The following is a 57,671-nucleotide window of genomic DNA, read 5'->3' on the forward strand; positions in this document are numbered from 1 at the left end:
CTAAGCGACTACCTTATCTCACAGGGGGCAACCCCCAACTACTTCCGGCGTTCTAGGGCTTAACTGCTGTGTTCGGCATGGGTACAGGTGTATCTCCTAGGCTATCGTCACTTAACTCTGAATGATTAAACATTCAAAATTGAACATCTATATTCTAACAAGTTAACCTTACGTTGTCAATATCTTTTGACTCTTTGGATAAGTCCTCGAGCTATTAGTATTAGTCCGCTCCATTGCTCACACAACTTCCACTCCTAACCTATCTACCTGATCTTCTCTCAGGGCTCTTACTGATATAAAATCATGGGAAATCTCATCTTGAGGTGGGTTTCACACTTAGATGCTTTCAGCGTTTATCCCTTCCCTACATAGCTACCCAGCGATGCCTCTGGCGAGACAACTGGTACACCAGCGGTAAGTCCACTCTGGTCCTCTCGTACTAGGAGCAGATCCTCTCAAATTTCCTACGCCCGCGACGGATAGGGACCGAACTGTCTCACGACGTTCTGAACCCAGCTCGCGTGCCGCTTTAATGGGCGAACAGCCCAACCCTTGGGACCGACTACAGCCCCAGGATGCGACGAGCCGACATCGAGGTGCCAAACCTCCCCGTCGATGTGAACTCTTGGGGGAGATAAGCCTGTTATCCCCAGGGTAGCTTTTATCCGTTGAGCGATGGCCCTTCCATACGGAACCACCGGATCACTAAGCCCGACTTTCGTCCCTGCTCGAGTTGTAGCTCTCGCAGTCAAGCTCCCTTATACCTTTACACTCTGCGAATGATTTCCAACCATTCTGAGGGAACCTTTGGGCGCCTCCGTTACCTTTTAGGAGGCGACCGCCCCAGTCAAACTGCCCGTCAGACACTGTCTCCGTAGATGATGAACCTACCGGGTTAGAGTGGCCATAACACAAGGGTAGTATCCCAACAACGCCTCCATCGAAACTGGCGTCCCGATCTCTATGGCTCCTACCTATCCTGTACATGTGGCACAGACACTCAATATCAAACTGCAGTAAAGCTCCATGGGGTCTTTCCGTCCTGTCGCGGGTAACCTGCATCTTCACAGGTACTAAAATTTCACCGAGTCTCTCGTTGAGACAGTGCCCAAATCATTACGCCTTTCGTGCGGGTCGGAACTTACCCGACAAGGAATTTCGCTACCTTAGGACCGTTATAGTTACGGCCGCCGTTTACTGGGGCTTCAATTCATACCTTCGCGTTACCGCTAAGCACTCCTCTTAACCTTCCAGCACCGGGCAGGCGTCACCCCCTATACATCATCTTACGATTTAGCAGAGAGCTGTGTTTTTGATAAACAGTTGCTTGGGCCTATTCACTGCGGCTGACTGAAAGCCAGCACCCCTTCTCCCGAAGTTACGGGGTCATTTTGCCGAGTTCCTTAACGAGAGTTCTCTCGCTCACCTGAGGCTACTCGCCTCGACTACCTGTGTCGGTTTGCGGTACGGGTAGAGTATGATTAACGCTAGAAGCTTTTCTTGGCAGTGTGACGTCACTAACTTCGCTACTAAACTTCGCTCCCCATCACAGCTCAATGTTATAGAATTAAGCATTTAACTCAATTCACACCTCACTGCTTAGACGTGCACTTCCAGTCGCACGCTTTAGTTAGCCTACTGCGTCCCTCCTTCACTACATACTCTAGTACAGGAATATCAACCTGTTGTCCATCGGATACACCTTTCGGTCTCTCCTTAGGTCCCGACTAACCCAGGGCGGACGAGCCTTCCCCTGGAAACCTTAGTCTTACGGTGGACAGGATTCTCACCTGTCTTTCGCTACTCATACCGGCATTCTCACTTCTATGCGTTCCAGCACTCCTCACGGTACACCTTCTCCACACATAGAACGCTCTCCTACCATACCTATAAAGGTATCCACAGCTTCGGTAAATTGTTTTAGCCCCGGTACATTTTCGGCGCAGGGTCACTCGACTAGTGAGCTATTACGCACTCTTTGAATGAATAGCTGCTTCTAAGCTAACATCCTAGTTGTCTGTGCAACCCCACATCCTTTTCCACTTAACAATTATTTTGGGACCTTAGCTGGTGGTCTGGGCTGTTTCCCTTTCGACTACGGATCTTAGCACTCGCAGTCTGACTGCCGACCATAATTCATTGGCATTCGGAGTTTATCTGAGATTGGTAATCCGGGATGGACCCCTCACCCAAACAGTGCTCTACCTCCAAGAATCTTAATGTCGACGCTAGCCCTAAAGCTATTTCGGAGAGAACCAGCTATCTCCAAGTTCGTTTAGAATTTCTCCGCTACCCACAAGTCATCCAAGCACTTTTCAACGTGCCCTGGTTCGGTCCTCCAGTGAGTTTTACCTCACCTTCAACCTGCTCATGGGTAGGTCACATGGTTTCGGGTCTACGACATAATACTAATGCGCCCTATTCAGACTCGGTTTCCCTACGGCTCCGTCTCTTCAACTTAACCTCGCATCATATCGTAACTCGCCGGTTCATTCTACAAAAGGCACGCTCTCACCCATTAACGGGCTCGAACTTGTTGTAGGCACACGGTTTCAGGTTCTATTTCACTCCCCTCCCGGGGTGCTTTTCACCTTTCCCTCACGGTACTGGTTCACTATCGGTCACTAGAGAGTATTTAGGGTTGGGAGATGGTCCTCCCAGATTCCGACGGGATTTCTCGTGTCCCGCCGTACTCAGGATACTGCTAGGTATAAAGACTATTTCGAATACGAGGCTCTTACTCTCTTTGGCTGACCTTCCCATGTCATTCTTCTATAATCTTTAAGTCCATATTGCAGTCCTACAACCCCGAAGAGTAAACTCTTCGGTTTGCCCTCCTGCCGTTTCGCTCGCCGCTACTCAGGCAATCGCTTTTGCTTTCTCTTCCTGCAGCTACTTAGATGTTTCAGTTCACTGCGTCTTCCTCTACCTATCCTTAACAGATAGGAGTACTAGCCATTAGCTAGTGGGTTCCCCCATTCGGACATCTCTGGATCGTCGCTTACTTACAGCTCCCCAAAGCATTTCGTCGTTTGTCACGTCCTTCTTCGGCTTCTAGTGCCAAGGCATCCACCGTGCGCCCTTATTAACTTAACCTTATTTTTGGTCTTGCGACCTAAACTCTTTAAATATTTACAGCGTTTCGGTTTATTTTCTTGTTACTATTTGATATAGATATTCAATTTTCAATGTTCAATCTTAACACCCTTACAGTGTTAATGGAGCCTAGCGGGATCGAACCGCTGACCTCCTGCGTGCAAAGCAGGCGCTCTCCCAGCTGAGCTAAGGCCCCACAAGACCTCTCAAAACTAAACAAGACCAACGTACAGGTTTCCATTTCCTTAGAAAGGAGGTGATCCAGCCGCACCTTCCGATACGGCTACCTTGTTACGACTTCACCCCAATCATCTATCCCACCTTAGGCGGCTGGCTCCTTACGGTTACCTCACCGACTTCGGGTGTTACAAACTCTCGTGGTGTGACGGGCGGTGTGTACAAGGCCCGGGAACGTATTCACCGCGACGTGCTGATCCGCGATTACTAGCGATTCCGACTTCATGTAGGCGAGTTGCAGCCTACAATCCGAACTGAGACTGGCTTTAAGAGATTAGCTTGCCGTCACCGACTCGCGACTCGTTGTACCAGCCATTGTAGCACGTGTGTAGCCCAGGTCATAAGGGGCATGATGATTTGACGTCATCCCCACCTTCCTCCGGTTTATTACCGGCAGTCTCGCTAGAGTGCCCAACTCAATGATGGCAACTAACAATAGGGGTTGCGCTCGTTGCGGGACTTAACCCAACATCTCACGACACGAGCTGACGACAACCATGCACCACCTGTCACCTCTGTCCCGAAGGAAAACTCTATCTCTAGAGCGGTCAGAGGGATGTCAAGACCTGGTAAGGTTCTTCGCGTTGCTTCGAATTAAACCACATGCTCCACCGCTTGTGCGGGCCCCCGTCAATTCCTTTGAGTTTCAACCTTGCGGTCGTACTCCCCAGGCGGAGTGCTTAATGCGTTAGCTGCGGCACTGAGTCCCGGAAAGGACCCAACACCTAGCACTCATCGTTTACGGCGTGGACTACCAGGGTATCTAATCCTGTTTGCTCCCCACGCTTTCGAGCCTCAGCGTCAGTTACAGACCAGAGAGCCGCTTTCGCCACCGGTGTTCCTCCATATATCTACGCATTTCACCGCTACACATGGAATTCCACTCTCCCCTTCTGCACTCAAGTTAAACAGTTTCCAAAGCGTACTATGGTTAAGCCACAGCCTTTAACTTCAGACTTATCTAACCGCCTGCGCTCGCTTTACGCCCAATAAATCCGGATAACGCTCGGGACCTACGTATTACCGCGGCTGCTGGCACGTAGTTAGCCGTCCCTTTCTGGTAAGTTACCGTCACAGTGTGAACTTTCCACTCTCACACTCGTTCTTCTCTTACAACAGAGCTTTACGATCCGAAAACCTTCTTCACTCACGCGGCGTTGCTCGGTCAGGGTTGCCCCCATTGCCGAAGATTCCCTACTGCTGCCTCCCGTAGGAGTCTGGGCCGTGTCTCAGTCCCAGTGTGGCCGATCACCCTCTCAGGTCGGCTATGTATCGTCGCCTTGGTGAGCCGTTACCTCACCAACTAGCTAATACAACGCAGGTCCATCTCTTAGTGATGCATTTGCACCTTTCAAATCAATATCATGCGATATCGACTTTTATGCGGTATTAGCTATCGTTTCCAATAGTTATCCCCCGCTAAGAGGCAGGTTACCTACGCGTTACTCACCCGTTCGCAACTCATCCGCTCGGTGCAAGCACCAAGCTTCAGCGTTCTACTTGCATGTATTAGGCACGCCGCCAGCGTTCATCCTGAGCCAGGATCAAACTCTCATTAAAATAATTGTTTGTCTTAAACTCATTCTGTCACTGACAGATTTATTGTTTTTTTATTGTTCAGTTACTATAACTTTCGTTATAGCGCCCTGCACATTGGTTCGTCTTGTTCAGTTTTCAAAGGTCTTTGTCGCTCTCGCGCGACAACTATATTAGTATATCATGACCTCTCCTTACTGTCAACACTTTTTTCCAAAAAATTTTATTTTTTTGAAAGTTTTTTTGAAATAAAAAAATAGAGAGGGAATCCTCTCTATTTATATTCTTGTCTGTATTTGTTTTCTTCAGCTTTATTAGCCCATACATAATGACCTGGTTTAATTTCAACCATTTGTGGTTTATCTTCAGAGTAATCATGTTGTTCTGGATCGTAGATTTTTAGAACTTTTTTACGTTCTAGAATTGGATCTGGAATTGGGACTGCTGAAAGTAGAGATTGTGTGTATGGATGGATTGGGTGGTTAAATAGCTCTTCAGTTTCTGCCACTTCTACAATAACCCCTTTATAGATAACTGCAATACGATCAGAAATGAAGCGTACAACTGACAAGTCATGGGCGATAAAGAGGTAGGTCAAGCCTAATTCTCTTTGGAATTTTTTCAAAAGGTTCAAGACCTGCGCACGTACTGAAACGTCAAGGGCTGAGATTGGTTCATCCGCAATGACAAATTCTGGTTCCATGACAAGTGCACGGGCAATACCGATCCGTTGACGTTGACCACCTGAGAATTCGTGAGGATAACGTGTCAAATGTTCTGCTAGAAGCCCAACTTCATGCATAATATTTTTTACTTTTTCCTGACGTTCTTCTTCACTGTTAAACAAATGGTGGTTGATCAAACCTTCAGAGATAATATAATCAACTGTTGCACGTTCATTCAAACTTGCTGCTGGGTCTTGGAAGATCATTTGAATTTTACGGATCAACTCTGATTTTTCACTATGAGAGTTTTTTCCGTTGATCTTGCGACCATCATAAATAATTTCTCCAGCACTTGTATCATTCAAACCGATGATCGCACGTCCAATTGTTGTCTTCCCACTTCCTGATTCACCAACAAGAGAGAAAGTTTCTCCCTTATTAATGAAAAAGTTGGCGTTCTTTACAGCAACGAATTTTTTACTTCCTTCACCGAAGGAAATTTCTAAATCTTTAATTTCAACTAATTTTTCAGTCATTTCCTTCCTCCTATTCTGTAATGTGAGTGAAGCCCATTTTTGAGCCAATCTTTTCGTGAAGGTTTTCGATTACTTCTGGTTTATGAACTGTTGGTGCATCTGGATGGAGCAACCATGTCTTAGCCCAGTGAGTATCGGTCACTTTGAAAGCGGGTGCCTCTTCTTCAAAATCAATCTGCATCGCATAATCTGAACGAAGTGCGAAGGCATCTCCTTTGATTGGAGCATACAATGATGGCGGAGTCCCTGGAATAGAGTAAAGATCACCATCTGAGGTTGACAATTGAGGCAAGCTTGAAAGCAAGCTCCATGTGTATGGATGTTTTGGATCGTAGAAAATTTCTTCTACTTTACCAAACTCAACAATTTCTCCAGCATACATAACGGCTACTTTATCTGCAATACTTGCAACCACACCTAAATCGTGGGTGATAAAGATAACTGTAAATTGGTATTCTTTTTGAAGGGATTTCAACAAATCAATGATTTGCGCTTGAATGGTTACGTCAAGGGCTGTTGTTGGTTCGTCACAGATTAAGATATCTGGACGGCAGGCCAGAGCGATGGCAATAACGATCCGTTGACGCATCCCACCTGAATATTGGAATGGATACTCATCAAAACGACGTTCAGCATCTGGAATTCCAACTTTCTCCATATAATCCAAAGCCATTTCTTTGGCTTCTTTAGCTGTTTTCCCTTGGTGTTTGATAATGACTTCTGTAATTTGTGATCCAATTGTGTTGATTGGGTCCAAACTTGTCATTGGGTCTTGGAAAATTGTAGCGATCTTAGATCCACGAATATTTTCCCAATCTTTATTCGATTTCAAATCTGTCAATTCTTGACCACGGTATTTAATCGAACCTTGGGCAATACGGCCGTTATCTTCTAACATTCCGGTGAACGTTTTTGTCAAAACTGATTTCCCTGAACCTGACTCACCAACTAAGGCAAGAACTTCACCTTCTTCTAGCTCAAGCGATACGCCACGAATAGCTGTCAATACGCGATCGCGCACGTCAAATTCCACTACGATATCTTGAGCAGATAAAATAATATTGTTATTTGATGTCATATCTACTCCTCCTATCTATGTGTACGTGGGTCGCTGGCATCGGCCAAGTTTTGTCCGACGATAAAGAATGACAAGGATACTAAAATCAAAACAGTAAGCGGAATCCAGAATAGGTAGGCATTTGTAGTTACGTTTTGAGAATAGTCAGAAATCAAGCGTCCCAAACTTGGAACTGTGATTGGAAGACCAAGTCCGAAGAAGGAAAGGAAAGCTTCATAAGAAATAAAGCTTGGAAGTAACTGTGATGTTTGTGTCACGATAACAGATACCAATTGAGGCAAAATATTTTTCGTAACAATTTTCAAAGTTGGTGTTCCTAATGTTCGGCTGGCAAGGTTGTACTCCAAATCACGGTAACGCATGATTTGGACACGAATGGTATAGGCAATTCCGATCCATCCAGTTAAGGACATGGCAAGAATCAAGTTCCAGAAACCAGATCCCATTGAGTAAGTCAAGACGATAACGATCAACATAAACGGAATGTTTGAAATAACGTTATAAACTTCCATCATGATACGGTCGATGGATTTTGAGATCCCCCAAATTCCACCAACGATAACTCCGACAACCACGTTAATAACAGTGGCGATGAAGGAAATGATAATTGAATTCCGAGCACCAAACCAAACTCCATCAAAGAGGGATTTACCGTTATTATCTGTACCAAAGAAAGCTTTGGCACTTGGTGGATTCAAACGTGCTGAAAAGTCATTTACCTTACTTACGTCGTTGTAATCAAAATTTGAAAACATCGGGTAGACAAAACTCATCAAGAGAATCCCAATCAAAATAGCAAGCATAATGATAGTGGTTCTTTTTTTCAAGAATTGTCTGAATACAGATTTCCAGTATGAATACGCTGGAGCATCGATTACTTCAGAGGCAAAGTCATCGCGTTTTACAAACTGAAATTTATTTTTATCGATTGTAGCCATTATTTGCCTCCTTTCGTATTCGTTAATTTAATCCGTGGATCAAGCACTGTCATCAAGATATCACCTAACATGGCAGCAAAGATACCAAGTGATGTGAAGATGAAGACAAGTCCGATGACCATGGTGTTGTTTGATGCTTTAATAGAGTCAATCAACATTTTACCCATACCTGGGAAAGCGAAGACTGTTTCAGTCAACGTCGCACCTGAGATAACTCCAATGATAGCCCCTGGAATTCCAGAAACTAGTGGAACCATCGCATTTTTGAAGATGTGTTTTCTTGAGATCTCACGTTCTGACAATCCTTTTGAACGAGCAAAACGGACGAAATCCTGAGAGTGAATATCGATCATGTAACGACGAATCCAAACGGCGATAAATGGCGCACTCAATAAACCAAGAATCAGAGACGGCAATACATATGAACGCCAGTCCTGTGCTCCAAGTACTGGGAATGAGTCTGGAAGTCCAAAGAATGAACCTGCTAGACGCACGATATAGACAAGGGCAATGGTTGGGAGAGACATCATAAATGTCAAAGCCGCAGTAGAGATGCTATCAAACCATGAGTCCTTGAACAGAGCCATGTAAGATCCTAATGGGATCGCAATCAAGTAAGCAATCGCAATACCAATCAAACCAATGATTGAAGAAGATGCAATCATGGATGGATTCTCATAGTTGCTCAACGTTGCTGTATAGGCATCCCCTTTACCAAATCGACTGATATCTTGTGAGTCTGCCTTACTTGGTGATTTGTAGGTACGTGAGTAGATATCGATGGAAGATGTCTTTTTACCTGTTGGGAAGTTCACTTCACTCTTCTTAGTCGTTCCTTGTCCTTGGGTAATAACTTGAAGAACAGGGGTATTTGAATAAGTTGGATATGAATTTCCAAGGTTTAAGGTTACAAAGTTTTGGTGCACATATGGGAATTGACCATTAAAGTACAAGAGGTATTTGTGTTTCGTACCAGAACCTACAACTGACCAACCAATAGATGGATCATTTTCAATACGGATATAGCGTTTGAGATTTGGATTTGAGGCATCTTTCACCCAACCTGGATGATCAAACTGAATCAAATTCGCATAGAAGCTGATGACACGTTCAAAAACCGGAATTTCACGCACCGCATAGAAAGACTTACTTTCCGGGAAACGTTTCAACTGCCAACCATGACCTAATTTTTCAATATATTTTTTGTAGATCTTTTCATTAGCAGTTGTCGCATCAACCGTTACGGAAGAATCTTCTTTACTTGCTTTTTGTTGCAAGCTCTTTGAATCCATGTATTCCAAATAACCCATGCGATCGTAGACAGTATTTTCGTAGTTGATCTTCGAATCTTTTGTCTTCGCTACTTTATTGTAGTTGGGGTCATTTTTAAAGATGAGATTTCTCGGTGTTAGCGTATAGATAATCATGTAGGTTAATGTCGTGACGAGAAAGATCGACACTAACGAACGCAAAATACGCATAAAAACATATTTTTTCATATTTCATTCCTTTAATGTCCAAAAGAACTTTCTCCCCTAGAAGAGAAAGTTCTAATGAAAAGCAATAATTTAATTATTTAACGTGTTTTTCAAGATCTTGTTGAGCTTTTTTGTTTGACTCAGCTTTTTCTTTTTGCCATTTCTTAAGAGCTTCATCGTATTGTTTCTTAGTAACAGGTTCATCTTGAACTTCTACATATTTGAAGTATGCTGAACCTTTGTTACCAGCTTGAGCTGAAGCACCAGAGAATGGTACCACTTTAGAGATAACAGTTGCTGCGCCTGATGATGACATTGTAGGTACTACAATCGCGCTATCTGTCAACCAAGCTTGAGCTGCTGCATATTTTTCATAACGTTTCACAACATCTTGTGTTTCGTTGTTTGCATCGTCAAGAAGTTTTGCAAACTCATCCAAACCGACAGCTTTAGCTGATGGGTTATCTACACCACCTGCAAAACCAAGGTAAACTTTTGTTTGATCTTCTGAAGATGGTTGAAGCGTATCAAGGTAAGTTGATGGATCTTGATAGTCTGGGTTCCAACCGACCATACCTTGAAGATCCCAATCTGCATCTGCAGCTGATGGAACATTCAATGTGATGTTCAACACTTCGTCTTGGTCCATCATTTGAAGGTCAACAACTACGTTGTCTTTACCAAGAGTTTCTTCTACCGTTTGTTTCAATGATTGCATACGTGTAACTATACTTGTTGCATTTTGAATAACAGGAACGTCAATATGAATTGGGAATTGAACGCCGTCTTTTTGAAGTTCAGCTTTGGCTTTTTCAAGTTGTGCTTTCGCTTTATCTTTGTTGTAAAGACCATCTTGACCATCTGCAAGGTTGATACCCTTCCATTGGTCTCCATAAGTAGTCAACTTATCTGCAACTACATTTCCGAAGTCTTTTCCATCTACTTGTACGAATGCAGGTGCAACATATGTATTACGGATAGCTGGTTTAGCAAATTCTTTACCATTGACTTGTGCTGAGTAGTTTTCACGGTTCAAGGCAAAAGTGATGGCTTGACGGAAATCTTTGTTCAAGATTGCTTTCTTAGTAGAAGATTTTTCAGCATCTGATTTCTTTGCAGTGTGTTTGTAAGATTGACGATCGATGTTGAAACCAAGGATTGCTACACCTGAACCAGCTGGTGTGTTATAGATATTGTCCTTGTATTTTTTCTCTACTGTTGCAAAGTTTGAGCTTGATGGGAAAAGACGAGCAGCTGTATAAGCTCCATCAGAGAAACCACGTGCCAATGAATCTTGGTCTGATCCATCGTAATAAGTAAGTTTTACTTCCTTGACGTGAACGTTTTTCTTATCCCAGTAGTTGTCATTCTTTTCAAATACAACAGATGATTTTGATGTAATAGATTTAAGAAGGAAAGGTCCGTTTGCAAGTACTGATTTCACATCGTTTGGTTGACCAAAATCATCTCCCTTACTCTTCAAGAAATCTGTGCTAATTGGGAACAAGATTCCGTTTGTTGTTTTAGAGTTCCAGAAGGTTTCAGGTTTGTTCAATGTATATTGAAGTGTGTAATCATCAACCGCTTTGACACCAACTTGGCTGAAGTCTGTAGTTTTTCCTTGCACATAATCATCCAAGCCTTTGATTGAGCCTTGAACTAGTGGAAGTTCTTCTGATTTTTTATCAGCAGCGTGTTTCAAACCAATCACGAAGTCTTTGGCAGTCACTTCACCGCGTTCTTCACCATCTGCATCGTACCATTTAACACCCTTACGAATCTTGTAGGTATAAGTCAAACCGTCTTTTGAAACAGACCAATCTTCCGCAAGTGATGGCACAAGATTTCCATACTTGTCATTTTCCATCAAACCGTCTACGATGTTTGTAGTGAGATCTTGAGTGGCAGATTTAGAAGACACAGTATAGTCCAAAGTTGTTGGGTCAGTAGTGTAGACATAACCATAGTTTTTGTCTTCGCCTGAGCTTGCTTTGCTAGTATTTGAACTAGAACATGCAGCTAACAATCCAGCTGCAAGGAGTGTTACTCCGGCAACTGCGAATACTTTACCTTTTTTCATAGGAATTCTCCAATAGTTTTTTTAGATTTGTTTAAGATTATATCACAAGTAGAAAAAAAAGTAAACTAAATTTTCTGAATATTTGCTTCAACCCCATCCAAAAACCTTGCTATGATTGACTTTCTAGCCTAATTGATGATTTTACGATTTTCCATTAATCATTTGTATGATACAATAGAGAGGACTAAGCAACGAGGAAACAACTGTGAAAAAATTCTTTCTTTCTTTTTTAACCTTCATCCTGCTGTTATGCAGTTTACCTTATCAAGTCGTTCTAGCAGATGAGCTAGATCTTCCTGCTCAAAGTGCTATTGCTGTTGAAGCTGATACAGGTAAAATCTTATATGAAAAGGATTCAGAGAAAAAGCGAGATGTGGGGGGACTATCTACACTCTTGACCACTTATCTGATTTTCGAAGCCATTCATGAAAAAAAACTTTCTCTGAAAGATCCTATTAAATTGTCTGAGAAAGCTCTGGCCTTAAATGATATCGAAGGTGCTGGTACTCTTCCTATGGAGGCGAACCAATATACGGTTGATCAGCTATTGACTGCTCTTTTAGTTGGAAATTCTAGCACCGCTGCCTTGGCCTTAGCTGAGAAAGTGGGTGGCTCTGAGAAAAGCTTCGTTGAAAAAATGAAGCAAAAACTTTCTGAATGGGGCATTCAATCTCCTCATTTAATCAATGCTACCGGATTAAATACTCAAACCATCAATGGAGATCCTGACGGGAAAGAAGACGAAAATCAATTGAGTGCTTATGATATTGCTGTTATTGCCAAGCACTTACTCCAGGATTTTCCTGAAGTGACCAAATATACTTCAAAACCCACTGCTCTTTTTTCAAACACGCAGATTGAAAACCCCAATCTGATGCTAGAAGGCATGCCGAATTACCGTTCAGGCGTTGACGGCCTTCGGGTCAGCAACTCTACCAAAGGAGGCATCACCTTTGCTGCATCAACGACGCAAAATGGCATCCACATGATCACGGTTGTCCTAGGAGTGGAGGCAGTTGACGGTGATCCATATGCACGCTTTGTGGCTACTTCTTCTCTGATGAACTACGTGGTACGGACCTTTGTTTCTTCCATTGTCGTCAAAGAAGGAGATCCCTACGGAAAAAGTAAGGCAACTATCATGGATGGGAAGTCAGAGACTGTTTTAGCTGTTGCAAAAAAAGACTTCTATATCGTCGAAAAGCAAGGTAGTCAAGCAGAACCAAAAATTCAATTCAAGAGTAACCAAGAATCATTCCGAGCACCTGTCAAATCAGGCACAAGTCTTGGAAAATTACACTACACTGATCCAGATAAAATCGGACGTGGCTACTTAGAAGATCAAGAGCCAACGGTCGATATGGTATCGGGAAGAACCATTGAGAAAAGCTTTTTCTTAAAGGTTTGGTGGAATGAATTTGTTCGTTATGTCAACGAAAAGCTATAAGCAAAAAAATCACAATGGAGTCAAATCCATTGTGATTTTATTTTGCTATTAAAACGAATTATCCTACAGATCCTTCCATTTCGTAGCTAATGAGTCGGTTTAACTCAACGGCGTATTCCATTGGAAGTTCTTTTGTAAAGGGTTCTACAAATCCCATGACAATCATTTCTGTCGCTTCTGATTCAGACAAACCACGACTCATCAAATAATACAGTTGTTCTTCTGAGATTTTTGAAACCTTGGCTTCGTGCTCCAAAGCAACTTGTGAGTTGTGGATTTCATTAAATGGAATCGTATCTGATGCAGATAAATCATCCATGATAATGGTGTCACACTCGATGTGAGAAACTGATTTCTTGGAATTTTTGTTAAAGGTAACTTGTCCACGGTAGTCTACCTTTCCGCCACCTTTCGCGATGGATTTAGACACGATAGACGAGCTAGTGTGAGGGGCATTGTGGATCATCTTGGCACCTGTATCTTGGTGTTGACCTGCATTCGCAAAGGCAATGGACAACATGGTCCCACGCGCTCCTTCTCCATCCAGATAAACAGATGGGTACTTCATGGTTGTCTTCGCTCCTAAGTTCCCGTCGATCCACTCAACTGTGGCATCTTTTTGAGCTTTGGCCCGCTTGGTGACCAAGTTGTAGACATTGTCCGACCAGTTTTGGATGGTCGTGTAACGCATATAAGCACCATCTAAGGCAAAGATCTCAACAATCGCTGCATGGAGGCTATTGCTTGAGTAGGTCGGCGCTGTACAGCCTTCCACATAGTGAACACTTGCTCCCTCATCCACGATAATCAACGTGCGCTCAAACTGACCTGTATTTTCATTGTTGATACGGAAGTAAGTTTGAAGGGGGACATCTACTTTTACGCCTTTTGGTACATAAATGAAGGTTCCACCAGACCAGACTGCTGAGTTGAGGGCAGCCAATTTGTTATCCGTTGGTGGCACTAACTTCGCAAAATACTGTTTGAACAGGTCTGGATATTCTTTTAGGGCAGAATCCGTATCGGTAAAGATAATCCCCAACTTTTCAAACTCTTCTTTCATATTGTGGTAAACCACTTCTGATTCATACTGAGCAGAAGCCCCCGCTAAGTAAGCACGTTCTGCTTCAGGAATCCCGATACGCTCAAAGGTTTCCTTGATTTTCTCTGGAACTTCGTCCCATGAACGGGCAGGTTTATCCGAAGGTTTTTGATAATAGATCAAATCATCAAAGTCAATCTCTGATAGATCGGCTCCCCAGGTTTGCATGGGCATCTTTTTGAAGGTTTCAAAAGATTTCAAACGGAATTCGAGCATCCATTCGGGTTCATTTTTTGCTGCAGACAATTCACGAATAACCGCTTCATTCAATCCCTTCCCGGTAGAGAGAATGGGTTGAACGTCATCGTGAAATCCAAATTTATATTCACCGAGATCAATTGGTTTCGGTTCGACTCTTTCTTCAGCCATAATTTCCTTTCTTTCTCTGTTTCTTCTTTTAATTATTTGCTACGTTCGATCGCTTTTTTGAGAGCATTCCAGGAGAGGGTCGCACATTTAATCCGTTGTGGGAATTTTGAGACTCCAGATAAGAAGGCTGCGTCTCCTAATTCCTCTTGGCGAGGATCTGACTGGCCTTGGACCATTTCTGAAAAGACCTGTGCCAATTCTTCGACTTCCTCTTTTGTTTTTCCCATTACAGCATCTGTCATCATACTAGCTGAAGCCGTTGAGATCGTACAGCCTGAATTCACAAAGGCAATATCTTCCACCCTGTCATTCTCATCAAATTTCACACTTAACTGGATCACATCTCCACAAGTTGGATTGTTGAGTTGGATCTGATCAACATCTTCAATTTGTCCTTGGTGGTGGGGGTGTTTTGAATGATCGGCTACGACCGCCATGTACAGCGAATCTAATTTAGAAAGTGCCATTGAAAAACTCCTTTGCTTTGATCAATGCCTCAATTAATTTATCACAGTCCGCTTTGGTGTTGTAGATATAAAAACTTGCTCTCGTTGTCGCTGGGACTTGTAGGTATTGAAGGAGCGGTTGTGCACAGTGGTGACCTGCACGAACGGCAATCCCTTCATAATCTAGTGCTGTTGCTAAGTCATGCGGATGGAGATCTCCTAGATTAAAGGAAATGACGCCAGAACGTTGGGCTAAGTCTTGGGAACCATAGATGGTCAAGCCTTCGATAGCCTGTAATTTTGGAAACACATAGGCAATCAGTTTTTGCTCATGCGCTTCTACCTGGTCCATACCCAGCTCTTCTAAGTAATCGATTGCTGCACCAAGACCAATTGCTCCCGCCATATTAGGTGTTCCAGCTTCAAATTTCCAAGGCAATTCCTTCCAAGAGGCAGATTGTTCGTAAACAAAGTCAATCATCTCGCCCCCATACTCGATTGGAGACATTTGCTCTAAGATTTCTTCCTTCCCATAGAGGACACCAATCCCTGTTGGTGCAGCCATCTTATGGCCAGAAAAAGCAAAGAAATCCGCATCTAAGTCTTGTACATCAATGGCCATATGAGGGGTTGATTGAGCCCCATCTACGACCATGATCGCTCCAACCTCATGAGCTAATCGAGCAATTTCCTTGATCGGATTGACCACCCCTAAGACGTTCGAAGCATGGGTGATGGAGACAAATTTTGTCTTCTCACTAAGCTTGCTCTTTAAGTCCTGCATATCCAGTAAGCCATCTTTTAGATAGACATAGACCAGTTTTGCTCCTGTCTTCTTGCAGGCTTGCTGCCAAGGAATGATGTTGGAGTGATGTTCCATGATGGAAATCAAGACTTCATCCCCTTCCCTTAGGACTTCTTCTGCATAGCGGGCTACCCAGTTGAGTCCAGTCGTTGTCCCTCTTGTAAAGAGCACTTCCTTGGTTGATGAAGCATTGATAAATTTTCTGACTTTCTCACGCGTTGCCTCATAGGCTGCTGTCGCTCGTTCAGCCAAAGTATGGACTCCACGATGAACATTGGCGTTATCTTGCAAATAATAGTGATTAACTGCTTCAAGAACACGTTTAGGTTTTTGCGTCGTCGCTGCATTATCTAGATAAACCAAAGGCTCATCGTGAACTAGTTGATCGAGAATGGGAAAATCTTGAGCAATCGTATTTTTATCTAGCATTGTTTCTCCTTAGCGTTGAGATAACTTTTCTTCAATGGTGGCAATCATTTCATCACGTACTTCTTTAACTGGGATTTCAACAATAACAGATCCCAAGAAACCACGCACCACTAATCGTTCCGCTGTGTGTTGATCCAGACCACGACTCATGAGGTAATACATGTCTTCTGGGTCCACTTGACCGATCGATGCAGCATGGCCTGCTGTGACGTCATTTTCATCAATCAAGAGGATTGGGTTCGCATCTGAACGCGCTTGATCCGATAACATCAAGACACGGCTTTCTTGCTGAGCATCTGCTCCTTTAGCCCCCTTGATAATATGACCAATTCCGTTGAAGGTCAAGGTTCCTTTTTCAAGAATAACCCCGTGTTGCAAGATATTTCCGATCGAGTTGCAACCAAAGTTGGTCACGCGGGTGTCAATTCCTTGAACCTGACGACCGCTTGATAAAGCAACGACTTTCAAATCTGCATGACTTCCGTTTCCAACCAAGTCACTGTCAAAGTCTGCAACCACGTTACCTTCGTTCATAACACCGATAGCCCAATCAATGCTGGCATCCTGACCTAGTTTCCCACGTCGACTGATGTAAGCTGTGACATTTTCACCCAGACGGTCAATCGCCGCAAATTTCACTTGGGCACCTGAGCGGGCGATCACCTCAACCGTCACATTCGCAGTTGCTGTTGCTGAGCCTTCACCTTTTGATTCTAGGCGTTCCAAATAGCTAAACTTGCTGTTTTTGCCTGCGATAATCAAAATGTGCTTATTAAAAGGTACATCACTGTCGCTATCCTGGTAGAAAATACCTTCGATTGGTTCTGAAATCTCGACGTTATCTGGAACATAAAGGACAGCCCCACTATTAAAATAAGCTGTGTGGTAAGCTGCTAGTTTATCATCGTCGTATTTAACGGAAGACATGAAGTAGTCTTCCACCACCTGCGGAATTTCTTCTAGGGCAGAATGGAAATCTGTGAAAAGGACTCCTTGGTCTGCCAAGGCTTGTGGCACCTGTTCAAAAACAGTCTGAGTTCCAACTTGGACCAATTTTAAGTTTGAATCGAGGGCTGTAAAATCAGGAACATTGGCAGAAGCCTCGCTTTCTGTGATCGTCCCATCCCCAAGATTCCAGCGGTGGAATTTGACGCGTTCAATGGCTGGCAATTCCAATTGATCGATCTTGTCAAAAGCTTTTTTTCGTAAATCTTGCAGCCAGCTTGGCTCAGCATGCAATTCCGAAAAGAGGGTAATTTTTTCAATACTCATTTTTTTCTCCTAATAAAGATACTATCTGTTTGATTTTATGACAACATTAGATCACTTGTCATCAGGTTATAGTTCTTCTTTATAGTCGTAACCGAGTTCTTCTGCGAGTTGAGCATAGCCTTCACGTTCCAAGCGTGCAGCCAATTCCGGTCCACCTGAAAGCACGACACGGCCTTCCATCATCACATGAACGACGTCAGGAGTAATATAGTTCAACAAACGTTGGTAGTGGGTGATGATCATAGCTCCAAAACCTTCACCTCGCATTGCATTAACCCCTTTAGATACGACCTTAAGAGCATCGATATCCAAACCAGAGTCAATTTCGTCCAAAAGGGCAAATGTTGGTTCCAACATCAACAATTGAAGGATTTCATTGCGTTTTTTCTCACCACCAGAGAAGCCTTCGTTCAAATAGCGTTCTGCCATTTCTTCTTTCATGTTGAGCAATTCCATCTTTTCATCCAATTTTTTGATGAAATCACGAATAGAGATCTTCTCGTCCTCTTCTTTACCAGCATTCATGGCTGCACGTAAAAATTCTGCATTCGTAATTCCTGGGATTTCTGAAGGGTATTGCATGGCAAGGAACAAGCCCATCCGTGCACGTTCGTCTACTTCCAATTCCAAGATGTTGACACCATCAAAGAGAATCTCCCCTTTGGTTACTTCATAATTTGGGTTTCCCATAATGGCAGCTGACAGAGTAGATTTCCCTGTTCCATTTGGTCCCATGATGGCTGCGATCTCACCAGTTTTTAGGGTCAGGTTTACACCTTTTAAAATTTCTTTGCCTTCAATTTCAACGTGAAGGTCTTTAATTTCTAATGTCGACATTGCATTCCCTTTCTTTTTACTTTGAAGTCTAGAAGGTTCTCAAAGCATCGATTCCTTCATCACAAAGTATTTTTTTACCTTTCAAGTATATCAAAAAAAAGCCTAAATGGCTTTTCTTTTGATTAGAACTATTCTTATTTAGTTTTTTCTTTTCGTTTTTGACGAACTTCCTCCCGATAGGAAGAATTCCCTATATAGCGCAGAACATTTAACAAAGGACTATGATGTGGCCCCAGAATCCCAATCAATTCTGCTAACAACTCTACTCCAAACAAGAGCCCGATCACAAGTAGGACGCCCCCAATGCGACTCGAGATATTGAGCAAGAGAGAAATCAAGGAGAAGATCATCGAAATTCCGTAGATCACAAGTACAGTTCCCCGATGTGTCAAGCCCAGAGACAGAAGTCGGTGGTGCAAGTGATTGCGATCCGGTTTATAAAATTTTTGACCAGACAGGGTCCGACGGATAATGGCTAAAAAGGTATCTGTAATCGGTACTCCGAGGATAATCATGGGCGTGACTACCGCAACTGCCGTTGCATTTTTCAAACCTTGCAAGGACAAGACAGAAATCATGAATCCGATAAACAAGGCACCGGTGTCTCCCAAATAGAGAATGGCTGGATGGTAGTTAAAGGGAAAGAAGCCAGCGATGGACGCAACCAAGACAAAGATCGTCATGGTCAGAAAGAGATTGGGTACTGGAAGAAAGAAATAGGACACAATCCCCATTGTCACCAAGGAAATAATAGAGACCCCACTCACCAAGCCATCTAATCCATCAATCAGATTGACCGCATTGGTAATGGCAACAATCCAAATCACTGTCAAAAGATAAGAAAGCCATGGTTCAAAATGAAGTAAGGGACCACCGAATGGAATCTTGAAATCATTCAGCCGAAAATCTGTCAAAAACCAGACCAGACTCGCTGCTAGCAGGATACCGATCATCTTTTTCTTGGCTGACAACTCTTTTACATCATCGATTAAGCCTGTAAGAGCGATAATCCATCCTGCGCCCACGACCGGCAAGGTATAAGATAGGTAACTTTTGATTGGTGCGGTGGTGGATGTCAGCATAGGAATAAAGACGAGAGTCGCAATCGAAAAAGCGATCACAATAGACAAGCCACCCGCGCTTGGCATGGGCTTGGTATTGATTCGGCGTGCATTCGGATAATCTACTGCATCAATCTTAAAGGAGAATAGGCGAACCAAGGGCGTCAATACCAAGGCAATCATAAAAGTCCCAATCAGCACCAGAACAAATTGCAAGGAAAAGGACATCATAAGCTAGCAACTTTCTTCAAATTCTCAATCGCACCAGACACCATTAGTAAGTGACCATGTTCCTGTAGAACGGCCCGTGTCACTTCTGAATCATCCGCATACTCCCGAATGATGGCAAGTAACCAGGTTGGATATTGATTTGGTTGATCCTCTGTATCGATCAAGACAGTTAAATAATAATCAGATCCCATTTTGTATAATTCAGAGGTATCCACTGGAAAGCTGACCGTTTTTGAAAAGGCAACTGCTTGCTGGATATTTGAAAAACGCAAAATGTAATAAATATACTGACTTACTGGTGCTTCAGACGTAGGATCTTGTTCTTGATTGTCCCGTAACTCTTCTTGTTCCAAATGGTGAATAGCTTCTGCATCCCCTTTTGTCTTATCAGAAATCGTTTTTTCCAAGGTTTTGATAAATTCATCTGGCGTCATGCGCGACAACTCTTCCATATCAGGAAGATCTGACAAATCCTCAAAATCCAATTGTTGGTCAATTTTTGATTTGGTAACAAAAACATCCAGTTTATCTGGTTTTGGTGTCACACGAAAACTAAGCATCCCGCTATCCAGGAAGCTTTCTGGCATTTCGAGTTCATCCAAAATGGCGTAGAAAAACTCTTCTGTTTTTTCTTGTGGGACAAGGAAATCAGCAATTTCCATCCCACGTTCTTCTAAGTCTTCTAGTTGGATCGTGATCTTAATAGTTGAATCACTAATTTGCTTCATCTTCATAGCATAACCTCATACTTCTAGTCTTACTATTATACTAAAAAATTGGATAGAATTCAAAAAAAGGATGCATAGAAAAGAGGTCGGGACAAAAGTCTCCAACCTCGAAAAATAATTTGATCAAGTTCAACCGTTCTCTTAGAAAATAACACGGAAGAGTCCATACAATAGCAAGATGGAACCAAGAACAATCCGGTATTTCCCAAAGACGGTGAAATCATGATTTTTCACATAATCTGTCAAGAAGCGGATGGCGTACATGCTGACCACAAAGGCCACTCCCATCGCTACCAGTAGAATAAAGAGTTGCCCAAGTGCTAGTGAATGTCCGCCAAGAGCGAATTTCCCAACCTTTAAGAGGCTAGCGCCAAACATGGCTGGGATCCCCAAATAAAAGGTAAATTCTGTCACCACTGGGCGGCTAACACCATTGATCAAGCCACCTACAATCGTAGCACCTGAACGGCTTGTTCCTGGAAATAGCGATAAAACTTGGAAGAGTCCGATATAAAGAGCTGTTCGATAAGGTAGCTTATGCAATTCCGTTACTGCTGGCTCAACTTGTTCCCGTCTTTCCAGATAGATAAAGGCAATCCCGTAGGTGATCAACATAATCGCAACGGAAATCGAATTGTGAAAATGCGCCTCAAACCAATCATCTAATTTAAAAACAAAGACAAGCGGGAGCGTTGCAACCGCAACTTTTGCCCATAATTGCCAGGTCCGCCGTACTTCGATTGGAGATTTACCAGGTTTGAAGGGATACAATTTATCGAAATAAATCACCACAACCGCTAGGATCGCACCCAATTGGATCACGACATTGAACATCTCCATAAAGGCTGGATCTTGATTTTTAAACTGCACAAAATCCTGTAACAGAATCAAGTGACCTGTACTTGAGATCGGCAACCATTCTGTAATCCCCTCGACAATCCCAAAAAGAACCGCCTTGATTAATTCGATCAGAAACATCTTTTTCTCCTAAACTAACATTTGCTCTATTATATCATAATTCTATGGACTGGACCAGGCCTTCTAAACTAGAAGGGAAAGAGCGACCAAGACCATTCTCAGCGCTACTTAGAAGGCACCAAAGCCTCCTCCGCCTCCTCCGCCAGAGAAACCTCCTCCACTACCAGAGGAAACTGTGAAATGACTAGCTGTCGATGCTGTCGATCCATAAGTAGACATGGCATGACTTGAGTGGGTCACATCATGATAGAACGGAGTATAAACGAAGGCGTTTAAGGCTTGATTTTCTAAATGAATATTCCGAAGCTTCATGACCTTTGTGACCTGATCAGCTACACCATACAAGGCCGCATAGACCAATAAGCGATTCCATAGGACCAGAGACTGCAACTCTGCATCGTTGAGGTGGGCAATCTCTTTCAACATCCGACCAAAACTATCCCAGTAATAGCGTTGCTCAGCACCCGCAAGATTGACAACCCCATCTCGTAGGCAGGCTTTAAAGACACCATTGAAGCGCACTGGCATAAACCAAAGTGTGAGGATCCCTATCAAACAAGGAACAGAGAACCAACCCATCCCAAAGATGGCAAAGATTTCTGCTCCAAGGGCGATAAACCAAGCAGCCCAACCAAAGAAGAGACTTCGTCTAGCTTGCGCTTCTTCTTTTGCTTCTAAAGGGCGATAGTAGCTTGGCAAATGGAGATCTTCCACCTTGCGATGAACATCTCGGGCCACTTGGTTGACAGCCGTATCAAAACGAGCCTGAGCCTTACTTCCTAGTGAACGAATCGCATCTTGATCTGCTTTTTTGGCATGTTTGTATACATCATCACTGAATTCATAATTCTCAAAGAGACGGTTAACAGGACAGGAAACTTGATCCCCAAAAGCCATATTCATAAAGGAGCGTTCAAAATCATCCACATGTCCATGAGACTTTCTGGTCAAAACGACTTCATTTCCTTGTTGCTCATAGACAATCACTCCACGATCCATCAGATCCAGCAAAGTAGCTTGAAGCATTTTTTCAAATGTGAATACTGGCGGAGTCGCCTTCTCTTTATTGGTTGGGGAAGCCTCGTCTAATTCGGCTGAATAAACAACCGAGCTCATAACAAGAGGTGCAATATCCTGTGGAATCTCATAAAGACGAGTATTGGTCGGATAGGTCACACCAGGCCAAATCATTTTTTTGAACCGATTGCGGCCCAAGAGAGCAAGAAGCCAGAGTGCAATAATGAAGGCTGGCAAGATCCAGTTCCAAAACATGCGTGTCCAGTATTTTTCCTGTTCAATTTTAGCTTGGTTCTTGTGAAATTCATCCAATTTGGTTAATCCTGTATTTCGACCAGAATCATACAAAGTAGTTAGATCTGACTTCAACCAGTAACCATACAACTCCACAGCCTTTCCTTTGCCTAGGTTATAGAAAGTGGCAGAATAGATTCCATCTTCTTTCTTTACAGTCACATCCGGTCCCATAAAGGCTGTATGGATATACAGTTCCGATTGGGCATTAGCTGGTGCAAACTTAGGAATAACACGAAATTGAACCTCGTCCACCTTCTGATCACCATCTGTGATCGGTTTCCAGTTCAACTCCAAGATATCCTTGTGTGAATAGAGGAGATTTTTTAATTTCCATGTAACTTTAATTTTGACAGTATCTGTCGCTACACCACTGTTATAAATTTTCACTCGGTAGCCATCACCTAGATTCGTAATCTCAGGTTCTCTTTGAAGCTCACGACCTTCCACCTCAACCTTTGGCGGTATCTCAATCGCAAAGCCTTGTGGCATGTTCCCTGCCGTTCCTAGGCTAACATACTGCCCTCTATAAGAATCTTTGAAATAATAAACCAGTTCTTCCTCATAGGTGGCGTCGTCCCAGGTGTCCAAGGTCAAGGTTCCACCATAGTAAAGTACATCATAAGATGGGCTAGATGCATGGACGTTCTGACTAACAAAAAGGCAGGCCAGAAAGGCGAAAATAACATACAAATACTTTTTCATTTGATCACGCTCCTTTGTATTATTATAGCATTTTTTAAATAAAAAGAGGACCATGTTTGAAATGCAGCCTATTTTACTGTACAATAGGAGAAGTTAAAATAAGGAAGAGGAGAAAAAATGAAAAAAACATTATTCGCGCTCTTAACAGGGCTTTTCATTTGCCTGGGGATCACACAGGTTGTTCATGCAGATGACTATTTACGAATCGGAATGGAAGCAGCCTACGCTCCTTTCAACTGGACCCAAGAAGATGATGCAAATGGAGCTGTTAAAATTGACGGTACCAATCAATATGCCAATGGGTACGATGTCCAAATCGCCAAAAAAGTTGCTGAGGAGTTAGGTAAAAAACCTCTGATCGTAAAAACATCTTGGAACGGTTTAATTCCAGCCCTCACTTCTGGTAAAATCGATATGATTATCGCTGGGATGAGTCCAACCGCTGAACGTAAAAAAGAGGTCGCCTTCTCCAAGAGCTACTATACCAGTGAACCGGTCATGCTCGTTCGTAAAGATGGAAACTATGCAAATGCTACTACCTTAGATGACTTTAAGGATGCAAAGGTCACCTCTCAACAAGGGGTCTACCTCTATTCTCTCATTTCCCAACTCAAGGGTGCGAAACAAGAAACTGCAATGGGTGATTTTGCCCAGATGCGGCAAGCTTTAGAATCAGGTGTTATCGATGCCTATGTTTCTGAACGTCCCGAAGCCCTAACCGCCGAGTCCGCTAATTCTAAATTTAAGATGATTCAATTCAAAAAAGGATTTGAAGTTGGGGAAGAAGATGCGACCATCGCTATCGGGATGAAGAAGGGCGACACTAGAATTGACCAAGTCAATGCCGCACTAGCTAAGATTTCGTCTGAAGACCAAGTCAAACTCATGGATGATATGATTAAGAAGCAACCAGCTTCCAGTGATGCTAGTGATGATAAGCAGACATTCTTTAGCCAAATGATGAAGATTTTAAAGGATAATGGCCCACAGTTCTTACGGGGAACTGGAATGACCCTCTTAATCTCTATGACTGGAACTATCGCTGGGTTGATTATCGGTTTGTTAATCGGTGTCTTCCGGACAGCTCCGAAGGCTAAAAATAAATTCCTTGCTGGATGCCAAACTGCCTTTGGTTGGTTCCTCAATGTCTACATTGAAATCTTCCGTGGAACTCCGATGATCGTTCAATCCATGGTCATTTTCTACGGTTCCGCCCAAGCCTTCAACATTTCCTTGGATCGTACCTGGGCCGCCATCTTTATCGTATCCATCAATACCGGAGCTTATATGAGTGAGATTGTTCGTGGTGGGATCTTAGCAGTGGATCCAGGTCAGTTTGAAGCAGCGACTGCTCTAGGAATGACCCATGGACAAACCATGCGCAAGGTCGTCCTTCCACAGGTTGTTCGCAATATCTTGCCAGCAACAGGGAATGAATTTGTTATTAACATCAAGGATACATCTGTTTTGAATGTTATCTCTGTAGTTGAACTGTACTTTACAGGAAATACGATCGCAACTCAAAACTATCAATACTTCCCAACCTTTACGATCATCGCTGTGATTTACTTCGTTCTCACCTTTACCATCACACGAATTCTTCGCTACATCGAACGTCGCTTAGATTCTGATACTTATACTACAGGTGCCAATCAAATGCAAGTCAATGAGGTGAAATAATGGCAGAAAAAATTCTTGAAATTCAACATTTAAAAAAATCTTATGGTCAAAATGAAGTCTTGAAAGATATTTCCCTTACGGTTGAAAAAGGAGAGGTGATCTCCATCATCGGGAGCTCTGGTAGCGGAAAATCAACCTTCCTTCGCTCCATCAATCTTCTAGAGACTCCTACTGCTGGAGAGATTCTCTATCGTGGACAAAATGTTCTTGATCCTGAGTATGATCTTACCCACTACCGCGAGAAATTGGGGATGGTTTTCCAAAGCTTTAATCTCTTCGAAAATTTAAACGTCTTGGAAAATACGATCGTTGCACAAACAACCGTCCTCAAGCGTGATCGTGAGACTGCAGAGAAAGTTGCTAAAGAAAACCTTGAAAAAGTCGGTATGGGATCTCAATATTGGGCTGCCCGTCCGAAACAACTTTCAGGTGGTCAAAAGCAACGGGTCGCCATCGCACGCGCCCTCTCTATGGATCCTGATGCCATTCTCTTCGATGAACCAACTTCTGCCCTAGACCCAGAAATGGTTGGGGAAGTCTTGAAAATCATGCAGGACCTGGCAAAAGAAGGACTCACCATGATTGTCGTCACCCACGAAATGGAATTTGCCCGCGATGTCTCTAGCCGGGTCATCTTCATGGACAAGGGTGTCATCGCTGAGCAAGGAGATCCAAAAGAAATCTTTAGCAATCCAAAAGAAGAACGGACCAAGGAATTCCTTCAACGCTTCTTACATTAATCTCTTAAAACAGTTTGCTTACCAGTATGGAAGCAAGCTGTTTTTTGTACCGCTTCTGCTTTTGAGGCATAGAAAAAAACCAGAGAGCACACTCTCTGGTTTTCAATTGGAACAACAAATTAATCTTCGAATTTTTGATGATTTTTGTCATAAAAATCAATTAATCCAAGTGCAGTTTCAAACGAGATATTCTTCACTTTTGCACGTCCTTGAGCCAAGGCAATGATAGACATTTCACGGGCATTTGTTTCTTTGCTGATACGATACCCTGTAATTTTCTTATCACGTACCCATCCAACAACTGATTCTACTTTTTCAAAGTTCGATTTAGCCATGATCTTTCTCCTATATTATTATTTCCAATACTAATATAAATTTTTTTGCACATTTTGTCAACTAAAATCGCTGAAAATACGAACCTTTTTTAAAAAATGATAAAAAGTTTACTTTGCTTTCAGGGCTGATAATATTTGTGTACGAATGTTTTCGACGCCATCAGGGTTTGCTGGTAGGAAAATCGTATTATTCCCTTCTTTATCTGCAAAATTATTTAAGGTATCTAAGTACTGGTTGGTTAAGAGAATTGACATGATTTGTTCTTCGGTCAAGTCTACATTCGCGCCTTTTAACTCTTTAATAGAGTCTGCCAATCCATCGACAATGGCCTTCCGTTGCTCGGCAATACCAACCCCGTGCAAACGGTCTTTTTCTGCTTCAGCTTCGGCAGCAGTAACGATCTTGATCTTGTCTGCTTCTGCCAATTCCTGAGCTGCCACACGTTTTCTTTGCGCTGCATTGATCTCGTTCATGGATTGTTTCACTTCAGCATCTGGCTCAACTTTGGTGATCAAGGTTTTAACAATAATATATCCATAAGTTGACATTTCTTCTGCTACTTGTTTTTGAACTTCAAGAGCGATTTCATCTTTTTTCTCAAACAATTCATCCAAGGTCAACTTAGGTACAGAAGAACGAAGAGCATCTTCAATGTATGATTTAATCTGTGATTCTGGACGCATGAGTTTGTAGTAGGCATCCTTTACGTTGCTTTCGTTCACTCGGTATTGTGTTGCCACATTCATGGTAACGAATACGTTATCCTGAGTTTTCGTTTCAACTACGATCTCGCTCTGCAAGACGCGCAATTGAACTCGTGCTGCAATTTTATCGATGCCAAAAGGCGCTCGCATATGAATGCCACTATCGCTAATTTTTTGATAACGTCCGAAACGTTCGATGATGGCAACGGATTGTTGCTTGACCACATATAGTGAGCTAATCACAATGAATCCTGCAACCATTAGCAAGAATAAAATAAAGATAAAAAATCCAGGCATAAAAAGTTCCTCCTTTTAATTTACGCATATCATATCACAAGTCTTCATAAAAAAGCAATATATTCCATAAAAATATATTGCTTAAATAGTCGATTATTTCTGCATGATACTCAGACCAGCATATTATAGAGAGTTTCATTTCCGTTCAAGTTAATGAAAGACGGATCAAAACGCTCAATACGATTGATCAAACCTGCATAGTCATGCTTATTGGCCAAAGTAACCCCAATCAAGACAGGGCCTGTTCCCTTACTAGCACGCTTGATGTATTCAAAACGCGTGATATCATCATTTGGTCCTAGGATATCATTTACAAATTCACGAAGGGCCCCTGGACGTTGTGGGAAATTGACGATAAAGTAGTGTTTGACCCCATCGTAGATCAAGGCACGTTCTTCCATCTCAGGCATACGGTTGATATCATTATTCCCACCTGAGATAATACAACAAATGGTTTTCCCCTTGATGTATTCGCGCAAGATTTCAAGGGATGCCACACTGGCTGCTCCTGCTGGTTCAGCTACGATCCCTTGTTTGGAATAAAGATCAATCAAGGTCTCTGAAATCAAGCCTTCATCGACCCCAACCAGGGTTTCCACATGTTGACGGGTCACTTCATAAGTCAATTGTCCCACCTTTTGCACAGCAATCCCGTCTGCAAACTTATCGATTTCTGGTAATTTGACGGGACCACCTGCTTCAAAAGCAGCCTTCATGGAACGTGCTCCTTCAGCCTCTACCCCAATGACTTCAATCCGAGGATCTGTTTCTTTGATATAGGTAGAGACACCTGAAATGAGTCCTCCTCCACCGACAGGGACAAGGACAGCATCAAAGGCAATCGATTCTTTTCGAGCTTCCTCAAGAATTTCATAGGCCACTGTCCCTTGGCCAGCCTGTACGTGTGGATCATCAAACGGGTCAATAAAGGTCCGTTTTTCTGCAAGAGTAAATTCTTGGGCCGCCTTCGCTGATGCATCAAAGGTATCCCCGACCAACTTAATTGTTACATAATCCCCACCAAAGAATCGGACTTGGCCGATCTTTTGTTGCGGTGTTGTAATCGGCATGAAGATGGTCGCTGGAATCTTCATTTCATTACAAGTATAAGCAACACCTTGTGCATGGTTTCCAGCAGAAGCACACACTACCCCACGCTCACGCTCTTCTTTTGAGAGTTGAGAAATTGCAAAATACGCTCCACGAATCTTAAACGAACGAACACGTTGGGCGTTTTCTTTTTTCAAATAAATCTTTGCCCCATATTTTTCAGATAAATAGTGGTCGTATTCAAGGGGCGTATTGACAACGACTCCACTTAATATTTTATGGGCCTTGGCCACATCTTTTGCTGTTATCATTTCATACCTCTGTTGCTGTGTATTGATCAAAAAAGCAAGCCAGGGTGTCCCAACTTGCTTAGTCTTCTACAGACAATTAGTTGTAGATTTTGAAGGCGTCATCGTCGTTTTGACCAACGAACGGCATCGCTTTACGCAATTCAGCACCAACTTTTTCAATTTCAAGGTTAGCAGCTTGTTCACGGTAAGCAGTTAATTTTGGACGTCCAGCTTTGTAGTCGTTAACAAAGTCGTTAGCGAAGTTACCATTTTGAATATCAGCAAGAACAGCTTTCATATTTTCTTTCACTTGTTCAGTGATTACACGTGGGCCTGATACATAGTCACCGTATTCAGCAGTGTTAGAGATTGATTGACGCATTTTCTTGAAGCCACCTTCGTAGATCAAGTCCACAATCAATTTCATTTCGTGAAGAACTTCAAAGTATGCCAATTCTGGAGCATAACCGGCTTCAGTCAATACTTCAAAACCAGCTTCGATAAGGGCAGTCAAACCACCACAAAGTACAGCTTGTTCTCCGAACAAATCTTCTTCCGTTTCTTCTTTGTAGGTTGTTTCAAGAAGACCAACGCGTGCCGCACCAACACCTTTACACCAGTCCATAGCGATATCTTTCGCATTACCTGTAGCATCTTGATAGACTGCGTAAAGTGCTGGTACACCAAATCCTTCAGTATAAGTACGACGAACCAAGTGACCTGGTCCTTTCGGTGCACACATAAAGACATCGACATCCGCTGGAACTTTGATGAATTCAAAGTGGATATTGAATCCGTGTGCAAAACCAACAGCATTACCCGCTTCAAGATTTGGCGCAATTTCTGTTTCGTACAATTCTTGTTGGATTTCATCCGGAGCCAAAATCATGATCACGTCTGCCAATTTAGTCGCTTCTGCTACTGTATAGGTATCAAAACCATCTTCTTTTGCTTTATCGAATGATTTACCTGGACGTACACCGATGATGACATCATGACCTGAGTCACGCAAGTTTTGTGCATGCGCATGTCCTTGTGAACCATAACCGATCACAGCAATTTTCTTACCGTTTAATGCTGCAACTTTAACGTCTTTTTCGTATTCCATTTGAACTGCCATAAGTAAAATCTCTTTTCTATTTTATTATTTGCCTTTTTAAGGCGGAGTTGACAATGTTAAGGTGAGAATTAATCTCGAGTAAATCCGGTTGCACCGGTGCGGGCAATGTTTTTAATCCCATAAGGTCGAATAACACGAATGAGGGCTTCGCTCTTTTCTGCATTTCCCGTCATTTGAACGGTGATAGAGCTTGGGGCTACATCGACCACAGTCGCACGGAAAGGTTGAATAATGGCCAAGATTTCCGCCCGCTTCTCAGCAGGTGCAGAAACTTTCACCAGGATCACTTCGCGCTCCAAGTGTGGTTTATCAGTGATATCCCGGACACGGATCACATCCACTTGGCGGTTGAGCTGTTTGATGATTTGCTCTACTTCATCATGCGAAGCAACATCAATGATAATGGTAATCCGCGATACATTAGGGTTTTCTGTTGCGCCAACAGAGATGCTTTCGATATTGACTTGACGTCTCGACAAGACTCCTGTAAAGCGATTCAGAACACCTGAGCGGTTTTGAAGTTTGGCTGTTAACATTCTACGCATTAAACTTCACCCCCAACATCTCATGATTACTCTTACCAGCTGGTACCATCGGCAACACATGCTCTTTCCGAGAAATGTCTACTTCGATGAACATTGGTACATCTTCTGTGATGACTTCCAAATCCTTCTCCAGAGTTTCAGGATTATCAAATTTATAATTCTTGATCCCGTAAGCTTGCGCCATCAATTGGAAATCCGGAAGGCTATCAAAGACTGACTCTGACGTCCGACCATCATAGAAGGCTTCTTGCCATTGGCGGACCATCCCAAGCGAGTGGTTGTTGAGCATAACGACCTTGATCGGAACCTTATAAATATTTAAGATCGCCAATTCTTGGTTGGTCATTTGGAAACCACCATCTCCGACAAAGAGAACAACTTCTTTATCTGGATTGGCAATTTTCGCTCCGATAGCTGCAGGAACACCGAATCCCATCGTTCCTAGACCACCAGATGTTACCAATTGGCGCTCATTTTGGTAAGGATAGTATTGAGCCGCCCACATTTGGTGTTGTCCAACGTCTGTGACGACAATAGCGTCCCCCTTGGTCAACTCTCCGATGCGTTCGATCACAGCTTGTGGTTGCACAACCCGTTCCTTCTTATCGTAAGAACGAACCCGGTTCTTATCTTGAGTTACCTTTTCGATCCACTTTTCAGTGTTGTTATGAACCGTTGGCTCTGCTAGCAACTGTTGCAAGGTTTTCTTTGCATCGCCAACCACAGGAATGTCGACAGCAATGATCTTACCAATCTCTGCAGGATCAATGTCGATATGGGCAACCTTAGCATTTTTAGCGAAAGTCTTTGGATTCCCTGTCAAACGGTCATCAAATCGACAACCAACACTGATCATGAAATCCGTCTCTGTCATAGCAATATTGGCCGCGAAGGATCCGTGCATCCCTCCCATCCCTAGGAAAAGAGGATGACTGGTCGCAATCGTTCCTTGACCTAACAGACTGGTCACTACTGGAATCTGATAGCGCTCTGCTAGAGCAATTAACTCTTTTGCAGCTCCAGCGTAACTCACCCCACCACCAGCAAGAAGAACTGGTTTTTTAGCCTTACTCAATTGCTTCAAAATCTTTTTGATCTGCAATTCATTGGGTTCAATGGTAGGCTGGTAGCTTGGAAGCTTCACACTTGGTTCATAGATGAAATCTGTCTCTAAAGCAGAGACGTCCTTTGGAAGGTCAATCACCACCGGACCAGGACGGCCGGTCGTCGCAATATGGACAGCTTCTGTGATAATTCGTGGAATATCTGCTGTCTCACGTACTTGATAGTTGTACTTGGTGATGGGCATGGTAATTCCCACGATATCCGCTTCTTGAAAGGCGTCTTTCCCGATCCCAGCACGATTGACTTGACCAGTGAAGACTAATAAGGGAACGCTATCGCTCATGGCATCTGCAATCCCTGTAATGGCATTTGTAGCCCCCGGTCCACTAGTGACGACTGCGACACCCAGCTTTCCAGTTGATTTAGCGTAGCCTTCAGCCTCATGCAAGCATCCTTGTTCATGACGACCCAAGATATGCTGGATACCCTCAAAGCTATAGATGGCATCGTATAAAGGCAAAACCGCTCCACCAGGATAACCAAAAATCGTGTCAATGCCCAAATCACGCAAGGTTTCAAGAACGAGCTCTGAACCGGTTTTTGCAGTTTCTAAGGTAATTTTCTCCATGTCTCTCCTTTCCAGTACTTTGTATATCAAATTAGCATGCTACTATCATACCATTTTTAGAAAATATTTCAAGGAAAAATAGTAAATTTTCTGAATTTTCTATCCAAATCCGAATAATGAGAGTTTTTCTAAAAATGCTAGGTCTATCAGAAAAAAAGTCTCTAGGAAATCCTAGAAACTTTTCTTCCTTATAACCAACCCTTTTCATGGGCAATTTTTGCTGCCTCAGTCCGGTTTTCCGCATCCAATTTGGTCAGAATGGTTGACATATAATTGCGGATGGTCCCGTTTGAGAGAAATAAGCGATCAGCAATTTCTTGGTTAGAAGCCCCTTTTGCGACTTCTTTTAGAACTGCCTTTTCTTGAGGGCTTAGAGGATTGGGATGGGTCAAAATCCCTTCCATTAATTCAGGCGAATATTCTTTTTGCCCTGCTAAAACGGTATGCAGAGTGGCCATCAAATCCGTAATGCGGCGTTCTTTTAAGACATAGGCATCGACTCCAGCCTTCAGGGCCCGCTCAAAATAGCCCGGTCGCTTAAAGGTGGTAACGATGACGACCTTGAGCTGGGGTTGTTGACTTTTAGCCCATTCCAACACTTCTAACCCAGTTTTGATGGGCATTTCGATATCTAAAATCGCAATATCGACTGGATGTGTTTCGAGTAAACGAATGGCCTCTTGCCCGTCTCCAGCCTGCAAGACATCTTCCACATCCTCTTGTAGGAGCAAGAGCTGGCAGAGCGCATCGCGTAACATACTTTGGTCTTCAGCAACTAATAAGCGCATCTTATTTCCTTTCTTGATAGGGGATCCGTATTTCTATGCGGGTTGGCTTGTGACGACGACTGATCTCTAACTCTCCTCCCAATAAGGCAATCCGTTCGCGGATCGAGTGCAGATCCTTATCGGAAACTTTACTAAAGCCGATGCCATTGTCTTCTGCAACCATTTCTACACCTGTCTCGGTGGAGCAATAAGAGAGAAAGGCCTGCGTCGCTTTGGCATGTTTGATCATATTAGTGGCTAATTCCAGAGACACCATGGCCAGAGCAGACTCTAGGATCGGCGAGATGCTGGCTGTATCAAGCTCATTTTGAATCTCCACTTTTACTAGCGCCACTTCCAGCATCTGCTTGACGGTCTCTAGCTCTCTTGCAAGGGTTCGCTGCTTCAAGTTCTCGACAATCTCTCGGACTTGGTGCATGGACTCTTGACTGATGGTTTGAATCTCTTGCACCTGCTCCTGCGCCTTCTCAACCTGACCCAATGCTAAGAATTGATCAGCTAGGTCCGCCTTGACACTGAGCATGGCAAAGGTGTGTCCTAGACTGTCATGCAGATCGCGGCCAATCCGATGGCGCTCGTTTTCTGCCAACAAGAGATTGATCTGGGCATTTTGCTTGGCATGGTCAGCTTTCAACTCTTCCACCATCCGAATCCGAATCATGCCGTAGGTCATGGCATGGGTAAAAAAGAAAATAATGATTAAAAATACCCATTCATACTCCATCGCACTCTGTTTGAAAAAGATGGCCCCAAAAAGCAGGAATTGCGATAGAAAAACTGTCCAAAGATAGGGAGAGCGAAAATTGCGAATCTCAAAGTGATAGACCAATAGGTTGCTGATGAAGAAATAAAACCAAAAATAGTTGGCGTTAATAAAAAGAGTATTTCCTGCTACATAGGCTAGGAGGTATAGCCAACAAATCCAGGTCAGCTTTTTGTTTTCAGTAATCAAGACTCCTAGATAGGAAGCAATAAACAAGAGGGCTAAAAAGAAGTGCCAGTAGGGGACCTCCCCTAATAAAATAGAGATAAAGGGAAAGCCCATAAAGACTAGGCTAGCGTAAAACATATAATGGATACGCTTGAGTTTTTCAATCATGAACGAACCTCAGAATGACGACGATAAACAATGACAAGGGTAAACAAGACCAGGGTAAACAAGGTTAAATAGACACTCGCAAAGACATTGACCTGCCCCTTGTTTAAAAAGATCTTGATCAGTTCCATCAATTGATAGGTTGGCAAGCATTTGCCGATGGCTTGCATCCATTCTGGAAAGAGGCTAATGGGCATCCAAAGACCACCCATGACAGCGAGCCCCATGTAAAGGAGATTGCCCACAACAGACATCAATTGACTGGAAGGAAGCAGGGTCAAAACCAGACCGAGAGCCACAAACGCTAGGCTTCCTAGGATGAGAATAAAGGCCGACAAGACCCAATCCTGCAGGGGCATATTCACATGCCGCACCACATGGCCTACGGTAAAGACAACTCCAATCGATAGGAGAAAATCGACAAAGAGACCCACAACCTTTATTAGATAATATTCTACCATAGATACGGGGGTATGGCGCAAAACTTTTTGCCAATTATTGAGTCGATCGGTTTCAAGAACTGTTGGAAAAGAAAAGATAGCCGTAGACATCATGGAAAAAGCCGTCATGGACAAAAGATAATCCCTCATAAAGTGAGCGGGGGCCCCTGGCGTGTCCTGGTACATCCCTGAAAAGAAGAGATAAAAGGCCGTGGGCATCCCAATTGATAACAAGTAATAAATGGCTTGGCGTCTAGTCAAATGCCACTCAACCACGCCGAGAGCTTTCATGCGTTTCATCTTCTCTACCTACTTCCTTTGTATTTTCAAAAATAGAATCCAATAAACTTCGATTGCTTACTTCGATTTCTTGGATCGAACATCCTTCTTCTTGTAATCGAGTCCACAAACGATTGGCATCCCGTGTCACAACCTGAAGGGCATCGGGTTTAATGACCACTTCACCAATACCTTCCATCTCTGCCACTAGAGCTTGGTAGCGTAGAGGTAGGGTGAAATGTTTTTCTACCTCTTCGCTTCTCATAGCGAGAGGTGTCGTATCCCGAAGCAAATGGCCCTGATGCAAGACCAGGATCCGATCAGCTGTATGTTCTACTTCCTCGATGTAATGGGAAGAATAGACAATGGTCACGCCTTGATCCTTTAAATGCCCGACGATCTCCCAAAAGCGTTGGCGAGTAGACGTATCCATTCCAGCAGTTGGCTCGTCCAAAAACAAAAGACTCGGACAACCAATCAAGGTCAACACAAAGGATAAGAGACGCTTTTGCCCACCAGACAGCTTACTGGCTAATTGCTTCTTTTGTTCTGGAGTAAAACGCAATAGATCATCGATTTCTTCCCCTGTTAAGGGGTTGGGATAAATAGAGCGAAAGAAGTTGATCAGTTCTTGCACGGTTAACTTTTGAACGATAGCATTCTCTTGAGGGAGATAGGACACACTAGCCTTTAACTGAGGATGACCAGGTGCCTTCTCCTCTACTTTAATGATCCCAGAAGTCACCTTCCTATCTCCCAGAAGACAGTTCATCAAGGTTGTTTTCCCAGCTCCGTTTGGCCCGATCAAGGCCAGACAATCCCCTTGTTCAACCACAAAAGAAAGATCTTCTAAAATGACTTTTCCTTTGATACTTTTTTTCAAGTTCTCTACTCTAATGATGCTCATGATACTCTCCTTTCAAGCAGGCTTGGCTAGCTGGAATGATGACAAAGACGACCAAGGTCGCTCCCGTTTTTTCATTGCTCCATTTCCTTTTTTACCGCCTTGACCATTTTCAATCCTTCTTGAACCGCCCAGCTCATGATGCCAATCCCAGCAAATAATTCCCAAGGGAAATGGTAATCATCCTTTGAAAAGATCAAATAGACGACCATCCCAACCACTGTTAACGTAAACACTTTATAGAACCATTGTTTCATTTTTCCTTACCTCTTACTTTCTGACTTTATTATATGAAAAGAAAATAAGAGCCACTAGATGATTTTGTAACCTACTCACATGACAAAAGTCATTAAAAAAAGCCAAGTGGCTTCACTCGACTTTTTCTATTCTTCTTACTGACCTTCTTCTTTCATGCCATGCAATTTCAAGGCCTTGACCAAGGCATCTGCCTTCATGTTTTTCAAATCATTGAGCCCAGCATCTTTGAAGTAAGAAATTTCTTCTAGAGATTTGGCATCAATTTGGTTGAGGTCAATCACACTGGTTGAGAGCAATTTTTTCTCTGGTGTGACTGTGTATTCCAAACTAAAACCAGGAACGGTTTTCAGCTTCTTATAGTCTTCATTTTGCTCCAACAAAGATTGAATGGCTGCTGAAAGCTCTTCAGGTGATTTCTCTGCTGCGATAGTCCCAAGTTGTTGGGGCAGATCAGCTGTCACTTCGATGCGAAGGTTTTCAACCTTATCTCCCTTGGACTTGATGATATCCCGGTGTTTTGTCCCATTGATATCTCCAACTAAGGTTGTGGTTTTTTCTTCATTTTTTACTTCTTTTTTAACAGTGGAACTGCTAGATGAGCTAGCGGTTGTAGTTTTCTTCGTTTGGGATTGCGAACAACCAGTCAATACCAAAATGGCTAGCCCAAGGGTTACAAAAAATTTCTTCATTTTTATAACTCTCCTTTCACATACTGATACCAGTATAACATATCGCGTCTTTCTTGTCTAAAAACTCCACTGTTCAAAGCATTTCCCCCTCTTTTCAAGCTCTTCAATTTGAATAAAAATCTGATGAATGTGAGACTTTTTGCAGAAACTCCTTTTTCTCACGAATAAAGCCTCCGTGGAGGGTTCACTTCAGTCTCAATCCCTCTGAATCACGCTGATTTCATAGGGAATCTCCTCGTTTTTCTATATACAAAAAAAGGTTCCGAAAGGAACCTTCTGTTCAATTATTCTACACTAAACAAGTATGGGTAGACGGGTTGGCCACCTTGGTGGATTTCCACTTCTACATCTTCATACTTCTCAGCAAGGGCTTGGGCCAATTCATTTGCCAACTCCTCACTACCATCTTCACCGACATAGATGGTCACAATTTCACTGTCTTCATCCAACATATGAGCGAATGTTTCTTCCAAGGTTTCCATCATATCTGGGTTTGAAACAACGATTTTACCATCAACCATTCCAAGATTATCATTTTCATGGATTTCAAGCCCATCAATAGTGGTATCGCGAACGGCTGTCGTCACACTACCAGACACAACATCGCCCAATGAAGCGCTCATGCGTTCGTAGTTTTCTTCGATCGACTTGCTTTCATCAAAGGCAAGAAGACTAGTCAATCCTTGAGGGATGGTCTTGGTCTCAACAACTGCTGCTGGTTGATCAATCACTTCTGCTGCAGATTGAGCGGCCATCAAGATATTTTTGTTGTTTGGCAAGATAATGATATTGCGCGCATTCAACTCTTCAACTGCTTTGACAAAGTCTTCTGTCGATGGGTTCATGGTTTGACCACCAGAGATGATGTAATCAACTCCTTGCGCTTTAAAGATATCAGCCAATCCCTCACCAGCAACTACTGCGATGATGGCATATTCTTTTTCTTCAACTGGTTTGGCTTGACGTTCTTCTTTTTCAACTTGCGCTTCGTGTTGGTTGCGCATGTTGTCGACTTTCACCTTGACCAAGCTTCCGTACTTAAGACCTTCTTGCATGACAAGACCCGGATCTTCTGTATGGACGTGAACTTTGACAATCTCATCGTCATTCACCACCAATAGGGAATCCCCAAGGTTGTTCAAATAGTTACGGAATTCATCGTAATCGAAGTCTTTGACATAGGTTGGACCTTGTTTCAAAGCGACCATGATTTCTGTACAGTAGCCAAACTTGATGTCTTCAGTTGCGACATGACCAGCGACTGACTTGTGGTGTTCTGCATTGATCATTTCTGACATGGTTGCAGGTGTTGCTTGGAACTCTTCAGAAGCGATGAATTCACCTGTCAAAGCTGACAAGAATCCTTCATAGATGAAGACCAAACCTTGACCACCAGAGTCTACCACGCCAACTTCTTTCAAGACTGGCAACATATCTGGAGTCTTCGCAAGAGCAGTCTTAGCTCCTTCAAGAGCGGCACGCATGACTTCTACTGCATCGTTGGTAGATTCTGCTTTTTTCTTGGCCCCGATAGCTGCTCCACGAGAAACCGTCAAAATAGTCCCTTCAACTGGCTTCATAACGGCTTTATAAGCAACTTCTACCCCAGATTGGAAGGCTGCTGCAAGCGCTGCTCCATCCAATTCTTCTTTGTCTTTGACACTTTGAGAAAATCCGCGGAACAATTGAGAAGTGATAACTCCTGAGTTCCCACGCGCACCCATCAAGAGACCTTTAGCAAAGATTCCTGCTGCTTCTCCAACAGTTGATGCAGAACGGTCAGATACTTCTTTGGCCCCATTTTCGATGGTCATTCCCATATTAGTCCCTGTATCTCCATCTGGTACAGGAAAGACGTTCAAAGAGTTTACATATTCCGCTTGTTTATTTAAGCGCGTAGCCCCCGCTTGAACCATTTCTTGAAATAAACTTGTAGTAATATTAGCCACGATTATTCTCCCACAATCTTGATATTTTGAATATAGACATTCACAGTATCCGTAGTGATTCCAAGTTGATTTTCCAAACTAAATTTCACACGTTCTTGAATATTTTTTGAGACTTCGCTAATCTTTGTTCCATAGCTCAAAACAGTGTAAACATCAACTGCGATAGTTCCTGCTTCCGTTGTTTTGACAACAACACCTTTAGAGAAGTTTTCTTTCCCTAGGAGGGCTTGGAAATTATCTTTGATCGCATTTTTGCTGGCCATTCCAACCACACCGAAGATCTCAGTAGCGGCACCGCCTACAACAGTTGCGATAACCTCATCAGTCAATTCAATTTGACCGTCCTTAGTATTGATTTTTACTGTCATAATTTCTACCTCAAAAGTATTTTATATTCTATTTTACCATAAAAGAGGTCAACTGTAAAAGGGTAGGGACTATTCTTCACCCGCTGTGACAGCTGTCTCTAGAGAAAAAGAAAAGAACCTCTATGAGGTTCTATATTCTTTATTAAACGCGTTCTACTTTACCAGATTTCAATGCACGAGCTGAAGCCCAAACTTTTTTAGGTTTACCATCGATAAGGACAGTTACTTTTTGAAGGTTTGGTTTTACGGCACGTTTTGTTTGGTTCATAGCGTGTGAACGGTTGTTACCTGATACAGTCTTACGACCTGTGAAATAACATACTTTAGCCATTTCTGTGTTTCCTCCTATTAGATCTAATATAACGGATGTTCTAGCACCACATACCGTACTATATTACCAAAAAAAATCTCTCTTGGCAAGCTTTTGGCCAAAGTTTTTCATTTCCGACTTAAGAAAACGAATTCGCTCCGACATAGATAATTTCCAGATTTCCTAAGGAAACATCGCCCGTAATGTAGAAATCCTTGCTTGTCAGAGCACTTGGATTTTCCTGATGTTGGATCGCTGAGAGGGAATTATCCACATTTAAATGGACACGCCAATCACTTGGTACATAGAGACTCAAACTTCCAAGGGAAACATCGACAACAAACTGAGCAGAAGGACCTTCGATGCGGCAATTGTCAAAATACACCGATGCTTCGCCCATACTCACATCTGCACTTCCGCGGGTAAAGTGTTGGTCGTTGAGATATTTTGTCACTGTTGAAAAAGTGACATCGATGTCATTGCCATCCGACTTATTCATGGATCCAGCAGAATAGGAAGCTAGGCGGGCTTTTGTTTTCTTAGAGGGTTTAAACAAAATGTTGAGCCCAATCACAGCGAGAATTGAAGAAAGGATGACAACTGAATTTGAAACTGGGAGGAAATGGTATTGCCCATTGAGACAAAAGAGGGCTAAAAGTCCATAGATGAAGCCCCAACCAAAATGGCGTTTTAAGAAACTAGAGAGGGACAGGACGGCAAGCAAGGTAACCCAAGCTAAGGTCCAGATGCTGATGTCCCATTTTACAAAATAGCCCTGTAAAAGGATTAAGGCTGCTAAAAGGATTAAGAATACTCCGATTAATTTTTTTCTCATGATATTACCTCATTTCATTTAGTCGTTCTTTTAAGAGTTGATAGTAGCGTCTGGATACGTGAACCTGCTTATGGGTCTGATAGAAATTGACCGTGCTGGTTCCTGAAAAAGACTTTTCTAGAGAATAGATCTGCTTTGCGTTGACAATGGTGGATTTGGATATCCGACAAAAGGCGATGGGAAGCAGCTCCTCCAACTCATAGAGCTTCTGCTTGACCTCATAGGCCTCATCCTTGGTGTGCCCAAAAATCTTCTCCCCGTCCGTCTCAAAAAAGAGGATCGATGCCACATCCAGAAAATACTCACTTCGATCCTTGTAGAAGGCCAAAGGAGCGACCTTTTGTTCGAGGATTCTCTCTTGCAGCTGGGTCAACTCCGGGGTCAAGCGCGGAGCTCGAATCAAGATCTCAGGCTCATCCATTGATGGATCCAATTCGATTCTAACTTTCATAAAACTCCTTTCCCAACGTTTTGATAGTACCATTATAACAGCTGTTGAAAACAAAACAAGGGCTTTTCAGTAAGTGGCACGTTTTCCCCATCAAGAGGTCGTATTTGAGAAGTAAAAAAGAGAGTGGGACAGAAATCGGTAATTCGTTAGAATTCGATTCCGTCGTCCCACCTCCGCACAGTTGAGTAGGGCTGTATAAGCTGATGAAATCAGCGTAGTAGAGCCCACTCAACCACTGCGTCTTGCTCTACAATCCAAAGACAATTGAGAGGCTAGGATTTTTATCCCAGCCTCCTTCCTTTATTTATTGCTATTTTTATCCGGTAAAAGAAAACTAAGACCCACACAAGCAAGGACACCCGCTGTGATCACTAAGCCATTTGAAACCGGCAAGAGATCGTAGATCGCGTTTGCAATCATCAGAGCAATTAAAGCACAGATGACACTTGCCTTGTAGTCCTGTTTCATCAGATTTTCAAGAGTAAAGAAAGCAAATAAGAGAACGGGGAATAAAGGCCAGATATTCACATCAAACTTTGGAAAGCCAACCATTCCCATTATAACAACCGCAAGAGCTGCCAGAATAAAACCAAGTCCAAGTAATTTTTTCATCATCGTATACCTCTTTTTCATTAATTGGAAGTATTGCTTCCTTTGATGATTCTATGATAGCAGAGAGCCCCTATGGAGACAAGGACTTTTGACTAAGCGGTCAAAAATGGCGCCTATGCGGTCAAAAAAAGAGCGAGACAGAACGAATCGGTTATCACCATCATTCGTCGTCTCGCTCCTTCAAAGCCGTTTCTTCCTATGCCGATTGCAGGGATCGAACCTGTGACCTACGCGTTACGAGTGCGTTGCTCTACCAACTGAGCTAAATCGGCGATTACTTTCTTAGTATAGCACTCTGAGAATAGATGTCAAGAAATTTTCATCTCCATTAGAAAAAGCCTTTCCTGAGATAAGGCTTTGAGATTCTTCCTTTTACGAACCCGCACTTTCGTAGGCATCTAAGCCCTTGTCCCATAGTTTCAAAGAAATGACAAAGAAGACAAGGGAAATTAGAATCAAACCACCAATGTTGAAGAGCCCGTCTTTATCCTGCAAGAAATAGCTGGCAGGATAGTAGGCCGTAAAGGCGAAAGGTACAATAAAGCTAATTAACCAACGAAGGAGCGAATTGTAAATGGAAATCGGGTACTTGGCAAAATCATTAAACATATAGAAAATGTAAATCATGGCGCCTGACTGTTTAGTCCAAAAAGCGATACTGGCTGTCGCTATTTTCAAGGAAGTATAAATCAAGGTAGCAAATGGAATACAGACTAGGAAAATCAGGAATTTGGGAAGCGTCCAAGCAATGCTTGATACTGTTGTTCCCAATAGAATGCCACCGACCAAGAGTTCACCCAAGGCATCAATCTGAAAGGTCTCAACGAGGATGTGAAAGAGAGGATTGATAGGACGAGTCAGATACTTGTCAAACTCCCCTTTTCGAACTAGCCGTTGACCTAAAGCCCAGAGATTGTCAAAAAAGAGATGATCTAATCCCTTTGGAATTAAGGAAAATCCATAGATAAAGGCAATCTCTTGAAAGGTCCAACCTTCTAGCGAGGGGATGTGTTGAAAGATAACATTGAGAAACAAGAGGTTTAGGCCTTGAGTCAGAAAGACTCCCAACACACCTACCACAAAATCCACCTTGTATTCCATGATTTGCTTGATGTATTGTCTGATAAAAATCAGATGCATGCGTTGATATTTTTTCATACTAACCTCCCTGAATGGTGATAAATGACTGGACTCGTTTCCAAATCAACTGAGACAAGCCCACCATCACTATAAGCCAGAAAAACTGCAACGCGAGTGCTTGAAGAATCTGACTGGCATCGTATTTCCCAACAATAATCATGACCGGAGTGTAAATCAAGGATGAAAATGGCAATAAGGAGAGAATATCTGAAACCACCTTTGGAAAAAACGTCAAGGGAATCAAACTGCCAGACATAAAGGCCACTATAGAAGTCTTGAGTAGATTGGAACCCCATAAATTTTTAAATACAAAGGCTGAAAATCCAAAGCAGATATTAAAGAAAAAGTTAATCAGATAAGCCAGAGTTAAGCTAAAGAGATAAAGGACAGTTAATCCCAGCACTTCTACAATACCTTGCCCAGATAAGATTTTCATCAAAACCATGACACTTAAAAATGGCAGTCCAACAGAGATAAAAATCAACCACTTGGAGCCAAGTTCGGTGAAAAGGTAAGAGGCCGCAAAATGCACTGGTCTCAGCAAACGCATGATAATGGAACCATCCTTAACCTCATCACCAATCATAAAGGAAGAATCCGACCTAGTCAGAAGATTAGTCACAAAACTCATGATGATGTAGAGAGTGATATCTGCCATACTGAAGCCCTGAATCAAAGGCTCCTGGGAGGAGTCAAAGACAGCCTTCCAGAGATAGAATGCGACAAAAGCCCCCATGACATCACCAATCCGATAGAGAATAAAGTTGACTCGATAGCTAATCAACTCCTGAATCCCTGCATTGATAAAGGGTTTATAACGTCTCCACAATTTGACCATATTAGAGCTCCTTTCGATAGAAGCGACGGATAATATCTTCAATATCCGTATCTACCATCTTCAAATCACGGACTTCAAAATCAGATAAGGTTTGCTTGATAATATCGGCCGACTGGTAGCGGGAACTATCGAATTCAATATTGAGAGTATTTCCTTGTCTATCAATGGACATATCAGGCAAGCCCTCATAATGAGAGACTAGATGATTTTGACCTGGTGTCAGGTCAAAGGAGAGAGTCTTCATTTTTCCAAAGGTCTCCTTGAGCTGGCTCACCGTTCCATCAAAAATCTCTTGCCCCTTATCAATCATAAAAATCCGATCACAGAGTTGCTCAATATCACTCAAATCATGAGTAGTCAAGAGAATAGTTGTCTCTTCCTCCTGATTAATCTGAGTAATGGCCCGACGAATGTTGTCCTTGACCGACACATCCAAACCAATAGTCGGCTCATCTAAAAAGAGAACCTTGGGATTGTGAAGTAAGGAAGCCGCAATATCCGCCCGCATCCGTTGACCTAGTGAAAGAGTCCGCACAGGATCCTTGATAAATTCCTTCAAATCCAAAACTTCATTCAAAAAGTCCATGCGCTTATGGAAAAGTGAGTCCGGTACATCATAGATCTCTTTCAAAACCGTGTAGGTCTCTTGCAGAGCCAAATCCCACCATAACTGGGTACGTTGTCCGAAAACGACTCCAATATCCTTGACATAATCTTGGCGATTATCCTGGGGAATCTTGCCGTTAATCCGACAAAAGCCAGATGTGGGCTTCAAAATTCCTGTCAGCATTTTGATGGTGGTTGACTTCCCAGCACCATTTGCCCCGATAAATCCTAAAATCTGCCCTTTTGGAACTTCAAAAGTTAAATCCTTGACCGCTTCAAAGGTCTGCTTTTCAGGATGAACAAAGGAGCGCAAGGCTCCCTTTAACCCCGGCTCCTTAACTGTCTTCACAAAATTTTTCCGAAGATGTTGCACTTCTATCATTGCCATATCTATCTCCCTATCGTAAGAAGCAACATTGTATTTTTGACTACAAATATTCTAAATCCTTACCTTCTACACTTTCTCAATATTATTACAGAAGGCTTTATACCAACCTATTATAATCTAACAAAAACAGGAATGCAAGCGTTTGCTTATAGGTTGTGAAATTAGAGATTTCTCTCTTAAAATGAAACTTTTAATCAAAAATTCAGTTAAATAGTTTCCTTAAGACACCAAAAAACCACCCTCACGGGCAGGTTTATTGTTAAGAAAAAGAATTTTTTTTAATCGAGAAAATTAACGATTCTACTATTAATCCTCCAGCATTTAATTATTATCATCAGTCTCAATGGATTTTTTAAGCCCTCAATTATTCTCCAAAAATTCTTTAATGCGAGAAACAATAGCATCGCTTTGATAATGATAGAGGTCGTGAGGCGCATCCATATAGACGACTTGAACATTAGACTGGTCGCTTGCAAATCTCTCTGCATAACGTTGCCACTCTGATTGGCTAAAGGTCGTGCCTTCACCGTTAGAAACCAGGAGTAAGGCTGGAATTTTCGGATTAATGCTAGATGGAACTTTCTTGGCATTTTCCTTTGCCAAACGGGATTCATGAAGCATGGCTTGTGACATCAACTGCTTATATGCTAGTAATTTATATTGTTGTCGTTCAGTTTCAGTCAGAGTTGGATTTTTTATATAAAAGGACTCAGGGAAATAGCGTAATAAGCCAATCTTACTGCTCCAATAAGCCACAGTAAGCAAGGCCTGATTATCCTTTAAATCCTCATAACTTGCTGGTAATGCCCAATCCAGGCCAACCAAGGCTTTCACTTCATTAGGATATTTTTCTTGCCAAGCAAGGCTCTCAAGGCTAGCCATTGAATGAGAAACAATCACATAAGGCCCCGAAACTTCGGCTTGAGACAAAGCTTGACGGGTCTCAGAAAGAACCGTCATCACATCTCTTGATTGATCACTATCTTCACTAAAACCATATCCCGCTCGCTCTACGACGACTACTTTGTATTTTTTGGATAGGGAATCTGTTAGATTCTTAAAGTCTAATATAGGTGAAGCAATACCTGCACCTGAAAGAAATACTATCGTTTCAGATCCTTCTCCTTTAACAGAGACGTTCATTCGATGTCCATTGACCGTCACCTCTTTACCGATAGGAGTCAGAAGCTTACTTTCTTTTTTCAAACTAAGTTGGTGAAAACCAAATGTGCCTCCTAGAAAAAGGATAAGAAAAACAAAAATGATCCAGCAAAACTGTTTAAATTTTTTCATAGGCATATTGTACAAAAATTAAATCCCGGAAGCAACTTTTCCCAAACAAAAAAACAAGATCCACATGGGACCTTGTTTTCCTGTTTTTATTAAGCTTTGCCTTCTGAACCGAATACGTCGATACGTTCTTCAACAGCTGCTGTAATTGCTTCGAAACCTGGTTTCAAGAATTTACGTGGGTCGAAGAGTTTCTTCTTGTCGTATTCTGCTTCGTTTGCATCGTATTCACGTACGAATTGACGAGTAGCATTTGCAAATGCGATTTGGCATTCAGTGTTCACGTTAACTTTCGCAACACCAAGTTTGATCGCTGCTTGGATTTGATCATCAGGGATACCTGATCCACCGTGCAATACGATTGGGAATCCTGGAACAGCTTCAGTCAATTTTTGCAAGTGGTCAAGGTGAAGACCTTTCCAGTTTGCTGGGTAAGGACCGTGGATGTTACCGATACCTGCAGCCAAGAAGTCAATTCCTGTAGCAACCATTGCTTTAGCATCTTCGATTGGTGCCAATTCACCGTCACCGATGATACCGTCTTCTTCACCACCGATAGTACCAACTTCAGCTTCTACTGAGATACCTTTAGCATGAGCTTTTTCAACGACATCTTTCGCCAATTTAAGGTTTTCTTCAACTGGAAGGTGTGAACCGTCAAACATGATTGAAGTGTAACCAGCTTCAATACATTCAAGAGCATCGTCGTAGTGACCATGGTCAAGGTGAATAGCAACTGGTACAGTGATACCCATTGATTCTACAAGGTTTTCAATAAGGGCTTTACATACTTTGTAACCACCCATGTATTTAGCAGCACCCATAGAAGTTTGGATAAGTACTGGAGCTTTCTTAGCTTCTGCTGCACGCAAGATAGCTTGAGTCCACTCAAGGTTGTTTGTGTTAAATCCACCAACTGCATAACCATTGTCACGAGCTGCTTGGACAAATTTTTCTGCTGAAACGATTGCCATGTGTAATAGGCCTCCTATAAATTTTTGTGGGATTGATCCCACTTACATTGTTTATTTTATCACTTTTTAGATGAAATTGCTAGCTTTTCCTGTGTCTTTAAGTACTTTCTTATGATAAATAGGGCGGAATCTCCTATCTCCTAAGGCTTTCATCCTAGCAAATAAGTAAAAGAGAGTGGAACAGAAATCGGTAATTCGTTAGAATTCGATTTCGTCGTCCCACCTCCGCACAGTTGAGTAGGGCTGTAAAAGCTGATGAAATCAGCGTAGTAGAGCCCACTCAACCACTGCGTCTTGCTCGACAATCCAAAAACAATTGAGAGGCTAGGACTTTTGTCCCAGCCTCAATTCTCTTCTTTAAATTTTTTTAGCGAAAGGAGAAAGGCGATCCCGCAAATCACAAGGAGTACTGCTACAACCCATTGAGAATAGAAATAAGCAGCAAATAATTGACTGTCAGTGAACATTTTTCCAAGAAACCCGTTTAGCACTCCCTCAAGAAAGGGAATATTCTCACACACAGCAAGGATTGCCGCAAGAAAGAGAATACATCCTGCCATCAAGAAAAGATTGGGAATCCACTTTTTAATCCTTTTCTCTTTTCTGAGAAAATACTTAGAAGCAATCGCCACTAAAAAAATGAAAAGATCCCATATGTTTAAGGCGATAAAATATCTAAAAGCATCCTTGTATGCGCCTATCGCCATAGCTAAAATCAGGATAGGACCGAAAAAATTAATGGCACTTCCCAATAGTGCAAAGAGGCCATCGACCAAAACCAGATACTTCTTCTTCATGTTCTCACCTCATCTCACACCTATTCTACCACAAAGATATTTGAAAACAAAAAAAGATAGCCGAAGCTATCTTGATTATCCGATGCGGAGAGAGGGACTTGAACCCTCACGACCTAAAGCGGTCACAGGATCCTTAGTCCTGCGCGTCTGCCAATTCCGCCATCCCCGCGATTGAGTACTTTACTAGTATATCAATCAACGACTTTTTTGTCAAGATTTTTTTCAAACTTTTTTCAGAGTTTGTCATTTTTTCACAAAAAGGGAGCAGGTCCTTCGACCTGCTCCCTTGATTTTTATTTGCTATCGTGGTTTTCAACTGCTGCTGTGATAAAGGCTGTGTAAAGTCCTTCTGGGCGGTTTGGACGGCTTGACAATTCTGGGTGGTATTGGCAAGCAACAAAGAATTTGTTTTCTGGGATTTCAACAATTTCGACCAAACGGTTGTCTGGTGAAACGCCTGAGAAGACAAATCCTGCTTCTTCGAACTGTTCACGGAAAGCATTGTTAAACTCATAACGGTGACGGTGGCGACGTTGCACCACTTCTTGATTGTCATAGGCAGCGGCTGCTTTTGATCCTCGTTTGAGTTTAGATGGGTAAAGACCGAGACGGAGCGTTCCTCCCATGTCTTCCACATCGATTTGGTCTCGCATGATATCGATAATTGGATACTTGGTTTCTGGATCCAATTCGGATGAATTGGCCCCTTCCAAGCCTAAAACGTGACGGGCAAATTCGATACAGGTTAACTGCATCCCCAAGCAGACACCCAACATTGGGACGTCCTGTTCACGCGCATACTTGATGGCTTGAATTTTTCCTTCTGTTCCCCGTTGACCAAAACCACCTGGGACGATGATCCCATCCGCATCTCCAAGGAGTTCTGCCACATTTTCAGCTGTCACATCATTGGCATTGACCCAATTAATCTTGACTTCAGCATCATTGGCATACCCTGAGTGCTTCAAGGCCTCAACGACAGAAATGTAGGCATCTTGCAATTCCACGTATTTTCCAACTAAGGAAATCTTGACCTGCTTCTTGAGGTTCATGACCTTATCGACCATCGCAGACCATTCTGTCATATCTGCTGCAGGAACATCCAATTTCAAATGGTCACAAACGATTTGGTCCATATTTTGTGCTTGCAAGTTCAATGGGATTTGGTACAAATGTTCCACATCAAGTGATTCAATGACAGCTTCTGGTGCGACATCACAGAATTGAGCCAACTTGTTCTTAATTCCTTGACCAACTGGTTTTTCTGTACGGATGACCAACATATTTGGTTGAATCCCAAGACCACGCAATTCTTTCACTGAGTGTTGGGTCGGCTTGGTTTTCATTTCACCAGCAGCCTTCAAGTAAGGAAGAAGGGTGGTGTGGATGTACATAACATTTTCAGCCCCAACATCTGCCTTCATTTGACGAAGAGCTTCAAGGAATGGAAGGGACTCAATGTCTCCAACTGTTCCCCCGACTTCTGTGATGATGACATCTGAATCTGTCGTCGTCGCTGCCCGTTTGATCTTCTCTTTCAAGGCATCTGTGATATGAGGAATGACCTGTACCGTCGCGCCCAAGTATTCTCCATGGCGTTCCTTACGAAGGACCTCACTATAAATTTTCCCTGTCGTCACATTTGAGTACTTATTCAGATTGATATCAATAAAGCGTTCATAGTGACCAAGGTCCAAGTCTGTCTCTGCACCATCGTCTGTGACAAATACTTCCCCGTGTTGGTAAGGGCTCATCGTCCCTGGGTCAATATTGATATAAGGGTCAAATTTTTGGATCGTTACTTTCAATCCACGATTTTTAAGCAAGCGACCAAGACTTGCTGCAACAATCCCTTTTCCGATGGATGATACGACACCACCCGTTACAAAAATATATTTTGTTGACATGTGCTTTCCTCTTCTTCTAATGTTGTAGAGGCCATTGCTCTTTACAGAAAAACAAAAATAGCTCCCTAATCCATAGGGAGCTCCGACCTCAAAATGAGGTGCCCAAACAATATCTTACCGCAAATGGTCTACTTTGTCAAATTGAAAATTTCATGAAAATGGTTTTCGCTGTTTACGAGACTTTTTCCACTCCATTTTGTGTGACGAGAAATTTCTCAAATTGAAGCTGGGGCATACAAAGAGCAAGGTCCTTGTGGATTCGCTCCAGTGCTTCTAAACGCATCTCGACTGATGTCTCGGTATTTCCTTGAATGACAAAGAGGGCGTTTTGCGTAGTCTCCTCAAATTTGTAATGGTCACTATCGCGTACATCCAACCAAGCCAGAACTCCTTTTTGATCTCTATAGACGGGATCTGTCGGTGCTACATGCTTTTCGCTAGAAAGGATGGGGAAGAAGAGATCTTCTCTTTGACTCACTGTAAATTCAATCGGTCCCTCAATCTTATCTAGGTCATGTCCTCCGATCGCGAGAAAAGACTTCAGAGATTCGACATTATAGATATCGATGATGCTATTGATCTGAGGCAAAGCACCTCGATGCTGGATGTTTCGGATAAGAGCAAGGACTGTTGGTGGATTTTTCTTGATGCTACGTCCTACTTTTTGCAAGAGGTCTGTATAGCCTTTGATGACAGGGGATGCCACTACTTCTTCTGTCTGACACTGGAGCGCCCATTGTTCAACTGCTTTCTTCTTTTCAAGAAAAGAAGGGGACAGGACTGCTTGGGGATCCACATTTCTAGCAATTCCAACCACAACCGTATCAATACCAAGAGCTACTAAACTTTGATCTAAACGAAAGTCCATCTGAACACCTCCTATTTGGGAATCCTTACACGTTTATCATACATCATTTCACCACTTTTTTCAATGCAAACAAAAAGAGAGTGGGACAGAAATCGGTAATTCGTTAGAATTCGATTTCGTCGTCCCACCTCCGCACAGTTGAGTAGGGCTGTAAAAGCTGATAAAATCAGCGTAGTAGAGCCCACTCAACCACTGCGTCTTGCTCGACAATCCAAAAATAATTGAGAGGCTAGGACTTTTGTCCCAGCCTCTTCTTATGATTTATTCTTCTTCCTCGTCTTCAGAATCCTCTTCTTCGTCGTCTTCTTCGCTCAATTCAACTTCTTCACCCAAATCATCTGGTACGATTTCATTGATTTCAGCATCGTAAGCTTCGACTTCACTCTTTTCATCATCTGGATTTTCTTCATCATATGAAAGAGCTGGATCTGCTTCGTAAACTTCTTCATCTTCTGGATCATCGTCGTTGTAGTCGATCGCATCTTCGTCTCCATCCATGAAGGCATTGACACGTTTTTTCTTCCGTTTCTTAGGAGTTTCATCTTCGTCTGTTTCTTCAAGAGCGATGATTTCTTCGTCAACTTCATCGATGGCATACCATGAACGAAGACCCCATTTGTTATCTCCAAGTGGGATAAAGCTTCCATCTACATTCAATTCTGTGTAGAACAATGGAAGAGCTTCACGGATCTCGCTGTTTGATTTTTCAAGGTAATTTTGAATTTCATTTACAAGATCGCTAAAGTACATTTCATGGTCACGTCCGCGTAATTCCAAAATCGCACGCGCCACTTCAATCATAGAAAGTTCACTTTTTTCTTGTCCAGCAAATACTTCTAATTCCAAGGGTAAATCTCCTTATGTTTCATTTCCTAAATGGAGAAGGATCCGGTCTTCAACCTCATCCTATCCTCAATGATAGATTGAAAACTTCTCGTCACTAAATCTATCACGCATTTTATCGTTACACTCTATTGTACGATAAATTTCCCCTTTCGTCAAAGGAAAATTCCAGGATTCTCCATGAAATCAGAAAAAAGAAGAACCTCACGGCTCTTCTTTTTAATCTCAATTATTTTACTTTTGCTGTGCTTGTGATCACGTTCACTGCTTTCTTCACTGTGATGTCATGTTTCAACATTTCTGGTGAAAGAAGGTTGCGAACTTGTTCAACTGGCATATTGTAATCTGCTGCCAATTGTTCGATTTCAGCGTTGATTTCTTCTTCAGTTGCTTCGAAGCCTTCTGCTTTCGCTACTGCTTCAACCACAAGGTTTGTCTTCGTACGGCTTTCAGCTTCTGCTTCGTATTGTTTGTGAAGATCTTCTTGAGTTGTTCCAGTGATTTGGAAGTACATTTCAGGTGAGATACCTTGACGTTGCATGTTTCCAAGGAACTCGTTGATTGAACGGTGTACTTCTTCGTGGATCATTTCTTCTGGAAGGTCAACGATTTCAGCGTTTTCAACTGCAAGATCGATTGCTGCTGCTTCTACTGCATCGTTGTATGCTTCTTCTTTAGCTGCTGCCAATTCTTTGCGGTATTTTTCTTTCAATTCGTCAAGAGTTTCAACTTCTTCGTCGATGTCTTTTGCCAATTCATCGTCAAGAGCTGGTACTTCTTTTGCTTTTACTTCGTGGATAGTTGTCACGAATTTCGCTTCTTTACCTGCAAGGTCAGCTGCTTGGTAGTCTTCTGGGAAGGTTACGATCACATCAACTGTTTCACCAGCAGAGTGTCCAACCAATTGGTCTTCGAAACCTGGGATGAATTGACCTGAACCAAGTCCAAGTGAGAAGTTGTCACCTTTACCACCGTCGAATTCAACACCGTCGATAGAACCTACGAAGTCGATCACAACTGTGTCACCTTCTGCTGCAGCACCTTCTTTAACAACCAATTCAGCCAAGTTGTTGCGTTCGCGTTCGATACGAGCATCCACATCAGCATCTGTTACTTCTTTAGAAACTTCTACTGATACTTCAAGGTCTTTGTAAGCACCCAATTTTACTTCAGGTTTTGTTACAACAGCTGCTGTCAATGTCCAGTCTTGACCTTTTTCCATAGATACAACATCGAAAGTTGGTTGTGCTACAACTTCGATTCCAGCTTCTTTAACAGCTGCTTCGTATGCTGCTGGAAGAAGATCGTTCAAAGCATCTTGGTAAAGAGCTTCTTCACCAAAACGTTGGTTGAAGATTGGACGTGGAATATGACCTTTACGGAATCCAGGTACGTTCAAAGTTTTCTTAACTGACTCAAACACACGGTCCAAAGCAGGTTTGATTTGCTCTTGGCTGATTGTGAAAGTCAATACACCGTGGTTAGTTTCTTTGTTTTCAAATGATACAGACATTCTGTCTCTCCTTAAAATAATATAGTCATTCCTTATAATTTTACCACAAAACTTTGAAATTGCAAGTTTTAAAACGTTTTTGCCTCTCTTTTCATCCAAAAAAACTAGCCCTTTAAAGCTAGTTCTGATTATGATTTTCGGATGGGATCATCGAGGTAGAGAGCACGGGCACCGCCGATCAATTTTGGCCGACTGGCGAGGGCTGTGACATGGGCTCCACCTAGTTCACGCAAGATAGGGCGAATTGGAACTTGCACGTGTTTAACGTGCATCCCCACCGAGGTATCTCCGATGTCTAACCCTGCTTGAGCTGTGATGAATTCCACTTCAACAGGATCCTTAAAATACTTGAAAGCTGCGAGTTGTCCAGCCCCTCCTGCATGGAGACTCGGAAGGACATTGACGATTTCTAGCTCCTTTTTATCTGCCAATTCTCTTTCAACCACCAAGGCGCGATTGAGATGCTCACATCCTTGTACCGCCAGATAAATCCCTCTTGGATTCAACTCATCTAGCAAGGTCTGGACAATAGCTTCGGCAAGGTCGATGTTGGAGGCTTGTCCAATTCGCCCTCCTGCAACTTCGCTTGAAGACATCCCGAGTACTAGGATCTGTCCTTGGTGGAGACGGCTTTTTTCCAAGACATCTACCAGGATTTCTTTTGTATCCTTCTTCAGTTGCTCCAGATCCATGAATTAGCTTCCTTTCTTTTGAAATGCATAATAGACCACATAGCCTAAAGCCATTCCAACAAAATTCTGAGCGAGGTTGTTCGGAATGTCCGAGATAGCAGCACCCCAGCCATTGCCTAAAAAGAGAGCGGAAGCTAGTGCGTAACCGCCTACCATGACGACTGTCGCAAGGAGCAAGCCTAGGTAACGAGCTTTTCCCTTGAAGCCAGCGAAATAGCCTTGTCCCCCGTGAAAGAGGAGGCTAAAGAACATCCACTGAGGATAGCCTGAAATCAGGTCAAGTAGGAAGGCTCCGACACCACCTACAATAGCACCTTCCTTGCGCCCAAAATAGAAGGCTGTGAAATACACTCCAAGATCTAGCAGGGTGACGATCCCTGTAGGAGTTGGAAGTTTGGTATAGTAGCCAAGTACAACTGTCAAGGCTGTCAAAATAGAGAGGCGGGCAATGAGTTGAGTTCGATTAGATGTCATACTGTACTACTCCATACTGGTCTGAATGTTGAATCGCTTGGAAAACAAAGTCTTTAGAGGCTTTAACAGCTTCAAGTGGAGATTTCCCTTGCACCAACTGGCTGGAAATGCTAGACGCAAAGGTACAACCAGCTCCTGTATTGTTCTTTTCTAAGACTGGCTCTTCAATGACGGTGAAGTCTGTCCCATCATAAAAGACATCGATGGCCTTTTCTTTATTGAGACGATTGCCTCCTTTGACCACGACATTCGCTGCTCCTAATTCGTGGAGCTTGCGCGCTGCCGCCTTCATATCGTCGAGCGATTGAATCTTGCTTTGGGTCAAGATCTCAGCTTCTGGTAAGTTTGGCGTGATGATGGTCACATAAGGGAAGAACTTAATCAATTCGTCTCGAAGAGCTGAAACTTCTACATCATGACTTTCCTTGCAGACCAAGACAGGATCTAGTACCACAGGAATCTCCGCATGGGCTTTGACATAGTCCAAAGCCAAGTCTGCCACTTGGACATTTGGCAAAAGGCCGAGTTTAATAGCAGAAAAAGGAACATCCTTGAGAGAGTTGAGCTGTTGAGCAAAGGTCGTCGGATCCACCGGAATCACTTCAAAACCGTGCTCCGTCATAGCGGTCAAACAAGTCACCGCTACAAAGCCATGCTGTTTGTTAGTCGTATAAGTTGCAAGGTCTGCGTGAAGACCTCCCCCACTAAAAATATCATTTCCTGAAATAGCTAGAATCAATTCATTACTCATAACGGATCTCCTTTAAATATAAGCCATTTGGCGCTGCTGTAGGACCTGCTAGATTGCGGTCCTTCTTTTCTAAAATTAGATCGATCTGCTCGATCGGCATCCGATCATTTCCAATCTTCAACAAAGTTCCCACCATATTGCGGATTTGCTTGTAGAGAAAGCCATTGCCCGAAAAGGTAAAGACAAGGCGATGATGTTCTGCATCCTCGACCAAGCGAGCCTCTGTAATCGTACGAACCTTATCTTCCACGCTGGTTCCTGAAGCTGTGAAACCGGTGAAATCATGGGTTCCCTCCAACTTTTGGATGGCTGCTTGCATCTTTTCCACATCCAAAGGATAAGGATAGTGGGTGGCATAGTGGCGCATCATGGGGTTCTTGGGACGACCATAATCCACGATAAATTCATAGGTCTTGCTGTGCTTCTTGTAGCGTGAGTGAAAGTCATCTTCTACTTGCTCCACTCGGATGAAATCAATATCCTCTGGGGTTTGGGTATCGAGGGCAAAGCGAAGCTTCTCCTCGTCCCGCGCTTGGGGGAGATCAAAATGAATCACCTGGCCAAGAGCATGGACACCGGAATCCGTTCGCCCCGCTCCATGAACGGTAACAGGGGTTCCTTGATTGAGGCGCGTCAAGGTCTTCTCGATTTCCTCTTGCACACTACGGGCATGCGGTTGGCGTTGAAACCCTGCAAACAAGGTCCCGTCATATGAAATGGTTGCTTTGTATCGTGTCATGGTTTTATTTTAGCAGGATATAGAAGGGGTTACAAGAGTGAAAAATCCAAACTGTCCGGGTACAGTTTTGCAAGTACAAAAAGAGGCTGGGACAAAAGTCCTAGCCTCTCAATTATTTTTGGATTGTCGAGCAAGACGCAGTGGTTGAGTGGGCTCTACTACGCTGATTTCATCAGTTTTTACAGCCCTACTCAACTGTGCGGAGGTGGGACGACGAAATCGAATTCTAACGAATTACCGATTTCTGTCCCACTCTCCTAACTTCGACCTGTTACAAATCAACTAGGTCTCAGTCTCTTTTTTTATTTTTCAAGTCCATTCCTGCTGCTCCTAAGATCGCCCCTACTAAAGCGAGTCCCAGAGCAGATTCCACTCCTGTTTCTGGAAGTTGCTTGTTAGAAGATACTGCTTCTGAACGAACCTCTTTTTCCACAGCTGCTGGAATTGGCGTTGGGGTATTTCCTGATACTTCTGGTTGATCCTTCGCGATCACATGAGGTGTTGACTGATCTGGAACCACTTTATTTACAAGCACGTCTGACTTCACTGGTGCTTCTACTGAAGGGCTTGTTGGGATCACGACTTCTCTGGTACCGACTTCAACAATTTCTGCAACCGGCTCTGTTGCAACTTCTGTAGCGATCACTTTTCGACTTTGATCAAGCGTCGAAACCTCTACATACTCAAGACCTTGCCCTTTAACTCCAGCCTGGATTACTCTGCGTTCTCCTTTAGCGAGATCTGGATTGGTGCGTTCCACAAGGTCAAAATCAAGTTCTTTTTCTACGATTTCAAGACTTGGTTTGTCTTCCACTAGGGCTTTGACGTCATTTTCAGCCAAGCTACCCACTTGCGTAATTGGCTTGAGCCCTGCAAGGGCTTGGGTCAGAGTGGCCACTTCTTGATCCACCTGATCTTGATGAGCACGGCTCACATTCCAATTCAAGCTATCTAAGACTTTCGCAAGTGCTGCGCGAGATTCTGGTGTGTAAATATCTAGATCTGTTGGCACCGTAGCAACTGCTTTTCTAAGAGCAGTGAAGTCTGCCTTGAAATAGTCCTTGTTGTGGTTGGCAAAAGCTTCCATGAGATCAAAGACATTTTTTTCTATGTATTCTTCACTTGGGGTATCACACCAAACAGCTACCATGCTACCGACCATTGGCAAAGATGTTTCTGGATATGTTGTACTTGGGAGTTGTCTAAATGGAGTAGCAGCTGCATTGGCAATCGCTTTTTCAATATAACCACCACCCGTTTCAGGTGTTCTCCCCAAAACATAGTACCAGTCTCCGTTGGTATTAAGGAATTTATAACCCTTATCTGCCAAATACTGTGGTGACGCAAGGTTATAGCCCCACCATCCTTTAGACCAGTATGAAATCAAGACGTCCTTGTCAAAGGCAACATCATCTTCATCTCCATAATAGAAGCCATCGTTAAAGGCCATTGGCTGCAAGCCTTTTTCACGCGCCATGGCTGCAAGACTATTGGAATACTCCGCAAACTTACCATAGAGGTCATACCACTTGAGGTAGTACCAACCTTGCGCACTGGTAGCGTCATTGGCATATTCATCCGTTCCGTAGTTAAAGATCTTAGACTTGTCTTTGAAGTAGTCCATGTACTTGCCAATCAAGGCTTTGGTAAAGTTGACTGCTGCTTCATTGGTCAAATCCATGGTTGTTTTTGAAACCGTATCAAAGCTGGCTTGTGGATTTTCAATGCCCAATTTTTCCATGGCCACCAACAAAGCATCCATGTGGCCAGGACTATTGACTGCCGCAATCAAGCCGATTCCTTTAGCAGTAGCATAAGCATGGAGTTCATCCATTTCTGCTTGGGTCAAGGCTTGACCATTTGGATCATCGTAATAGGCCTTGGTGCCTTCTAAAATGGCCTTTTTCACATCGTCACTAGCATAGGTTTTGCCATTGGCTTCCACCGTCATATCATCGAGTACGAAGCGCATACCATCGTTTCCGACAAGGAGGTGCAAGTCAGAATAACCCAACTCACTGGCCTTATCTACGATCCGTTTCAATTGATCCAGTGAGAAGTATTTGCGGCCTGCATCGATCGAGATGACCTTCTTCATGGCAAGTTTTTCTTCCGCTTCTTTTGCTGCAACTTCTTTCGCGTAGCTTTCCGTATACACCAAAGCATCTTGAGCTGCTTTGAGATGGTCGATCAAAGTTTTGGCCTCTGCTCGAGTCGTGTCTGTTCCTGCCCCTTCTAATGCTTTTTTAGCTGCCGTAAAGGCTACTAGAGATTCCGGTGTATAGTGATCCAAATCAGTTGGAGCTTCTGAAAGAGCTTTTCCGACGACTTCAGGATCTGCAACAAAGTAGTCCGCATTCTTGTCCGCGAAGGCATGCATGAGCTTAAAGAGAAGGTCTTTTTTGTAGGTTGCGGATGGCGTATCTGCCCAAGCAGCTACCATGCCACCGATGAAAGGTACCTTAGCCCCATCATTTTTTTGAACCACATCAATCGCTGACTTGGAAATTCCTTCGAGACCTTGATCGAGGTTGTACCAACCAGATCCAGCCTTGTCCCGTCCAAGCACATAATACCAAGCATCATTGGTATTAAGAATCTGATGACCTAGTTCAGACAAGAGTTTTGAAGAAGCGACATCATAGCCGTTCCAGCCACCTGTCCAGTAGGAGACAATGATATCCTTGTCAAAAGTGCCATAGGAAGTATCACCATTGTAGTAGATTCCGTCATTAAAGGCCATTGGTTTCATCTTGTGTTTTTTCACAATAGCTGCTAGATCATTGGCGTATTGAATGAATTTTTCATAGCCTTTTTCTGGATAGCCTTCACCTGGCCAATGCTTGCTGGCTTGGAGAACCTGCCAACCATGGGCATCTGTAGCATCGTTGGCATATTCATCCAAACCGATATTGAAAATATCTGCCTTGCCGCTGAAATAAGCCGCATACTTGTCTACCAAAGCCTTGGTAAAGTCTAAGGCTTTTTGGTTGTCCAAATCAACTGTCCGGGCTGATTTTTTAGTGCCAAAGTAATTAAAGTGAGGGTTTTC

50 protein-coding genes, 3 tRNA genes and 3 rRNA genes (1 of these 56 running past the window's edge) are annotated in these 57,671 nt (G+C 42.9%); 3 read left to right on the forward strand and 53 right to left on the reverse strand.

What is annotated here, in order from left to right; genetic code table 11:
- The 9 genes from rrf to RDV49_RS00045 form a co-directional block, all read right to left on the reverse strand.
- Positions 1-115 (reverse strand): 5S ribosomal RNA (gene rrf / locus RDV49_RS00005).
- Positions 116-194: 79 nt separating this feature from the next.
- Positions 195-3,096 (reverse strand): 23S ribosomal RNA (locus RDV49_RS00010).
- 123 nt (positions 3,097-3,219) lie between these two features.
- Positions 3,220-3,292, reverse strand: a tRNA-Ala gene (locus RDV49_RS00015).
- A gap of 53 nt (positions 3,293-3,345) precedes the next feature.
- Positions 3,346-4,893, reverse strand: a 16S ribosomal RNA gene (locus RDV49_RS00020).
- The 16S, 23S and 5S rRNA genes sit together here with 1 tRNA gene alongside, the layout of an rRNA operon.
- A gap of 250 nt (positions 4,894-5,143) precedes the next feature.
- Positions 5,144-6,070: an ATP-binding cassette domain-containing protein gene (locus RDV49_RS00025; protein ID WP_003010296.1), complete on the reverse strand. Its 927-nt coding sequence runs from the start codon at positions 6,068-6,070 to the stop codon at positions 5,144-5,146.
- A gap of 10 nt (positions 6,071-6,080) precedes the next feature.
- Positions 6,081-7,148, reverse strand: coding sequence for an ABC transporter ATP-binding protein (locus RDV49_RS00030; RefSeq protein WP_003010293.1), 1,068 nt, complete (start codon positions 7,146-7,148; stop codon positions 6,081-6,083).
- Positions 7,149-7,159: 11 nt separating this feature from the next.
- Positions 7,160-8,086 carry an oligopeptide ABC transporter permease OppC gene (gene oppC / locus RDV49_RS00035; RefSeq protein ID WP_003010290.1) on the reverse strand — a complete coding sequence of 309 codons (927 nt, stop codon included), beginning with the start codon at positions 8,084-8,086 and terminating at the stop codon, positions 7,160-7,162.
- Positions 8,086-9,585 (reverse strand): ABC transporter permease, encoded by a 1,500-nt coding sequence (locus RDV49_RS00040; RefSeq protein ID WP_003010287.1) that lies wholly within the window; start codon positions 9,583-9,585, stop codon positions 8,086-8,088. Before RDV49_RS00040 ends, oppC begins: the two co-directional genes overlap by 1 nt.
- Positions 9,586-9,658: 73 nt before the next feature.
- Positions 9,659-11,644, reverse strand: coding sequence for a peptide ABC transporter substrate-binding protein (locus RDV49_RS00045; RefSeq protein ID WP_003010284.1), 1,986 nt, complete (start codon positions 11,642-11,644; stop codon positions 9,659-9,661).
- 205 nt (positions 11,645-11,849) lie between these two features.
- Here RDV49_RS00045 and RDV49_RS00050 point away from each other — a divergent pair, with 205 nt between their 5' ends.
- On the forward strand, positions 11,850-13,091 hold the full coding sequence (locus tag RDV49_RS00050; RefSeq protein ID WP_003010281.1) for a serine hydrolase: 1,242 nt from the start codon (positions 11,850-11,852) through the stop codon (positions 13,089-13,091).
- Between the two features lie 58 nt (positions 13,092-13,149).
- Here the strand turns inward: RDV49_RS00050 and sufB are convergent, their stop codons facing one another.
- From sufB to RDV49_RS00095, 9 genes are all read right to left on the reverse strand, one after another.
- Complete coding sequence (gene sufB / locus RDV49_RS00055; RefSeq protein ID WP_003010279.1) at positions 13,150-14,562, reverse strand: Fe-S cluster assembly protein SufB; 1,413 nt, start codon at positions 14,560-14,562, stop codon at positions 13,150-13,152.
- A gap of 32 nt (positions 14,563-14,594) precedes the next feature.
- The gene (sufU, locus tag RDV49_RS00060; protein ID WP_003010276.1) at positions 14,595-15,029 is read right to left on the reverse strand and encodes a Fe-S cluster assembly sulfur transfer protein SufU; all 435 of its coding nucleotides are present in this window, start codon (positions 15,027-15,029) and stop codon (positions 14,595-14,597) included.
- Positions 15,016-16,242, reverse strand: coding sequence for a cysteine desulfurase (locus RDV49_RS00065; RefSeq protein ID WP_003010274.1), 1,227 nt, complete (start codon positions 16,240-16,242; stop codon positions 15,016-15,018). The genes sufU and RDV49_RS00065 overlap by 14 nt, the downstream gene beginning before the upstream one ends.
- A gap of 9 nt (positions 16,243-16,251) precedes the next feature.
- Positions 16,252-17,514, reverse strand: coding sequence for a Fe-S cluster assembly protein SufD (gene sufD / locus RDV49_RS00070; RefSeq protein ID WP_003010272.1), 1,263 nt, complete (start codon positions 17,512-17,514; stop codon positions 16,252-16,254).
- Between the two features lie 66 nt (positions 17,515-17,580).
- Entirely contained in the window at positions 17,581-18,351 is a 771-nt protein-coding gene (sufC, locus tag RDV49_RS00075) for a Fe-S cluster assembly ATPase SufC (protein ID WP_003004238.1), read from the reverse strand.
- Between the two features lie 134 nt (positions 18,352-18,485).
- Complete coding sequence (locus tag RDV49_RS00080; RefSeq protein ID WP_003010268.1) at positions 18,486-19,643, reverse strand: glycosyltransferase family 4 protein; 1,158 nt, start codon at positions 19,641-19,643, stop codon at positions 18,486-18,488.
- A complete protein-coding gene (gene mecA / locus RDV49_RS00085; RefSeq protein ID WP_003004768.1) occupies positions 19,640-20,377 on the reverse strand; it encodes an adaptor protein MecA in 738 nt (245 codons plus the stop codon). The genes RDV49_RS00080 and mecA overlap by 4 nt, the downstream gene beginning before the upstream one ends.
- A 135-nt stretch (positions 20,378-20,512) precedes the next feature.
- Complete coding sequence (locus tag RDV49_RS00090; protein ID WP_003010265.1) at positions 20,513-21,349, reverse strand: undecaprenyl-diphosphate phosphatase; 837 nt, start codon at positions 21,347-21,349, stop codon at positions 20,513-20,515.
- A gap of 108 nt (positions 21,350-21,457) precedes the next feature.
- Positions 21,458-23,365, reverse strand: coding sequence for a DUF2207 domain-containing protein (locus tag RDV49_RS00095; RefSeq protein WP_037608297.1), 1,908 nt, complete (start codon positions 23,363-23,365; stop codon positions 21,458-21,460).
- Positions 23,366-23,482: 117 nt separating this feature from the next.
- On the opposite strand from RDV49_RS00095, the gene RDV49_RS00100 reads away from it, so the two are divergent.
- Together RDV49_RS00100 and RDV49_RS00105 are read left to right on the forward strand one after the other, a co-directional pair.
- Positions 23,483-25,045: an ABC transporter substrate-binding protein/permease gene (locus RDV49_RS00100; RefSeq protein WP_310744356.1), complete on the forward strand. Its 1,563-nt coding sequence runs from the start codon at positions 23,483-23,485 to the stop codon at positions 25,043-25,045.
- Positions 25,045-25,785, forward strand: coding sequence for an amino acid ABC transporter ATP-binding protein (locus RDV49_RS00105; protein WP_003010256.1), 741 nt, complete (start codon positions 25,045-25,047; stop codon positions 25,783-25,785). Before RDV49_RS00100 ends, RDV49_RS00105 begins: the two co-directional genes overlap by 1 nt.
- A 119-nt stretch (positions 25,786-25,904) precedes the next feature.
- On the opposite strand, the gene RDV49_RS00110 is transcribed toward RDV49_RS00105, so the two are convergent.
- The 35 genes from RDV49_RS00110 to RDV49_RS00280 form a co-directional block, all read right to left on the reverse strand.
- Complete coding sequence (locus RDV49_RS00110; protein ID WP_003004771.1) at positions 25,905-26,120, reverse strand: capsule biosynthesis transcriptional regulator; 216 nt, start codon at positions 26,118-26,120, stop codon at positions 25,905-25,907.
- Positions 26,121-26,228: 108 nt separating this feature from the next.
- Positions 26,229-27,122, reverse strand: a complete 894-nt coding sequence (locus tag RDV49_RS00115; protein WP_003010253.1) for an SPFH domain-containing protein — start codon at positions 27,120-27,122, stop codon at positions 26,229-26,231.
- A 110-nt stretch (positions 27,123-27,232) separates the two neighbouring features.
- Complete coding sequence (gene ilvA, locus RDV49_RS00120) at positions 27,233-28,483, reverse strand: threonine ammonia-lyase IlvA (protein ID WP_003010249.1); 1,251 nt, start codon at positions 28,481-28,483, stop codon at positions 27,233-27,235.
- A gap of 76 nt (positions 28,484-28,559) precedes the next feature.
- Positions 28,560-29,582, reverse strand: a complete 1,023-nt coding sequence (gene ilvC / locus RDV49_RS00125) for a ketol-acid reductoisomerase (protein WP_003010246.1) — start codon at positions 29,580-29,582, stop codon at positions 28,560-28,562.
- Between the two features lie 68 nt (positions 29,583-29,650).
- Positions 29,651-30,127 carry an acetolactate synthase small subunit gene (ilvN, locus tag RDV49_RS00130; RefSeq protein ID WP_003010242.1) on the reverse strand — a complete coding sequence of 159 codons (477 nt, stop codon included), beginning with the start codon at positions 30,125-30,127 and terminating at the stop codon, positions 29,651-29,653.
- The gene (locus RDV49_RS00135) at positions 30,120-31,820 is read right to left on the reverse strand and encodes an acetolactate synthase large subunit (RefSeq protein WP_003010239.1); all 1,701 of its coding nucleotides are present in this window, start codon (positions 31,818-31,820) and stop codon (positions 30,120-30,122) included. Before RDV49_RS00135 ends, ilvN begins: the two co-directional genes overlap by 8 nt.
- Positions 31,821-32,008: 188 nt before the next feature.
- Positions 32,009-32,608 (reverse strand): response regulator transcription factor, encoded by a 600-nt coding sequence (locus tag RDV49_RS00140; RefSeq protein WP_003010233.1) that lies wholly within the window; start codon positions 32,606-32,608, stop codon positions 32,009-32,011.
- 1 nt (position 32,609) lies between these two features.
- Positions 32,610-33,707: a sensor histidine kinase gene (locus tag RDV49_RS00145; protein WP_003010230.1), complete on the reverse strand. Its 1,098-nt coding sequence runs from the start codon at positions 33,705-33,707 to the stop codon at positions 32,610-32,612.
- Positions 33,704-34,444, reverse strand: coding sequence for an ABC transporter permease (locus RDV49_RS00150; protein ID WP_003010227.1), 741 nt, complete (start codon positions 34,442-34,444; stop codon positions 33,704-33,706). The genes RDV49_RS00145 and RDV49_RS00150 overlap by 4 nt, the downstream gene beginning before the upstream one ends.
- Positions 34,413-35,330 carry an ABC transporter ATP-binding protein gene (locus RDV49_RS00155; RefSeq protein ID WP_003010224.1) on the reverse strand — a complete coding sequence of 306 codons (918 nt, stop codon included), beginning with the start codon at positions 35,328-35,330 and terminating at the stop codon, positions 34,413-34,415. Before RDV49_RS00155 ends, RDV49_RS00150 begins: the two co-directional genes overlap by 32 nt.
- 71 nt (positions 35,331-35,401) lie before the next feature.
- Positions 35,402-35,584: a hypothetical protein gene (locus RDV49_RS00160; protein WP_003010221.1), complete on the reverse strand. Its 183-nt coding sequence runs from the start codon at positions 35,582-35,584 to the stop codon at positions 35,402-35,404.
- A 135-nt stretch (positions 35,585-35,719) separates the two neighbouring features.
- Positions 35,720-36,274, reverse strand: coding sequence for an SP0191 family lipoprotein (locus RDV49_RS00165; RefSeq protein ID WP_003010218.1), 555 nt, complete (start codon positions 36,272-36,274; stop codon positions 35,720-35,722).
- Between the two features lie 284 nt (positions 36,275-36,558).
- A complete protein-coding gene (fakA, locus tag RDV49_RS00170; protein WP_003010215.1) occupies positions 36,559-38,223 on the reverse strand; it encodes a fatty acid kinase ATP-binding subunit FakA in 1,665 nt (554 codons plus the stop codon).
- 2 nt (positions 38,224-38,225) lie between these two features.
- Complete coding sequence (locus RDV49_RS00175) at positions 38,226-38,591, reverse strand: Asp23/Gls24 family envelope stress response protein (protein ID WP_003004393.1); 366 nt, start codon at positions 38,589-38,591, stop codon at positions 38,226-38,228.
- Positions 38,592-38,733: 142 nt separating this feature from the next.
- A complete protein-coding gene (rpmB, locus tag RDV49_RS00180) occupies positions 38,734-38,922 on the reverse strand; it encodes a 50S ribosomal protein L28 (protein WP_001140948.1) in 189 nt (62 codons plus the stop codon).
- Positions 38,923-39,040: 118 nt separating this feature from the next.
- A complete protein-coding gene (locus RDV49_RS00185; RefSeq protein ID WP_003010211.1) occupies positions 39,041-39,736 on the reverse strand; it encodes a LiaF transmembrane domain-containing protein in 696 nt (231 codons plus the stop codon).
- 4 nt (positions 39,737-39,740) lie between these two features.
- Positions 39,741-40,187, reverse strand: coding sequence for a LytTR family DNA-binding domain-containing protein (locus tag RDV49_RS00190; protein ID WP_003004160.1), 447 nt, complete (start codon positions 40,185-40,187; stop codon positions 39,741-39,743).
- 300 nt (positions 40,188-40,487) lie between these two features.
- Positions 40,488-40,799 (reverse strand): LiaF transmembrane domain-containing protein, encoded by a 312-nt coding sequence (locus RDV49_RS00195; RefSeq protein WP_037608473.1) that lies wholly within the window; start codon positions 40,797-40,799, stop codon positions 40,488-40,490.
- Positions 40,800-40,998: 199 nt separating this feature from the next.
- Positions 40,999-41,071 (reverse strand) — tRNA-Thr (locus tag RDV49_RS00200).
- Between the two features lie 100 nt (positions 41,072-41,171).
- Positions 41,172-41,957, reverse strand: a complete 786-nt coding sequence (locus RDV49_RS00205) for an ABC transporter permease (RefSeq protein WP_003010202.1) — start codon at positions 41,955-41,957, stop codon at positions 41,172-41,174.
- A gap of 1 nt (position 41,958) precedes the next feature.
- Positions 41,959-42,777 (reverse strand): ABC transporter permease, encoded by an 819-nt coding sequence (locus RDV49_RS00210; RefSeq protein ID WP_003010199.1) that lies wholly within the window; start codon positions 42,775-42,777, stop codon positions 41,959-41,961.
- 1 nt (position 42,778) lies between these two features.
- Complete coding sequence (locus RDV49_RS00215; protein WP_003010197.1) at positions 42,779-43,771, reverse strand: ABC transporter ATP-binding protein; 993 nt, start codon at positions 43,769-43,771, stop codon at positions 42,779-42,781.
- A 360-nt stretch (positions 43,772-44,131) separates the two neighbouring features.
- A complete protein-coding gene (locus RDV49_RS00220) occupies positions 44,132-45,070 on the reverse strand; it encodes an alpha/beta fold hydrolase (RefSeq protein ID WP_003010194.1) in 939 nt (312 codons plus the stop codon).
- 83 nt (positions 45,071-45,153) lie between these two features.
- Entirely contained in the window at positions 45,154-46,035 is an 882-nt protein-coding gene (locus RDV49_RS00225; RefSeq protein ID WP_003004573.1) for a class II fructose-bisphosphate aldolase, read from the reverse strand.
- A 344-nt stretch (positions 46,036-46,379) separates the two neighbouring features.
- Positions 46,380-46,832, reverse strand: coding sequence for a hypothetical protein (locus tag RDV49_RS00230; RefSeq protein WP_003010191.1), 453 nt, complete (start codon positions 46,830-46,832; stop codon positions 46,380-46,382).
- Positions 46,833-46,915: 83 nt separating this feature from the next.
- Positions 46,916-47,001 (reverse strand) — tRNA-Leu (locus RDV49_RS00235).
- 124 nt (positions 47,002-47,125) lie between these two features.
- Positions 47,126-48,739, reverse strand: a complete 1,614-nt coding sequence (gene pyrG / locus RDV49_RS00240; RefSeq protein WP_003010189.1) for a CTP synthase — start codon at positions 48,737-48,739, stop codon at positions 47,126-47,128.
- A gap of 172 nt (positions 48,740-48,911) precedes the next feature.
- Positions 48,912-49,607: a B3/B4 domain-containing protein gene (locus RDV49_RS00245; RefSeq protein ID WP_003010187.1), complete on the reverse strand. Its 696-nt coding sequence runs from the start codon at positions 49,605-49,607 to the stop codon at positions 48,912-48,914.
- A gap of 261 nt (positions 49,608-49,868) precedes the next feature.
- Complete coding sequence (rpoE, locus tag RDV49_RS00250; RefSeq protein WP_003010182.1) at positions 49,869-50,453, reverse strand: DNA-directed RNA polymerase subunit delta; 585 nt, start codon at positions 50,451-50,453, stop codon at positions 49,869-49,871.
- A 226-nt stretch (positions 50,454-50,679) separates the two neighbouring features.
- Positions 50,680-51,963: a trigger factor gene (tig, locus tag RDV49_RS00255; protein ID WP_003004508.1), complete on the reverse strand. Its 1,284-nt coding sequence runs from the start codon at positions 51,961-51,963 to the stop codon at positions 50,680-50,682.
- Between the two features lie 128 nt (positions 51,964-52,091).
- Complete coding sequence (locus RDV49_RS00260) at positions 52,092-52,655, reverse strand: TIGR01440 family protein (RefSeq protein ID WP_003010177.1); 564 nt, start codon at positions 52,653-52,655, stop codon at positions 52,092-52,094.
- A 3-nt stretch (positions 52,656-52,658) separates the two neighbouring features.
- Positions 52,659-53,129 (reverse strand): ECF transporter S component, encoded by a 471-nt coding sequence (locus RDV49_RS00265; protein ID WP_003010175.1) that lies wholly within the window; start codon positions 53,127-53,129, stop codon positions 52,659-52,661.
- Positions 53,119-53,880 (reverse strand): bifunctional hydroxymethylpyrimidine kinase/phosphomethylpyrimidine kinase, encoded by a 762-nt coding sequence (locus tag RDV49_RS00270; protein WP_003010172.1) that lies wholly within the window; start codon positions 53,878-53,880, stop codon positions 53,119-53,121. Before RDV49_RS00270 ends, RDV49_RS00265 begins: the two co-directional genes overlap by 11 nt.
- Complete coding sequence (gene truA / locus RDV49_RS00275) at positions 53,873-54,619, reverse strand: tRNA pseudouridine(38-40) synthase TruA (protein WP_003004657.1); 747 nt, start codon at positions 54,617-54,619, stop codon at positions 53,873-53,875. The genes RDV49_RS00270 and truA overlap by 8 nt, the downstream gene beginning before the upstream one ends.
- 289 nt (positions 54,620-54,908) lie before the next feature.
- A protein-coding gene (locus tag RDV49_RS00280; RefSeq protein ID WP_003010168.1) for a family 20 glycosylhydrolase crosses the window boundary here: on the reverse strand, positions 54,909-57,671 show its 3' portion. It continues 777 nt past the right edge of the window; 2,763 of the gene's 3,540 nt are visible here — the last part of the coding sequence; its start codon lies off the right edge, out of view; the stop codon is at positions 54,909-54,911.

This window comes from Streptococcus parasanguinis, assembly GCF_031582885.1.
Classification (GTDB): Bacteria; Bacillota; Bacilli; order Lactobacillales; family Streptococcaceae; genus Streptococcus; species Streptococcus parasanguinis_M.

What these genes read in the sequence shown, in the direction of transcription:
- RDV49_RS00040 (WP_003010287.1), bottom strand. Translation starts at nt 9,585, where the DNA reads ATGAAAAAATATGTTTTTATGCGTATTTTGCGTTCGTTAGTGTCGATC.
- RDV49_RS00110 (WP_003004771.1), bottom strand. Translation starts at nt 26,120, where the DNA reads ATGGCTAAATCGAACTTTGAAAAAGTAGAATCAGTTGTTGGATGGGTA.
- RDV49_RS00065 (WP_003010274.1), bottom strand. Translation starts at nt 16,242, where the DNA reads ATGCTAGATAAAAATACGATTGCTCAAGATTTTCCCATTCTCGATCAA.
- RDV49_RS00195 (WP_037608473.1), bottom strand. Translation starts at nt 40,799, where the DNA reads ATGAAAAAATTACTTGGACTTGGTTTTATTCTGGCAGCTCTTGCGGTT.
- RDV49_RS00135 (WP_003010239.1), bottom strand. Translation starts at nt 31,820, where the DNA reads ATGGAGAAAATTACCTTAGAAACTGCAAAAACCGGTTCAGAGCTCGTT.
- pyrG (WP_003010189.1), bottom strand. Translation starts at nt 48,739, where the DNA reads ATGTCAACAAAATATATTTTTGTAACGGGTGGTGTCGTATCATCCATC.
- ilvN (WP_003010242.1), bottom strand. Translation starts at nt 30,127, where the DNA reads ATGCGTAGAATGTTAACAGCCAAACTTCAAAACCGCTCAGGTGTTCTG.
- sufB (WP_003010279.1), bottom strand. Translation starts at nt 14,562, where the DNA reads ATGGCTGAAGAAAGAGTCGAACCGAAACCAATTGATCTCGGTGAATAT.
- RDV49_RS00150 (WP_003010227.1), bottom strand. Translation starts at nt 34,444, where the DNA reads ATGAAACGCATGAAAGCTCTCGGCGTGGTTGAGTGGCATTTGACTAGA.
- RDV49_RS00115 (WP_003010253.1), bottom strand. Translation starts at nt 27,122, where the DNA reads ATGCCTGGATTTTTTATCTTTATTTTATTCTTGCTAATGGTTGCAGGA.
- RDV49_RS00145 (WP_003010230.1), bottom strand. Translation starts at nt 33,707, where the DNA reads ATGATTGAAAAACTCAAGCGTATCCATTATATGTTTTACGCTAGCCTA.
- sufD (WP_003010272.1), bottom strand. Translation starts at nt 17,514, where the DNA reads ATGAGTATTGAAAAAATTACCCTCTTTTCGGAATTGCATGCTGAGCCA.
- ilvA (WP_003010249.1), bottom strand. Translation starts at nt 28,483, where the DNA reads ATGATAACAGCAAAAGATGTGGCCAAGGCCCATAAAATATTAAGTGGA.
- RDV49_RS00230 (WP_003010191.1), bottom strand. Translation starts at nt 46,832, where the DNA reads ATGAAGAAGAAGTATCTGGTTTTGGTCGATGGCCTCTTTGCACTATTG.
- RDV49_RS00165 (WP_003010218.1), bottom strand. Translation starts at nt 36,274, where the DNA reads ATGAAGAAATTTTTTGTAACCCTTGGGCTAGCCATTTTGGTATTGACT.
- RDV49_RS00210 (WP_003010199.1), bottom strand. Translation starts at nt 42,777, where the DNA reads ATGGTCAAATTGTGGAGACGTTATAAACCCTTTATCAATGCAGGGATT.
- RDV49_RS00265 (WP_003010175.1), bottom strand. Translation starts at nt 53,129, where the DNA reads ATGACATCTAATCGAACTCAACTCATTGCCCGCCTCTCTATTTTGACA.
- RDV49_RS00105 (WP_003010256.1), top strand. Translation starts at nt 25,045, where the DNA reads ATGGCAGAAAAAATTCTTGAAATTCAACATTTAAAAAAATCTTATGGT.
- oppC (WP_003010290.1), bottom strand. Translation starts at nt 8,086, where the DNA reads ATGGCTACAATCGATAAAAATAAATTTCAGTTTGTAAAACGCGATGAC.
- RDV49_RS00140 (WP_003010233.1), bottom strand. Translation starts at nt 32,608, where the DNA reads ATGCGCTTATTAGTTGCTGAAGACCAAAGTATGTTACGCGATGCGCTC.
- rpmB (WP_001140948.1), bottom strand. Translation starts at nt 38,922, where the DNA reads ATGGCTAAAGTATGTTATTTCACAGGTCGTAAGACTGTATCAGGTAAC.
- RDV49_RS00215 (WP_003010197.1), bottom strand. Translation starts at nt 43,771, where the DNA reads ATGGCAATGATAGAAGTGCAACATCTTCGGAAAAATTTTGTGAAGACA.
- RDV49_RS00030 (WP_003010293.1), bottom strand. Translation starts at nt 7,148, where the DNA reads ATGACATCAAATAACAATATTATTTTATCTGCTCAAGATATCGTAGTG.
- sufU (WP_003010276.1), bottom strand. Translation starts at nt 15,029, where the DNA reads ATGGCACTTTCTAAATTAGATTCGCTGTACATGGCGGTCGTAGCCGAT.
- mecA (WP_003004768.1), bottom strand. Translation starts at nt 20,377, where the DNA reads ATGAAGATGAAGCAAATTAGTGATTCAACTATTAAGATCACGATCCAA.
- tig (WP_003004508.1), bottom strand. Translation starts at nt 51,963, where the DNA reads ATGTCTGTATCATTTGAAAACAAAGAAACTAACCACGGTGTATTGACT.
- RDV49_RS00155 (WP_003010224.1), bottom strand. Translation starts at nt 35,330, where the DNA reads ATGAGCATCATTAGAGTAGAGAACTTGAAAAAAAGTATCAAAGGAAAA.
- RDV49_RS00185 (WP_003010211.1), bottom strand. Translation starts at nt 39,736, where the DNA reads ATGAGAAAAAAATTAATCGGAGTATTCTTAATCCTTTTAGCAGCCTTA.
- sufC (WP_003004238.1), bottom strand. Translation starts at nt 18,351, where the DNA reads ATGTCGACATTAGAAATTAAAGACCTTCACGTTGAAATTGAAGGCAAA.
- RDV49_RS00025 (WP_003010296.1), bottom strand. Translation starts at nt 6,070, where the DNA reads ATGACTGAAAAATTAGTTGAAATTAAAGATTTAGAAATTTCCTTCGGT.
- RDV49_RS00225 (WP_003004573.1), bottom strand. Translation starts at nt 46,035, where the DNA reads ATGGCAATCGTTTCAGCAGAAAAATTTGTCCAAGCAGCTCGTGACAAT.
- RDV49_RS00190 (WP_003004160.1), bottom strand. Translation starts at nt 40,187, where the DNA reads ATGAAAGTTAGAATCGAATTGGATCCATCAATGGATGAGCCTGAGATC.
- RDV49_RS00090 (WP_003010265.1), bottom strand. Translation starts at nt 21,349, where the DNA reads ATGTTTCTGATCGAATTAATCAAGGCGGTTCTTTTTGGGATTGTCGAG.
- RDV49_RS00045 (WP_003010284.1), bottom strand. Translation starts at nt 11,644, where the DNA reads ATGAAAAAAGGTAAAGTATTCGCAGTTGCCGGAGTAACACTCCTTGCA.
- RDV49_RS00100 (WP_310744356.1), top strand. Translation starts at nt 23,483, where the DNA reads ATGAAAAAAACATTATTCGCGCTCTTAACAGGGCTTTTCATTTGCCTG.
- RDV49_RS00205 (WP_003010202.1), bottom strand. Translation starts at nt 41,957, where the DNA reads ATGAAAAAATATCAACGCATGCATCTGATTTTTATCAGACAATACATC.
- RDV49_RS00220 (WP_003010194.1), bottom strand. Translation starts at nt 45,070, where the DNA reads ATGCCTATGAAAAAATTTAAACAGTTTTGCTGGATCATTTTTGTTTTT.
- RDV49_RS00260 (WP_003010177.1), bottom strand. Translation starts at nt 52,655, where the DNA reads ATGGATCTGGAGCAACTGAAGAAGGATACAAAAGAAATCCTGGTAGAT.
- RDV49_RS00095 (WP_037608297.1), bottom strand. Translation starts at nt 23,365, where the DNA reads ATGAAAAAGTATTTGTATGTTATTTTCGCCTTTCTGGCCTGCCTTTTT.
- ilvC (WP_003010246.1), bottom strand. Translation starts at nt 29,582, where the DNA reads ATGGCAGTTCAAATGGAATACGAAAAAGACGTTAAAGTTGCAGCATTA.
- RDV49_RS00080 (WP_003010268.1), bottom strand. Translation starts at nt 19,643, where the DNA reads ATGATGTCCTTTTCCTTGCAATTTGTTCTGGTGCTGATTGGGACTTTT.
- RDV49_RS00160 (WP_003010221.1), bottom strand. Translation starts at nt 35,584, where the DNA reads ATGAAACAATGGTTCTATAAAGTGTTTACGTTAACAGTGGTTGGGATG.
- RDV49_RS00245 (WP_003010187.1), bottom strand. Translation starts at nt 49,607, where the DNA reads ATGGACTTTCGTTTAGATCAAAGTTTAGTAGCTCTTGGTATTGATACG.
- truA (WP_003004657.1), bottom strand. Translation starts at nt 54,619, where the DNA reads ATGACACGATACAAAGCAACCATTTCATATGACGGGACCTTGTTTGCA.
- RDV49_RS00175 (WP_003004393.1), bottom strand. Translation starts at nt 38,591, where the DNA reads ATGACAGTAAAAATCAATACTAAGGACGGTCAAATTGAATTGACTGAT.
- RDV49_RS00270 (WP_003010172.1), bottom strand. Translation starts at nt 53,880, where the DNA reads ATGAGTAATGAATTGATTCTAGCTATTTCAGGAAATGATATTTTTAGT.